Below are 57,671 nucleotides of genomic sequence, written 5' to 3'. Positions count from 1 at the left end.
CGACGGCCGCGATGACCCCGGCGAGCGCGAAGACCAGCAGCTTCACGGCCTGCACCCGCACGCCGGACAGCCGCGCGGCACGCTCGTTGCCGCCCACCGCGTAGAGGTGCCGGCCGAACGAGGAGGCGAACGCGAGCACGGTCAGCAGTGCCGTCAGCACCAGGGCGATGAGCGCGCCGTTCGGGATGCCGGGGATCGACGACTCGTTGACGAGCGTGTGCAGCAGCCCGGAGCTGAAGGCCACCGGGCCGCCGTCGGAGATCGTGTTCGAGACTCCGTTGAGGACCGACATCATTCCCAGCGTCACCAGGAACGACGGAACCCGCAACATGGTGGTGATGAGCCCGTTGACCAGGCCCACCAGACCGCCGACCGCGAGCACGGCGACGATCGCCAGCGGCCCGCCGAGCGAGTCGATCCAGGTGGCGATGAGGATGCCGGCCAGCGTCGCGTTCGCCGCCACCGACAGGTCGATGCCGCCGATGAGGATGACGAACGTTCCCGCGAGCGCGATGACGGTCAGGAACGCCATCTGCCGCAGGATGTTCTGCGCCGAGTCGGTCGACAGGAACGCCGAGTTCTGGCTGCCGAAGTAGATGATGAGCGCCAGCAGCGCGATGATCGGGACGGCGACCGTGCGGCTGCGCGACAGCGTGGCGGTGACCGCGGTGAGCGCGGTGAGCCCGGAGCGGTCGGGCGGCGCCGAGGGGTCGCCCCGAGGGCCGGCGACCTGCGGCGCCGCCAGATCGGTCGAGTTGTGGGTCACGGGGTCCTCACATCATGTGACTGATGACGTCGACGTCGGTGGGTTTGCTGGTCGCGGGCGACGCGATCTCGGCCGTCACCCGGCCGTCCTTGAGCACGACGATCCGGTCAGCCAGGCCGATGATCTCTTCCAGCGACTCGGCGCACAGCAGCACGCCGACGCCGTCCCGGGTCAGGCCGCGGATCATCGTGTAGATCTCTTCGCGGGTGCCCACGTCGATCCCGCGGGTGGGGTCGTCGAGCACGAACACGCGGACCTTGCGGGCCAGCCAGCGGGCGAACACCGCCTTCTGCTGGTTCCCGCCGGAGAGCTCCCGGATGGGAGTGGCCAGCGAGTCCGTCTTGATGCGCAGCCGCGACGCCAGCCCGGCCGCCCGCCCGCGCTCGTCCCGCAGCCGGAGCAGCCCGGACCAGCGGGAGGTGAGCAGGTCGAGGAAGCCGATGGAGATGTTGCCGCGCACCGACATCGTGACGAAAAGGGAGTCGTTGGCCCGTTCCGGCGGGACGTAGCAGACCCCGGCCCGCACCGCCCGGCGGACCGACCAGCGGTCGCGCCGGCGCCCGTCGACGGTGAGCGAGCCGCCGTCGAGCGACCTCGCGCCGGCCACCGCGGCGGCCAGCTCCGACTTGCCGGAGCCGATCACGCCCGCCACGCCGACGATCTCGCCGGGCCGGATCGCCAGGTCCACGTCCGTGAACGCGCCGGCCACCGATCCGCCCCTGATCTCGAGGATCGGCTCGGTGGCGCTCGCGCCGGTCTGGTCGGTCTCGCGGTAGTAGTCAGCGCTGCGCTCCCGGCCGACCATCAGCTCGTGCAGCCGCCGGTCGGTGACGCCCTCGTTGTGGACGTCGTCGACCACCTGCCCGTCCCGCAGCACCAGCAGCCGGGTGGACAGGCGCAGCACGTCGGGCAGGATGTGCGAGACGTAGATGAACGACGCCCGGTCCCGCCACCGCTCGATCAGCGAGAACAGCAGCTCGGCCTCGTGCTCGGACAGGGCGCTGGTCGGTTCGTCGAGCAGGATGAGCGGCGGGGTGTCCGCGGTGCGGGCGTCCGCGAACGCCTTGGCGATCTCGACGAGCTGGCGCTGCGGGTAGGTCAGGTCGGCGACGAGGGCGTCGGCCCTGACGTCGTCGACGTGCATGTCCCGCAGCAGCGCCGTCGCGGCGGCCCGCAGCCGCCGTTTGCGCCCGGGCCCCCGGCCACCGGTCCGGATCTCGCGGCCGAGGTAGATGTTCTCGTAGACGCGCAGCGACTCGACGAGGGCCTGTTCCTGCACCACGACGGCGACACCCAGGCCGCCGAGCGCCCGGGGGTCGCCCAGCGGCGCCTCCCGGCCGCCCACCGTCATGGTTCCGGTGTCCGGCCGGACGGTGCCGCTGAGCACCCCGATCAGGGTCGACTTGCCGGCGCCGTTCTCGCCGATGAGGCCCAGCACCTCGCCCGTGCCCACCGTCAGGGACACGTCGCGCAGCGCCTGGACGGGACCGTAGCGCTTGGAGATCCCCGCAAGGGCGACGGTCGACTGCGTGGGCACGGCTGGCTCCACCCCTCTTTCTGTCTGCTTGGCCTTTCTGCCTGCCTGGCCCGTCAGGCGACGAGGCTGTCCTTGAACTCGAACAGCGGGCCCGACTTGAAGGCGTCCGCGTAGGTGGTCCGCACCGAGGCGATGTCGGCGGACGCCCAGGCGGAGTTCAGCTTGTACTCGTCCTGCGGGACGCCCTTGTAGAACTCGTTGGGGTCGATCGGGTTCAGCAGGGTCTGCGGGTCCCAGTCGTCCGGGTGCAGGGCCTTGCTCATCAGCTGCCAGTCGAACGGCAGCTTGTCGGCGTAGACGGTGCTCAGCACCTTGTCGGCGGACTCGGGGGTGACCAGCAGCGCGCCCTGGGAGATGAACTTCTCCGGGAGGGAGAACTCGACGTCGTTCAGCACGTCGAAGACGGTGATCCCGAGCAGGCCGGCGGTCAGACCGCCGATGGTCGCGCTGGTCAGGTACTGCTTGCCCTGGGCGATGTACTCGATGTTCTGCCGGTTGCCGTCGAACCCGACGACGATCTTGCCGGTGATGCGCTGGGCGTCCAGCGCCGCGATGACGCCGGCGGCCTCGCTGTCGTTCTGGGCGAAGACGCCGACGAAGTCCTTGACCGACGGCAGGATGTTCGTCAGCGAGGTACGGGCGTCCTCGGAGGTCCAGTTGCCCGGCGACGCGGTGACGATCTTGATGTTCGGGAAGTCCTTCAGCGCCGCGTTCAGGCCCGCGGTGCGCTGGTCGTCGGCGGAGGAGCCCTTCTGGCCCGGGACGTGGATGATCGTGCCGGAGCCGCCGACCTTCTCGAACATCGCCCGCGCGGTGGCCTCCGCGATCTTCACGGACGGCGGTGTCATGAACCGGACCCACTTGTCCGCGTCGGCCGGGGTGTACCAGGCCGGGGCGGTGTAGGAACTGGCGTAGAGGATGCCGGCGGACTGGCAGGCCTTGGTGACGGCCGCCGCCTGGGCCTCGGTCGCCGGGGTGCCGAAGATCGACGCCCCGCCGGAGGTCCGCACGTTGCCGACCTGCCCGATGGCGGTGTTGACGTTCCCCTGGTCCTCCAGGGTGGACATCTTCACCCCTAACGCGGCCATCGCCTGCTTGCCGCCCTCGTTGAAGGCGACGAAGAAGTCGTTGGACAGCGTGGTCACCTGGGAGAAGGTGCTCTTGCGGACCAGGTCGTCGCCGCCGCTCCCGCCCGCGCCGGCGGGAGCGGCCGACGAGTCGGAGTCGGAGCCGCAGGCGCCGATACCCAGAGCGATGCCCGCGGCGCCCATGGCGGCGAGGAACGAGCGCCGTGAGGTGGGGTGCGAGAATCTCGCGTTTCTCGCGAAATCGACGATTCGTGACTCGTTCGAAGCCATCGTGCTGTCTCCTTGATGAGCCGGATGTCCCGCCTTGGCGCGGCGGCGACGGCCGGTCGGGGCGCGCGCATCCGCGATGCCGGTCGCGTTGGCGGACCCGGTGAATCGGTCGGTGAATCGTCTGCTCGACGCGTTTCCGGCCGGCCGGGTGATGCCGTCGCGTGATAGCGCGGGAAGGTGAAGGGGCTTATGGGTTCCGAGCCGGGTGTCGGGCTCGGGGAATAGCCGGGAGAACGGTTGGTACGGGTCAGCCGGACGTGGCGGCGGGTGCGCCGAGCAGCTGGGCGGCGAACCAGCGCGACGCGTGCGCGGCGGCCCGGTCGAGCTTCGACCGGTCGCTGTAGAGGGTCATGTGCGTCGTGTGCGGAAGGACCACGAGTTCCTTCTTCGCGGTCGGGAGGCGGTTGTACACGCCGATCTCGAGGTCCCACAGGGTGATGTCGTCGCCCTCGGCCACGATGACCATCGTCGGGGTGTCGTAGATCCGGTCGGCGAACGGCGTGATGTCGTAGTTCAGCAGCAGGTCGACCGACTCCATGGTGCTGCGGTTCTGGTACAGCGGCGCCTCGGTGGCCTGGAGCGCGGCGAAGGTGGTGCGCGTCTCGGGGAACGGCCAGCTCGACAGCTCCGTGTCGGGTGTCTCGCTGGCGTGCGGGATGTACAGGCGTTTCGCCGGGTCCTCGTAGCGCAGCCGCCGGTCGGTGAGGATCGCGTCCCACAGCTTGCGGTAGCCGACGCCGCCGTGGACCCGGCGCATGTTCCGGTAGCCGTCCACCACCGGGATCTGGCTGACGACCGCCTTCACCCGCGGGTCGGTGGCCGCGAGGACCAGCACGTGCCCGCCGGAGTAGGAGATGCCCCAGGCGCCGAGCCGGTCCGGGTCGATGCCGTCGGCGCGCTCCAGGAAGCTCAGCGCGTTCTGGTAGTCGCGGATCTGCGCCCACGGGTCGAGGTGCTGGCGCGGCTCGCCGTCGGAGACCCCGAGATTGCGGTAGTCGAACACCAGCGCCGCGATTCCCAGGGCCGCGAACGCCTCCGCGTAGTAGGGCATGACGAGTTCTCGCACATAGCACCAGCCGCCGGCCAGGACGACGGCGGGAACGTTTTCGGTGCCCGCGTCGACATCCGGTCGGTAGAGCCAGCCGCGCACCGTGGTGCCCTCACTGCTGAACTCGACGTCTTCTCGGCGCATCGGAAGTCCTCCGGCGTGGGCGGAGCGGATGGAATGCTTTGTCTCAGGCTTTCGCCCGCCCCGGCCCATGGTCTTGGGGCTGGTATCGGAAGCGGCCGGGGCGACTTTTGGTGTCGCGGCGGCCGGCAGATTTCGGGTGCGTTACCCGTGGGCGTGTCGACCATCGTGGATGGCGTCCGTCACGTTGTCAAGTGGCACTTGACAGTCGGTCCGGGTGGCCGACTCTGGTCACTCTCGGTGCCGACCCGGCCAGGTGTCAAGTGCCACTGGACACCCGGGTTTGGTCGCGGCTACGTTGACCGCCACGACCGCGTTGACCGCCACGACCCAGTCGACCGCCACGACCGACCCACGATCGGGACCATCACCGCCCGTCACGGCGGTCGGTGGGAAACCGCGGCGGGCCGGGCCGTCCTGCCCCGGCGAGCGGCCGGGCAGTCGCCCTGACCCGGATGGGAGAGCCAGATGGATCGCGCGCGCTTACTCGCCGCCTACGAACGCATGGTGCTGATCCGCCGGGTGGAGGAGCGGGTCGCCGTGCTGTACCGCGACGGGCTCGTACCGGGGTTCGTCCACACGTCGGTCGGCCAGGAGGCCTGCGCCGTCGGCGCGCTCGTCCACGCCCGCGCCAGCGACGTGATCACTTCGACGCACCGGGGACACGGCCACGTCCTGGCCAAGGGCCTGCCCCCGCGACAGATGCTGGCCGAGCTGATGGCCAGGGAGACCGGCGCCTGCCACGGGCGCGGCGGCTCCATGCACGTCGCCGACCCGGGGCTCGGCATCTTCGGCGCGAACGGCATCGTCGGCGCCGGCCTGCCGATCGCGCTCGGCGCCGCGCACGCGCTGCGCCGGCGCGGCGCCGGGGACGCCGTCATCGCCTTCTTCGGGGACGGCGCCGTCGCGACGGGGGCGTTCCACGAGGCCATGAACGTCGCCGCGCTCTGGCGGCTGCCGCTGGTGTTCTTCTGCGAGAACAACCGCTTCTCCGAGTTCTCCCGGGCCGAGGACCAGCATCCGGTGCCGGTGCGCGAGCGGGCCGGCGCCTACGGGATGGCGTTCGTCGAGCTGGCCGGCAACGACGTGGAGGCGGTCGCCGACGGGATGCGCCAGGTGCTCGACCAGGCACGGGCCGGGGACGGCCCGGTGCTGGTCGAGAGCGTCACCACCCGGGTGCGCGGCCACTACGAGGGAGACGAGCAGCGCTACCGGGAGCGCTCGGACCTCGACGACGCGACGGCCCGTGACCCGCTGCTGGTCACCCGGGCGCGGCTGCTCGGCCTGGGCGTGCCGGCGGCGGATGTCGAGCGGGCCGAGCGGCGGGCGGAGGCGGACGTCGAGGACGCCGAGAAGTTCGCCCGCGAGTCCCCGGAACCGGCCCCGGCGGACGCCGCGGAGTACGTCTACGCCCCGCGGCGGCGGGCCCGCCCCGACCAGGCGGCCGTGCCGGCCGGCGGCACCAGGGCCGACGGCACCCGGAGCGCCGCGGCGGCGGGTGGGGCCTCCTCAGCTGGGACGCCCCCCGAGGGGGCCGGCAGCCGGCCGTCCTCGGGCTCGCGCATCCTGCGGCAGGCGATGCGCGACGCGCTGGCCGCGGACCCGTTGGTCTTCCTCGCCGGCATCGACGTGGCCGGCGGCAACGTCTTCGGTCTCACCCGGGGCCTGGCCGGCGAGTTCCCCGACCGAGTCCTGGACACGCCGATCGCGGAGACCGCGATCATGGGGCTGGGGGTCGGCGCGGCCATGGCGGGCCTGCGCCCCGTCGTCGAGCTGATGTACCTGGACTTCCTGGGTGTCTGCCTCGACCAGATCATGAACCAGGCGGCCAAGCTGCGGTTCATGACCGGCGGGGCGGTCACCGTGCCGATGGTCGTCCGCACCCAGTTCGGGTCCGGCCGCTCCTCGGGCAGCCAGCATTCGCAGAGCCTGGAGACCCTCTTCGCGCACATCCCGGGCCTGACCGTGGTGATGCCGAGCTTCGGCGACGACGCCTACGGCCTGCTGCGGACCGCCATCGAGGACGACAACCCGGTGGTGTTCATCGAGAACAGGCTGCTGTACGAGCGGAAGTGGGCGATGCCCGCCGACGACCACCGCGTTCCGCTGGGCAAGGCCCGGGTGGTCCGCCCCGGCACCGACGTCACGATCGTCTCCTGGTCGCGGATGGTGTTCGAGGCGCTCGCCGCCGCCGAGACGCTGTCGACCGAGGGCATCGACGCGGAGGTCCTGGACCTGCGCACGATCGTCCCGCTGGACCGCGAGGCGGTGCTCGCCTCGCTCGCCCGCACGAACCGGCTGGTCGTCGCGCACGAGGCGGTGGTCGACTTCGGGGTCGGCGCGGAGATCGCCGCGCTCGCCGTGAACGAGGGATTCTGGTCGCTCGACGCGCCGGTCCGCCGCGTCGGGGCCGCCTACACGCCGGCACCGTACGCCCCGTCGCTGGAACGCCGCTGGGAGGCGGGCGCCGCCGACATCGTCCAGGCCGTCCGGGAGGTGACGGCATGCTGAGCCCGACCAGGCCGCACGCGGTGGACTACCACCTTCCCCGGGAGACGCTGGCCGACCGGCTGCGCGCCGCGGTGGCCGCGCGCGGCGACGAGCTGGCGGTCCTCGAGGGGGAGCGCCGGCTGAGCTACGCCGAGCTCGCGGCGGCGGCCGGGCGGGTGGCCGCCGGGCTGCGGGCGCACGGCGTCGGCACCGGAGACACCGTGCTGGTCCAGCTCCCCAACTGGTGGGAGACGAGCGTGGTCTCCTGGGGCGTCTTCCTGGCCGGCGCCGTGCTGGTGCCGGTGGTGCCCATCTACCGGGAACGGGAGCTGGCGCACATCGTCCGCCAGACCCGGCCGGCGGCGGCGTTCGTCCCCGAGGAGTACCGCTCCTACCGGCACGCCGAGGCGCTGCGGGAGGTGCTGCGCGCGGCGCGGCCCGCGGCGTGTGGATCGGCGTCCGCCGACGACCGGCCGGACGTGACGGTGGTCGCCGTGCGTGGCTCGGGTGACATGGGAGCCACGGGTGACGTGGGCGTCGAGACGCTGGCCGACTGGCTCGCCGGCCCGTCCTTCGGCGGACCGGAACCCATCGTCCCGGAAGCGCCGGCCGGCGCGGGCGACATCGCGGTCGTCCTCTACACCTCGGGCACGACCTCGGCGCCGAAGGGCGTGCTGCACAGCCACCAGACCCTGCTCGCGGAGACCCGCGCCATGGCGGCCGCGGCCCGGCTCGGCCCGGCCGACCGGGTCTTCATGGCCTCGCCGCTCAGCCACATCACCGGCCTGTCGTACGGCGTGCTCCTGCCGGCGGACCTCGGCAGCCCGGTCGTCCTGCAGAGCCGGTGGGACGCCGCCGCCGCGGTCGACCTGATCGAGGAGCACCGCTGCGCCTTCACCGTCAGCGCCACGCCGTTCCTGCGCGGGCTGACCGACGTCTACGCCGAGCGGCGGGCCCGAAGCGCGCTGCGGGTGTTCGTCTGCGGCGGCGCCGACATCCCGGCCACGCTGGTTCGCGAAGCCCACACGGTGATGGGGACGCGGGTGGTGCGCACCTACGGCTCGACCGAGCTGCCGACGTCGTCGATGGGCGACCCGTACGGCGACCTGGACGCCGCCGCGACCGGCGAGGGACGGCCGATGGGGGACAACGAGCTACGCCGCGACCCCGGCGCCCTGGCCGGCGAGCCCGGCGGGACCGACGGGTCTGACGGGTCCGCGCGGGCCGGGGACGTCGGGCAGGACGGAACCGCCGGCCCGCCGGCCGCCGCCGCCGTCAACGACGCCGCCGCCGGTGGTGAGGGGGAGCTGCTGGTGCGCGGCCCGGAGCTGTTCCTGGGCTACCTCGACCCGGAGCTGAACCGGGACGCGTTCACCCCGGATGGCTTCTTCCGCACCGGGGACCTGGCCCGGATCGGCGCCGACGGCACCCTGGTCATCTCCGGGCGGATCAAGGACATCATCAACCGCGGTGGCGAGAAGTTCAGCGCCGCCGAGGTGGAGTCGGTGCTGCTCAGCCACCCCGCCGTCGCCGACATCGCCGTCGTCGCCAGCCCCGACCCGACACTGGTCGAGCGTGCCTGCGCGTTCGTCGTGCCGGCGGCGGGCTGGACCCCGCCGACCCTGGCCGACCTGCGTGACCACGTGACCGGGGCGGGCCTGGCCATCCAGAAGGCCCCGGAGCTGCTGGTCGTCGTCGACGACCTGCCGCGCACCCCGAGCGGGAAGGTCCAGAAGTTCGTGCTCCGGCGCCGGGCGGTGGCTGGGTCCCCGCCGCCCCCGTCGGTCGGTTCTCCGCCGCCCGCGCCGGGCGGCACCGCGGAGGACCGGCCCGCGACGGAAGGACGCTGACCGCCATGGCGTGGACGGGCACCAGAACGAGGAGCACCCGGCCGATGGGCACGGCGTGCGTCGGCGTGGCCCCGGAAAGTGGGGCATCCCGGCGCGGGCCGCGTACGCTCAGTGGCGGCTTTGTGGTCGTCATATGGAGGAGCCCCACGTGGCCAGCTCACGCAAGGCCGATCGAGTCGGCCCTGGGGGTATGAGCGTGTCCGTCGGTAGCAATGTCCGGCACGCCCGGGAACGCGCGGGCCTGTCCGTGCGGGAGCTGGCGCGCCGCCTCGGGGTCTCGGCGAGCTTCCTGTCCCAGTTCGAGCTGGGCCAGAGCCAGGCGGCGGTGAACACGCTGTTCGCCATCGCGCGGGAACTGGACATCTCCCTCGACGAGTTGCTGGGCCACAGCGTCACGCCGCGGGCAGCGTCGCCGGCGCCCTCGGAGGCGACCATCGCTGGCGACCGGCCAGGCGCGGACGGCGCCGCGTCGAACGGTGTCGCTCCGGGCGGCGTCGTTCCGAACGGCCTCGCGCCGGAGCCGCCGCCGGTGCCGGAGTATCTCGCCTTCCAGACCGGCGTCCGCTGGCGCCGCCTGGTCGAGCCGGTCGACGAGCACGTCGACTTCCTGCTGACCGACTACGAGCCGGGGGCGGACTCGGCGCCGGCCGACCAGCCGCAACGACACCGGGGCACCGACTACGGGTACATCCTCGAAGGAACGCTGACCGTCATCATCGACGGCTGCCCCCGCCAGCTCGGGCCGGGCGAGGCGATCCGGATCAGCGGCGACGTCCCCCACCGCCTGCGCAACGAGACCGACCGCCTCGTCCGCGCCATCTGGTTCGTCACCGACTAGATCCACTGCCGCTGGGACTGGGTCCGCGGCGGAAGCTGCTTCCGCCGGCCGTGCCAACGGCACGGACGCGGCCGGCGCGCTGATGTGCCGGTGCCCGCGCTGATGTGCCGGTGCCGTTGCCGTGCTTGCGGCCGGTCATGTCTGCCCGTTGGCTGGGTCCGCCGGCGATACAGGACGAGGCTGGGCGTGAGAGGACGGCCACCGTCGCATCGGGCTTGTGCCGCCCGACTCGAGCCACTTGCGCGCACTTTGACGCTGGTCGAGTGGCATGGGCAGGGCTTCGGCATTTATTGCCGAGAGTTGCGCCGATTAACTTCATTCCGGCACTGCCGCGGCGCCAATCCTCATGAAGGAATTCCGGGAACCCGTCGATCGGGGGTGACGCCCCCCGATTTTGCCGGGCTGGACAGATGTTCGAAATCGTGATTTCGTTGATGAATGCCCGAGGTGCCCTTTCCCGATGACGCGGCTGAGGTGGTGCCGGGAATCCCGGCCGGGCTGGCGGACGAGGCAACCACGGGTCCGGCCACGGCCGGGATTTCCGCCGGCCGTGGCGACGCGGTGGAAAACGGCGCGGAAAACATGGGCGAGCGGTCTTTCTCTGGTGATGGCGTGGCGGCCGGGGAGAGCGGGCCGACCACGAGCCGGCCGTGGCTGGGGCGGCATCACCTGCTGTGCGTGGTCGACGAGGTGATGGGCGGGCTGGAGAAGCTGGGCGGGGCCAACCTGTGGGCGCTGTCCGACGTCGAGGCGCTGGAACTGCTCGACCAGGCCGAGAGGGCCTCCCGGTTGCTCGCCGCCCTGCAACTGGCGGTGGTCCGTGACCTGGGTGGCCGGGACCTGCGCCCGGTGTTCGGCGAGGAGGACCTGCCCTCCGTCCAGGACCTGCTGCGCTGGCAGCTCAAGATGCGCCCCGCCGACACCCGCCGGCTGGTGGGCCTCGCCCGCGACCTCGACGGCCCCTGCCAGCGCACCGGCCAGGCCCTGGCCGCCGCGGGCATCAGCCGCGACCAGGCGTCGGTCATCGCCGGCGCCCTCAACTCGTTGCCGGCGGACACCCCCGCCGAGCAGCGGGACTGGGCGGAGGCCTTCCTGCTGGCCCAGGCCGCGATCCTCGACGCCGACGACCTGGCCACCCTGGGCAGGACGATCCGCGACCGGGTCCGAGACCAACTACACCCACCCGGCGCGGACCCGCGCGACGACGGTGACCAGGCACGCCGCCGCGAGCTGCACCTCACCGACCAGCCCGACGGCACCACCCGCATCCACGGCACCCTGGACGCCGAGGGCGCCGCCGCGCTACGCGCCGCGCTCGATCCGCTGTCCAAGCCGCGGCCGCTTGGCGAGACCCCGGAAGACCACCGGACCGTTCCCCAGCGGCGCGCGGACGCCCTTGTCGAGATCACTCAGCGCGTCCTGGGTGCCGGCGCCCTTCCGTTGTCGCACGGCACCCGCCCGCACATCGCCGTCACCACGACGATCGACGCGCTCCTCGGCATGCCCGGCGCCGTCCCCGCCACCACCGGCCACGGCCAGCCGCTGTCGCGCGCGACCCTGGAGCGGATCGGCTGCGACGCCCACCTCACGCACATCCTCCTGTCCCAGGAGGGCACCCCGCTCGAGCTTGGCCGCACCCGCCGCCTCATCCCGCCCTCGCTGCGCCGCGCGTTGGAAGCCCGCGACGGAGGCTGCGCCTTCCCGAACTGCCGAAAGCCCGCCGCCTGGACCGACGCCCACCACATCAAGCACTGGGCCCACGGCGGACCGACGAACCTCGACAACACGGTCCTGGTCTGCCGCTATCATCACCGCGTCCTTCATCGCGAAGACTGGAAAGTCCTCGTCGGACCGGACGGTCACCCATACTTCATACCGCCCTATTCCGTCGACCCCAAGCAAAAACCACGCCGAAACCCCCTCCACCGGACGCTCGATCACCTATATTCCGGAATCTGGGGGCCACCCGATCATCCGGCTGGCGATTCTCCCTGACACCGTCAGTGCCCGGACATGCCTCCGTCGACGGCGAGGGTGCTGCCGGTGATGTAGGACGAGGCGGGGCTCGCGAGGAAGACGACGGCGGCGTCGAGCTCGTGCTGCAGGCCGAGCCGGTCCAGCGGGCTGGTCTGCCGGATGAAGGTCATGAGCTGGTTCTCGGGGATCTCGGCCGTCATCTCGCTGGCGAAGTAGCCGGGCGCGATCGCGTTGACCCGGATGCCGCGCCGCCCCGACCACTGCTGGGCCAGGTCCCGGGTGAGGCCGATCAGCCCGGCCTTGCTGGCGGCGTAGGCGGCCTGGGGGGCGTAGGACTTGATCAGCCCGAGCACGCTCGCGATGTTGACGACGCTCGATCCGGGCTTCATGACCCGCGCGCAGGACTGCGCCGCCCAGTAGGCGCCGTTGAGGTTGATGTCGATGACGCGCCGGAACTCGTCCGGTGTCTCGCGGACGGCGGGGACCGCGGTGCCGATGCCGGCGTTGTTGACCAGGACGTCGACGCGGCCGAACTCGGCGATCGCCGCCCGCGCGAGCGCCTCACACTGCTCCGGGTCGCTGACGTCGGTGGCGACCGCGAGGGCCTTGCGGCCCGCCTCCCGCACGGCCTGCGCCACATCGGACAACCGGTCCACGCGCCGGGCCGCGAGGACGACGTCGGCGCCGGCCTGGGCGAGCGCGCGGGCGAAGCCGGCGCCCAGGCCCGAGCTCGCCCCGGTGACCACCGCGACCTTGCCGTCGAGCCGGAAGAGGTCGAGGACGTTGCTCACGCCGAGGCCGTTGGCGAGGCCGTCGTTGTCGAGGACGTTGGTCATGCGGTCTCCTGCGACGCGGTCGACGTCAGGGTGGCGAGCCCGGCGGCGATGAGCGGCTCGACGGCCTGGCCGGCGAGCTCGAAGCCGGTGCCGACGGTCGCGCCCTGCCGGAACCGGGAGTAGATGCCTTCGGCGATGATGGCGATCTTGAAATAGCCGAGGCCGAGATAGAACCGCTGGTCACCGAGGTCGCGTCCGCTCGCGACGGCGTAGCGCTGGGTGAGCTCGTCGATGCCGGGCAGCCGCGGGCTGCTGGACGCCGCCGAGCCGCCGAGCACCAGGGCGATCGCGGGATGGGAGTAGGCCAGGTGCAACCCGAGATCGGCGAGCGGGTCGCCGAGGGTCGCCATCTCCCAGTCCACGACCGCGCGCACCGTGCCCGGGTCGGCCGGGTCGAGGATCGTGTTGTCGATCCGGTAGTCGCCGTGCACGATCGAGGCGCCGCTCTCGGCGGGGCACAGGGCGACGAGCCGTTCGTGCAGCCGGTCGACGTCGTCGAGCTCGCGGGTGCGCACGCGCTGCCACTGCTCGTGCCAGCGTTTCACCTGGCGGGCCAGGTAGCCCTCCGCCCGGCCGAACCCGGCCAGCCCCACCTCGGCCGGGTCGATGGCGTGCAGCCGGGCCAGCACGTCGACCAGGCCGTGCGCGCAGCGGGTGATCTGCTCCTCGGGCAGGGCGTGCAGCTCGTCGAGCGCGCGGATCACCAGGCCGTCGACATACTCGACGACGGTGAACGGCACCCCGAGCACGGCCGGATCCCCGAGCGCGACGGCCCGGGCCACCGGAACATCGGTGCCGGACAGCGCCGCGACGACCCGGAACTCCCGCGGCATGTCGTGCGCCGACGGGGTGAGCCCGCCCAGCGGCGGGCGGCGCAGCACCCATCGCGTCCGCCCGTCGGACAGCAGGTAGGTCAGGTTCGAGCGGCCGCCCGCCACCACCTCGGCGGTGAGCCGGCCGCCGAACCCGGGAACGTGCTCGGCGAAGTACGACTCGAGCGCTGGCAGGTCGAGCCCGTCCACCTTCGCCGGCTCGCCGCCCGCCGCCGGCTCGCCGCTTGTCGGCTCGTCGCTCATCGCTGCGCCGCCCGGTCGTGCTGGCGCAGGACCCGGCGGGCGATCGCCCAGCGGTGCGTCTCGGACGGGCCGTCGTAGATCCGGAAGGGGCGGACCTCGCGCAGGAACCGGCCGAGCGGGATGTCCCCGGACACGCCGAGGGAGCCGCAGAGCTGCAGCGAGCGGTCGACGACCCGCCAGATGGCCTCGGCGCAGAAGGTCTTGGCGATCGCCGTGGACTGGGACGCTGAGCGTCCCTGGTCGAGCTCCCAGCAGGCCTGGAGGATGAGGCCGCGGGCCGCCGCGATGTCGATCTCGTTGTCGGCGATCATCTGCTGGGCCATGCCGAGCTCGCCGAGCCGGGAGCCGAAGATCCGCCGTTCGGCCGCCCGCGCGACGGCGATGTCCTGCGACCGCTGGGCGATGCCCAGCCAGCGCATGCAGTGCGTCATCCGGGCCGGGCCGAGCCTGACCTGCGCGTAGCGGAAGCCCTGGTCGGGCGCGCCGAGCACGGCCGAGTCCGGCACCACGCAGTTGTCGAAGACGAGCTCGAGGTGGCCGCCGTAGAGGCTTTCGTCGAGGGTCTCGATGTGGCGGATGGTCTTCATCCCCGGGTTGTCGGCGTCGACCAGGAACATCGTGGCGCCGCCCTGGTCGCCGGGCGCGCCCGCGGTCCTGGCCATGCAGATCGCGAAGGCCGCGCCCTCGGCGCCGGTGATGAACCACTTGTGGCCGTCGATGCGCCAGCCACCGGGAACCCGCTCGGCGCGGGTGCTCAGCGCGCTGGGGTCGGAGCCGGCGCCCGGCGCGGGCTCCGTCATCGCGAAGCAGGACCGGACCTCGCCCGTGGCGAGCGGCCGCAGGTACTGCTCCTTCTGCTCCTCGGTGGCGATGGCCTCCAGCATGTGCATGTTGCCCTCGTCGGGCGCGGCGATGTTCAGCGCGAGGGGGCCCAGCAGCGAGTAACCCGCCTGCTCGAACACGGCGGCCCGGCCGAGCATGTCGAGCCCGTGCCCGCCGAACTCGGCGCTCACATGCGGGGCGAACACGCCGGCCTGCCGGGCGGCCCGCTGCAGCTCGATCCGGACGTCCTCGGAGCGCGCGACCCCGTGCTCCCGCTCCTCGACGGGGATCACCACCTCGCGGACGAACTGCGCGGTGCGTCGCGCGAGCTCCTCGACGGCTGGGTCCTGGGTGAGGTCGACTGCCATGACACCTCGCTGTGGCTAATGGGCATTAGCCGGGATCCTAAAGGTGTATATTCCGATCAACAACAGTTCTGTGTGATCGCTCATGGAGGCGCGGCCGGGCCGGCTAGCGTGGGTTAGCCTGGGAGGGAAGGAACGTGAGCCGGTCCGACGACATCCGCGCCGCGGCGCTGGAACTGTTCACCCGCCGGGGCTACGAGGCGACCACGATGGCCGACATCGGCGCCGCGGTCGGGATCCGCGGCCCGAGCCTGTACAAGCACGTCGCGTCCAAGCAGGACCTGCTGGCCCAGATCATGACCGCCACGATGGCGGAGCTGCTCGCCCTCCACCAGGCCGCCGTCGCCAGCAGCGACGACCCGACCGAACGCCTGCGCAGGGCCGCCGAGGCGCACGTCCGCTACCACGCGCGGCACCGGCTCGAGGCCTTCGTCGGCAATCGCGAGATCCGCAGCCTGACCGAGCCCCATCGCGGCAAGGTGCTGGCGCTCCGCGCCGAATACGAAGCGTGTTTCCGGGAGCTCATCCACGCGGGAGTCGCCGCGGGGCGCTTCCACGTGACCTCGGCGCGCCTGGCCTCCTACGCCGTGCTCGACCTCGGCATGGGCGTCGCGACCTGGTACCGCGAGGACCGCGAGCTCTCCGAGGACGCGGTCGTCTGGCAGTACAGCGAGTTCACCCTCCGCCTCGTCGGCGCGTGCCAGCCGTCGTGACCGGCGGCGCGTCCAGCCGGCGCGACCGCGTTGTCGAGGCGGGCGCGCTCCGACCCTCGAAGCCGCCGGGCCTCACTCCGGCATCCTGAGCCGCCGGCCCGCGTCGCCGTGATCACTCCGCCGCCTGGAGGAAGACCAAAGACCAGGACAACCGAAGGTCAGCCCGACGACGCTTCCCAAATCCGGGGACGAATCCGCCGCAACGGTCGGGGGCGGGCTGCGCGTCTTCCTTTCGGAGGCCAGCCAGCTGGCCCTCCGCATGTTCCGATCCGGGCCAAGGAGCGGCGCCCATGCCCATCCCTTGTGACGACCCGCCCTGTGACGACCCGCCGGCGTGGCGGCGGCCGTCGGCCGCGGACCCGAAGACGGTCGACTCCGTCGAGGCCGCCTGGCGGGTGCCGGGCGTCGCGGTGGTCCTGCGCGGCTCGCTCAGCCAGCCCACCCTCATCTCCTCCGGAGCCTGGGCCGAGTTCCTCGCGGCCGTGAAACGAGGCGAGTACGACGATTTGCCGCGGGTGGCGTAGCCGCGCCGACCGCGGCCGCCCCGGGGTTTCAGGGCGGCCGCGGGCGGGCCGGGCCGATGCCGCGCCGGCGGCGCTTCGTCATTCAGCGGCGGGCGGGCGCCGATCCGGGGCTGGACGCGGGTCGGGCAGCTCGGGGCGGGAAAACATGCGGAACAGCATCCACAGTGCGGGGACCAGCGCCACCATCCCGAACCCGATCGCCAGCAGCAGCGCCTGGATGTTCGCGGCCGGGGCCGCGGCGTCGCTCACCGTGGAGTGGCCGACCACCAGGTCGGGATACTGGGCCGCGGCCCAGCCCCAGAGCACGGCGGCGACCGCCAGCCCGGCGGCGAGCCGGGCCGCGACGAACCGGTGCCGCCACACCAGCGTCAGCGCGCCGATCCCGCCCGCCGCGGACAGCGCGACGAACAGCGGTGAGCGGTCGGCGAAGCGGTCGGCGACCACCGGCGCCTCCCGCCACAGCAGCGGCAGCAGGACCGCGGCGAGCATGCCGGCCACCACCGCGCCGCCGAGAGCGCGCCGCCGGAAGTAGGGCACCAGATGCGCCGTCGCGGGTGACGAGGCCGCGTCGCGGCACAGGTAGACGGCGGCCAGGAAGGCGGTGACGACGACGGCGAAGACTCCGGACACCAGGCCGAACGGGTTGGTCAGCGGGGCGAGCGGGTCGTCGGTCGCCAGGTCGCCGGTGGCCAGCGCGGCGCCGCAGACGCCGAGCGCGAACGGCGTGACGGTGGAGGCGGCGGCGAACACATGCCCCCACCACTGGTCCGGTCCGGCGGCGCCGGCCCCGTACGCCCGGTACACGTAGGCGGCTCCCCGCAGCACGATGCCGACCAGCGCCAGGACGAGCGGCAGCTCCAGCGTGGACCCGACCACGCCGAACGCCGGCGGGAACCCGCTGAACATCGCGACGATGACGAAGATCAGCCAGACGTGGTTGGCCTCCCAGACCGGCCCCAGGGCCCCCGCGATCAGCGTCCGGGCGTCGCCGGCGTCGCGGCCGCGGGCCAGCAGGTCCCACACCCCGGCGCCGAAGTCGGCGCCGGCCAGCAGGGCATACGCGGTCAGCCCGCCGACCATGACGAGCAGCAGCAGATCGGCGGCGCTCACCGCGCGCCTCCGGCGGGTCCGGCCGACGCCCGGACGGCCGGGAGCGGGCCGGGTGACGCACCGTCGGCCGGTGGCGGGCCGTCGGCCGGTGGTGGGCCGTCCACCGGGGGGCCGGCGGCGGTCTGCTGCTGGGCGGGTCCGCCGGTGGCCATCCGGCGGAGGATGAGCACCAGAGCCGTCGCCAGGCCCAGGTAGAGCGTCAGCGTGCCGGCGAACGCCCAGCCGATGCCGGCGCTGCTGGTGACCGCCTCGTCCACCCGCATCCGCCCGTAGACGATCCAGGGCTGGCGCCCGCCCTCGGTGACCTCCCAGCCGGCCAGCATGGCGAGCATCGACGCGGGACCGGTCGCCGTGGCGGCCAGCAGCCAGTATCTGCCGGTGGGCACCAGCGGGCGCGCGCCGCGGCGCCGGCGGCGCAGCGCCGTGACCGCCACCAGCGCGGACAGCCCGATCATCGCCGTGCCGAGCCCGACCATCAGGGTGAACGCCGAGTGGACGAGCAGGGCGTTCGGCCGGTCGGCCGCCGGCACCGCCTCGAGGCCGGGCACCACGTGGTCCCGGCTGAAGCCCTGCAGCAGCGACAGGCCGCCAGGGATCTCGATGCCGTACCGGACCTCGCCGGTGGCCTCGTCGTAGATCCCGCCGATGGTCAGCGGGGCGTGCGCGCCGGTGCGGTACAGGCCCTCCATCGCCGCGAGCTTCATCGGCTGCGCGTCGCCGACGACCCGGGCGGCCCAGTCGCCGACCACCAGCTGCAGCGGCGCGCAGGCCAGGACGGTGACCAGCCCGACCCGTAGCCCGGCCTGGTGGTAGGCGTCCCGCCGGCCGCGCAGCATCCCGACCGCGTACACCCCGGCGACCGCGCCGCCGGTGCACATCAGGGCGGCCAGCATCATGTGCACGACCTGGTGCGGGGTGGACGGGCTGAGAAACGGCGCGAGCGGCTCGGCCGAGACCACCGTGCCGTCGTGCTCCCGCACCCCGCGCGGCACGTTCATCCAGGCGTTCGCCGTGATGATGAACAGCGTCGAGAGGGTTCCGGCGATCGCGATCGGCCACAGCGTCAGCCAGTGCGCCCGTGGCGGCATCCGCCGCCAGCCGTACAGGTACATCCCGAGGAAGATCGCTTCGACGAAGAACGCGAAGCCCTCCAGGGTGAACGACAGCCCGAGCGCCCCGCCGTAGCGGGACATGAAGGCCGGCCACAGCAGGCCGAACTCGAACGACAGCACCGTCCCGGAGACCGCCCCGACGGCGAACAGCACGGCGAAGGCCCGGGCCCACTTGCGGGTGAGCGCGTACCAGACCTCGTCGCCGGTCCGCAGCCAGCGTCCCTCGGTGTACAGGAGCAGCCACGGCAGCCCGACGCCGAACACGGCGAAGCAGATGTGGAACGCGAGGCTGAAGGCCGTCTGCCCGCGGGCGAGATCGGTCGACGCGAGGATCACCGGTGCCGACGCCAGCTCCATGAGCTCACCCCAAAGATCTTCTACGCTCTGTCGAAGATATCTTCTACGCTACGTCGAAGATCATGGGTCGGCAAGCGCGCTGAGCCGCTGTGACGCGGTCGACGACGCGGCGGGCGGGGCGGTGGGTGTGGCGGTGGGTGTGGGACGAGGGGGCGGCGAGGGGACGGCGAGGTCCCGAGCGCGTGCGCGGAGCCGGCACCTGGGCGGACACGGCGGCGCATTTGCGGAATCGCGAGGTTTGTGCCGGCCCGCACGGGAATAGGCCCCGCGGTTGCCCTTCTCAACCTGAGCGAGGTCCGATGTCGACGCGTTCCGCGCAAGCCGCCCCCGTTGGTCGCCCTCCGTTCACCCGCCCGGAGCCGGACTCCGCGCTCCCTCTGCCGCTCGGCCGCCGGCTGCCCGGCGACGGTGAGGCGGCGACTGTCCTTGACGCGACCCTCGTTCCCGAGCCCATCGAGGGCGGTCTCGACGTCGACGCCGACCTCGACAACCTCGAGAACGTCGACAGCCTCGACGGAGGTGACGCCGAGGGCGACCTCACCGACTGGCGGTTCGGCGCCGCCTGCGGACCGGCCGACGTCGAGATCTTCTACCCGCCGGAGGCCATCGACGCGCAGGAACGGCGCCGGCGCGAGGCGGTCGCCAAGGAGATCTGCGCCGGATGCCCGGTCCGCGTGCAGTGCCTGCTGTGCGCGGTGGTCGCGGGGGAACGGCACGGGATCTGGGGCGGTACCACGCCGGCCGAGAGGTTCACCAACGCCGAGGGGCCGCTGCTGCGGCCGAGCGCGGCGTGAGCGAGTAGATCCGGCCGCCGATTCCCGGTCGGCTGGCGCTTCCCTGGTTCTCGGCCAGGTTTCGCCGGCCGCCGGCCGCCGGCGGCCGGGGCGGACCGGCACGGCGACCGCGTCGGCTACGTCGACCGGCCCGAACTCCTCACGGGCCTTTGGGGCCGAATCCTGCCAGTCGACGCGAATCTGTGAAGGGACTGGCGCCATGGCGACGACGGAGGACGTGTCCTCGCCGGGCACGGGTCAGCTTCCCATGACGGCGACGGGCCGGGTGCCCTCCGAGCGCCGCGGGGAGCCGGACGACGTCGTTTCGTTGGCCGCTCGCCAGGCCGGCGCGCCCGTCGAGACGGCGGCGTCCGGTCCCGCGCTCGAGGCCGCGCGGGCCTGCGCGCTCGAGACGCTGCGTTCCAACGACGGCGGGGGATTCACTCGGCCGTCGGCGCGGTTGTATGGCCACCAGTGGCTGTGGGACAGCTGTTTCGTCGCGATCGGTCTGCGTCATGTGGACGTGGAGCGGGCCGCCGCCGAGGTGGTGTCCCTGTTCACGGGGCAGTGGCCCAACGGGATGCTGCCGCACATCAGGTTCTGCCCGGCCGCCGGTGAGCCCTACCACGCGGACCCCCGGCTGTGGGGCGTCCGGAAGGCGGTCGAGGCTCCGCCGGCGGTGGAGACCAGCGGGGTCACCCAGCCGCCGCTGGTGGCGGAGGCGGTTGCCCGCGTCGGCGAGGTCATGCCGGCGCGGCGGCGGCTGGCGTTCTACCGACAGGTGCTGCCCGGCCTGATCGCCTATCACGAATGGCTCTACCGGGAACGTGACCCGGGGGGCAGTGGCCTGGTCGCGGTGGTGCATCCGTGGGAGTCGGGCATGGATGACACGCCTCCCTGGTCGGCTGCTGTCCGCCACCTCATACCGGCGAGGGTCCGTGCCGTCAGGGACTCGGGAGCGGTGGACGTGCTCGACGGGCTTCGCCGCGACAACAGGACGGTGCCGGCCCGGGAACGGATCGCGGCGGACGAGCTGTTCACCCTCTACGAGCTCACCCGCCGGCTGCGCGCGGCGCATTACCGGTTCGCCGAGATCGAGGCGGCCGGGCTGCCAGCGATCCGGGACGTCGGGTTCAACGCGGTGCTGGTACGCGCCAACCACCAGCTGGAAATGGTCGCGGCCGACGCCGGGCAGACCCTTCCCCCGGGGCTTCGCCGGGCCATGCGCACCACCCAGGACGCGTTCGCGAACCTGCTGGCCGACGGATTCCCGCGGCATCAGGACGCCCGCACCGGCCGGCCGCTGCCGGACGAGACGGTGGCGGGCTTCCTCGCCCTGTACGCCGGAGCCGTGCCTCCCGAGCAGGTCGGTCACCTCGCCGGGCAGCTTTTCGGCCCGCGGTGGACCGGTCGGTACGGGCCGGCCAGCGTGCCCTTCGACGCCCCCGCGTTCGACCCGTGCCGGTACTGGCGGGGACCGGTGTGGCCGATGGTGAACTGGCTGCTCGCCGACGGGCTCGCCAGGTCGGGGCGGGCCGTCGAGGCACGAAGGCTCCGGGAGGACACCGTCGAGCTGGTCACCCGTTCCAGCCGGCCCTACGAGTACTACTCGCCGGTCGACGGCGCCGGACACGGAGCGCCCGACTTCGCGCCCACCGCCGCGGTCGTCCTCGACATGCTCCGCGCCGAATGATCCGTTCGGTGGACCGGCATCAACGCTCACCGGTCTGGCACCGTGGACCGATCTAGAAGTACGGCCGGGCGTGTCCCGATTCGCGCCGTGGTGCTTGGCGTCGGTGACTTTTCCGCGGGCGAGTGACCACTTTGCTGGTCAGCTAACCACCCGTCGGTTCCCCGGCATTGTCTGGAACAGCGCGAATCTCCGCGAATGGCGGCCGTCCTCCGATGTGGTTCGAGAAAGTGGCTACCCGTTGAACGTCCGCTGTTGGCCGCCCGGCGTACGGGAACGACTCGCCGGTCACGCGGCCAGCCCAGGTGTGCCGGGATCGGGAGTTACGATCGCGGACCGCGGCCCGGTCTCCGTGAACCTAGGCCCTTCGAACGGCGTCGTGAGGTGATCCGGCTGACCCGTTCGAAAGGGCCAGCGTGCCGCCGACGCTGACGCACGCGAGCGCGGAGGGGTGGTTGTGCATCAATGGGGCCGTCGCGAGGACCAGCGCCTGACCATGGGGAAGGGCCGATTCGTCGCCGACATCGAGGTCCCGGGCTGTCTCGACGCCGTGTTCGTGAGAAGCAAGACCGGGCACGGAACCCTCAGGTCGGTGGATTGCGCGCCGGCCCGGGCGGTACCGGGCGTCGTGGGCGCCTGGGCGGCCGCGGATCTCATGGACATGCCGGCGTGCGCGCATTCCGCGTCGGTCCTGCAGGATCTGCCGCCCGTTCCGCACTCCGTGCTCGCCCGACTGTCCTCGGATGAGGCGGTGGCCGGCCGGGAGTGGCCGGCGCTGGTGAAGGAGCGCGTGCGCTACGCGGGCGAGGCGGTCGCGGTGGTCGTGGGGGAGGACCGTTACCTGGCCGAGGACGGCGCGGCCGAGGTCACGTTCGAGGTCGAGCCGCTGCCCGCGATGGTGCGGCCATCCGACGCGGCGCGGGATTCGTTCCCTCTTTTTGACGGGCTGAGCAACGTCGCCCTGACGGGGGAGGCCGGCCAGCCGATCGACGATTCGGTGTGGCGGGACGCGGCCGCCGTGGTGGAGGGCCGGTACCGCCAGAGCCTGCTCCTGCCCACGCCGATGGAGTGCCGGGCGATCCTCGTCGCGCCGGACGCGGACCGGCTGACGGTGTGGGCCGGGCACCAGGCGCCGCACCGCCTGCGGCGCGAGCTGGCCGCGTCGCTGGGCTGGCCCGAGGACCGGGTGCGCGTCGTGGTCCCGGACACCGGGGGAGCCTTCGGCTCGAAGAGCGCCACCTTCCCGGAGTACGTCGTCGTCGCCTACCTGGCGGTGAAGCTCCGCCGTCCCGTCCGCTGGATCGAGGACCGCCTCGAATCGATGATGGTCGCGACGCGGGGCCGAGGGCAGGACCAGCGCGTCCGGCTCGCCGCCGACGCCGATGGACGGCTGCTCGCCTATGAGCTGACCATCGAAGCCGATGTCGGCGCGTACCCGCACCTCGGGGTGGGGCTGCCGATGCAGACGGCCTGGATGGCGACCGGTCCCTACGCCACGCCCAAGGTGCACGCGACCGTCCGCTCCGTCCTGACCAACACCATGGTGACCTACCCCTACCGCGGCGCCGGCCGCCCGGAGGCGGCCATCGCCCTGGAACGATCCATGGACACGATGGCCCGGCGCCTCAGCATGGACCCGGCGGAACTGCGGCGGCGCAACCTCATCCCGCCGGAAAGCTTCCCCTACGAGACACCCACCGGGCGGCGGTACGACAGCGGGAACTACGCCGGCGCCCTCGAGCTGGCGCTGCGGACCGTCGACTACGACGGGTGGCGGGCCGAGCAGGCCAGGCGCGGGAAGGACCCGGGCGCGATGCCGCTGGGGATCGGCCTTTCGTGCTACGTGGAACGCAGCGGCGGTGAACCGGGCGGACTGTTCGAGTTCGGCGGCCTCGAAGCTGGCGAGGACGGCTCGATCACCGCGCGGTGCGGCGCGGCTTCCAGCGGCCAGGGCCACGAAACGGTCTTCCCCGCGCTGGTGGCCAGGACCCTGGGCGTGGCGCAGTGGCGCGTCCGGCTGATCGAAGGAGACACCGGCGAGCAGCCCGAGGGCCTGGGGTCCTTCGCCAGCCGCACGGCGCAGGTGGTGGGCGCCCTGCTGTGGCACGCCTGCCAGCTGCTCATCGACGAGGCCCGGCGGCGGGCCGCGCGGATGTGGGGCGTGCCGGTCGAGCGGGTGGAGTGGTCCGACGGCACCGTGCGGGACGCCCATGACCGCTCGGCGGTCCTGGATCTGTCCCACCTGGTCAAGGCCACCGGGCCGCTGAAGGTGGACGACCGGTTCGAGACCGGGATGGCGTTCCCGTTCGGCACCCACGTGGCGGTGGCCGAGGTCGACCCGGAGCTGGGCACCGTGCACCTGCTGCGCCTGGTCGCGGTGGACGACTGCGGGGTCGTGCTCGACCCCGAGATCGTGCACGGGCAGGCCTTCGGTTCCTGCGTGCAGGGCATCGGCCAGGCCCTCTACGAGGGAATCCCCTACGGCGACGACGGCGTGCCCCTGCTGGGCAACGGTCTGCTGGACTATCTGCTGCCGACGTTCAGCGAGGTGCCGCCGATCGAGGTCAGGCACACCCGCACCCCGAGTCCCGGATCCCCCCTGGGCGCCAAGGGCGCTGGGGAGTCGGGCTGCATCGGCACTCCGGCGGCGGTCGTCAACGCCGTGATCGACGCGCTCCAGGTCGCCGACCCGGACCTGCTCCAGATGCCGCTCACCCCAGACGTGGTGTGGCGCGCGGCCCGGGCCCCGAAACGGGGGGAGCCCCGGTGAAGCCCGCGGCCTTCGACTACGTCGCGCCGCGCACGGTGGCCGAGGCGGTCGACGCGCTCGGCACCGGCGGCCGAAGGGCCCAGGTACTGGCCGGCGGGCAGAGCCTGATCCTCGAGATGCGCCTGGAGCGCATCCGTCCCGACCTGGTGGTCGACATCAACCGGATCCCGGCGCTCGACGAGCTGCGGGTGCGCGACGGCACCCTGCGGGTCGGCGCCCTGGTGCGGCATCGCGCGTTCGAGTCCGCGCACGCGGTGCCGGGTCCGCTGGGCGCGCTGTTCGCGCGCGCCGTCGGCAACATCGCCCACCCACCCATCCGCGCGCGCGGAACCATGGTGGGCAGCGTCGCCTGGGCGCATCCCGCCTCGGAGTGGTGCGCGATCGCCGTGGCGCTGGACGCCGACGTCGAGATGGCGGGCCCGCGGGGCGCGCGGAACCTGGCAGCCGGCGACTTCTTCCAGGGGCCGTTGAAGACGGCGGGGCAACCGGGGGAGCTGATCACCTCCGTGCGCTACCCGCTGCTCGGCGACGACACCGGAGTCGGCTTCGTCGAGCACCGGCGCACCCACTTCTGCTTCGCCCAGGTCGCGGCCGCGGCGGCCCTCACCGCGCGAGGCGGCGTGATCAGCGAGGCGAGGATCGGCCTCGTCAACTGTGCCGACCGGCCCCTGCGGGCGCACGCCGCGGAGGCCGCGTTGACCGGGGTCGAGATCGGCCCGCCGCTGGACGGGTACCGGCTGCCCGAGAACCACCCGTTCGCCCGTGCTGGCCGGATCGCGGCGGAGCGGGACGCCGCGCCCGTCGCGGAGCCATACGCCGACCTGGAATACCGCGGGCACGCCATCGCGGTCGTCGTCGCCAGGACACTGTGCCAGGCGGCGAGCGACCAGCGGTCGCGCGCCCGCGCGCTCGAGGGAGAGAGCCGGTGAAGATCACCCTCACCGTCAACGGCGAGGAGTTCCCCCTCGACGTGGAACCCCGCCGCGTTCTCGCCGACGTGCTGCGGGAGGACTGCCGGCTGACCGGCACGCATCTGGGCTGCGAGCACGGTGTCTGCGGGGCCTGCGGCGTGCTGGTGGACGGCGAGGCGGTCCGCTCCTGCCTGATCCTCGCCGTGCAGTGCGACGGCAGTTCTGTCCGCACGGTGGAGGGCCTCGCCGGACCGGACGGCGAGCCCAGCGCGCTGCAGCGGGCGTTCTCCGCCGAGCACGCGCTGCAGTGCGGCTTCTGCACCCCCGGGTTCCTCATGGTGGCCACGGGAGCGCTGGAGGCCGACCCCACCCTCGGCGACGATCCGGATCGAATCGAGGACCTGGTCCGGTCCAACCTGTGCCGGTGCACCGGGTACGAACCCATCCGGCGCGCGATCACGCGCGCCGCCCAGGAGGCACGCCAGCTCGCGCCCTGAGCGCGCTGTCGCGCCCCGGACAAACTTTGACTGCCACTCAAGCGAAATGCTTGACTGGCACTCAAGCGAATCGATCCGGGGAGGGCTCGGCGCATGGGGACCAGGGCGGACGCGGTGGCGGCGACCAGGGAGCGGATCGCGCGGGCCACGCTGCGGTTGCTGCTCGAGCAGCCGTACGAGGACGTCACGCTGGCCGAGATCGCCCTCGGCGCGGAGGTCTCCCACCAGACCGTTCTCAACCACTACGAGTCCAAGGAGGGCGCCGCGCTGGCGGCGATCGAGCTCCTGAGAGCCGAGACCGAGGGGCTGCGGACGTCGGTGCGCCGGAGCGATCCGAAGCACGCCGTCGAGGTTCTGGTCGAGCAGTACGAGCAGTTCGGCGACCTCAACGTCCGCTGGGCGATGTCCGCCGAACGGCTCGGGCGCCTGGCCGTCCTGCTCGACCACGCCCGCGCGGCCCATCGGAACTGGCTGGAGGAGGTCTTCGCGGCCCGCCTGCCCGCCGCGCCGGCGGCCCGGCGGCGCGCCGTCAACGCGCTGCACGCGGCCACCGACGTCTACACGTGGAAGCTGCTGCGCCGCGACCTGAACCTCAGCCGGCCGGAGACCGCCCGCACGATGACCGCGCTGGTGCGCGGCGTGCTGGACACATGACCCGACAGGAACACCGAAGGAAGATCACCGATGAGCAACACGTACCTGTTCGCCCTCACCGACGGCGGCGGCACCGTGGCGCCGGAGGTCGGCGTCGCGCGGCGGCTCGTCGAGCGCGGCCACCGGGTCGCCGTCCTCGCCGAGGACTCGATGGGTCCCGCCGTCACCGCGTCCGGCGCGGCGTTCCGCCCGTGGCGGCACGGGCTGAACCGACCCAGCCACCGGCCGGAGCACGCCCCGTACCGGGAGTGGGAGCTCGGCAGCCCGCCCGCGCTGGTACGAGAGATGATCAACCATCTCGTCGTGCGCCCGGCCTCCGGCTACGCCCGCGATGTCACCGAGGCGATCCACGCCGACCGCCCCGGCCTCGTGCTGGTGTCGTTCTTCGCGTTCGGCGCGATGGTGGCCGCCGAGGCCGAGGGCGTGCCGTTCGACGTCCTCATGCCGAACATCTACCCGCTGCCCGCGCCGGGACTGCCGCCGTTCGGCCCGGGACTGCGGCCGGCGCGGGGGCCCGCCGGCCGGCTGCGCGACCGGCTCGTCGGCGCGGTGTCGCAGCGGATGTGGGACCGCTCCACGCTGCCCGGGCTCAACGCCGTGCGCGCCGCGCACGGCCTGGCACCGGTGACGCACTACCAGGACCAGGTCCACCGGGCCCGCCGCGAGCTGGTGATGACGAGCGCGGAGTTCGACTTCCCGGCGCGGCTGCCGGCGGGCGTCCGCTACGTCGGGCCGGTCCTCGACGAGCCGGTGTGGGCGGCCGGGCCCTGGCAACCACCGGCCGGGGACGCGCCACTCGTCCTGGTGTCCATGTCCAGCACGTTCCAGGACCAAGCGGACTGCCTGCGGCGGGTCGCCGACGCGCTGGGATCCCTGTCGCTGCGCGGTCTGGTGACGACCGGCCCGGTGATCGATCCCGGTCGGCTCACCCCACCGCCAGGAGTGACGGTGGTTCCCGCCGCGCCGCACGGGGAGGTGCTCCGGCACGCCTCGCTCGTCGTCACCCACGGAGGCCACGGCACCCTGGTGAAGGCGTTCGCCGCCGGCGTGCCGGTCGTGGTCCTGCCGCACGGCCGCGACCAGGCCGACAACGCCGCCCGGGTGGTCCAGCACGGCGCCGGGCTGTCGGTCAGCCGCGCCGCGAAACCGGCGAAGATCGCCGCCGCGGTCCGCCAGGTCCTCGACGACCCTGCCTACCGGCGGTCCGCCGCGCGGCTCGGCGCGGCACTGCGGCGTGACGCCGGCGACGGCCGGCTCATGGCCGAGGTGGAGGACATCGACCCGGGCCAGCGGCAGGGGACGGCGGCGGCCCGCGCGACGGATGGGCGCCGCGTCCCCGCGTGATCTGCCCGAGCCCGGGCGCTGGCCACGGCGTCATCGTGGGCGAGCGAGCTCGACAGTTCGCGGGAGGCTCCGCCCGCCCCCGACGGGCCGAGCGCCTGTCGTGAATCCCGCCCAACCGGCCTTCGGTGGCCGCTCAGGCGGGCGTGATCGCGACCTGGGCGGCGGTGCGCCGCCCCCGGCGGGTCTTGCTGCCGATGTCGTTGTTGCGTGGCGGTGCCGCGCCGGACGCGACCGCGTCGAGGTCGGCGTTGATGCTCTTCTGGATCAGCCCCAGCAGGTGATCACGGTCGTCGTCGCCGAAGTCGCGCAACAGGCTGTTCAAGAGGCTCACGCCGGAACTCCCTCGTCCTTGGCCGCAGGACTGTCCGGCAACCTGACGCGTTCCTACCCGTCGACCAGGGCCCCACACATGTCGGGTATTTCCGTGACCAATCCGCGCGTCGAGTTCGGAGAAAAGCCAGTGATCCGAAATCCGCCGATTCGAAAATCCGCCGGTCATTGGCCTGGTCTGGACCGCCGTTGACCATCTCGGCGATATTCGCCGATCACGCCTCCGATACCTGCGACGCGCGTGGTGTCAGCGGGCGCGCAGGAGCGCGGCGCAGAGGGTGAGGCCGGGGCCGAACGCCATCGCGACGACATGGCCGGCGGCGCCCGGCGGCTGGTCTCGGCGGAGCCGGTCGAGGACGAGCAGGGTGGTGGCCGACGAGCAGTTGCCGCGCCGCGCGAGCACGTCCCGGGTGGCCGCGGTCTGCGACGGGCGCAGGCCGAGGCGTTCGGCGACGACGTCGACGATCCGGGGGCCGCCCGGGTGGATCGCCCAGCCCGCGACGTCGCCGGCGGCCAGGCCGAACGGCGCGAGCAGGCCCGCGACCGCGTCGTCGACGTGCGTGGCGAGCACGTCCGGGACCTTCGGCGACAGTCCCATCCGGAAGCCGTGGTCGGTGACCTCCCAGGTCATCAGGCCGGCGCTGCCGGCATCGGTCATCGCCGCGGTGTCGAGCACCTCCAGGCCGGCCGCCCCGTCCGGTTCGACGACGACGGCGGCGGCCGCGTCGCCGAACAGCGCGTGGGTGACCACCTGGCCCAGGTCCGGCTCGGCGGACGGTGGCTGCAGGTGCAGGGACGTCAGCTCCGCGCAGAGCACCACCGCCGGGCTGCCGCGGGCACGGACGAAGTCGGCGGCGGCTCCCAGCGCGGGGATGGCGGCGTAGCAGCCCATGTGGCCGACCAGGAGCCGGCGCACGTGGGCCGGCATCCCGAGCTCGCCGGCGATCACGATGTCGAGCCCCGGCGTGGCGTAGCCGGTGCAGGAGGCGACGACGAACAGGCCGACGTCGGCGGCGGCCAGCCCCGCGTCGGCGAGCGCCCTGGCGACCGCGTCCCGGCCCAGCGGAGCGGACTCGGCCACGTACCGCCGCATCCGCGCGCCGGTCGTCCAGCCGCTGACGTCGTCGGCGCGCGGGTCGACGGCGGCGTGGCGGGCGCGCACCCCGCAGCCGAGGAAGATCCTCTCGATCTTCCGGTCGTGGCCGTAGTGGCTCGCGAAGTAGCCGTCCCAGGCGGCCCGCTGGCCGATCGCCGGCGGGAAGGCAGCGCCCTGGCCGGTCACCACCGCCGTATGGGGCGGCCGGCCGGCCGGGCTGCCCGCTCTCACCACCTCGGCACCTGGGCGTCGAGGTCCGGGTCGGCGCCGAGGGCGGCCAGACCCAGCCAGTCCGCGCACACGTCGCTGGTCGCCGGCTGCAGCGCGCCGCAGCGGGCGTCCCGGTACAGCCGCTCCAGCGGGTGGCCGCGCCGGGTCACCGCGGCGCCGCAGGCCTCCACCACCGAGGCGGCGACCGCCTGCGCGGTCTCCCCGGCGAGCAGCTTCGCCCGCCACACCCACCGGTTCGTCTCCGCGGTGCCCGGCTCGGCGTCGACCCGCCGGGCACACTCGGCGATCACCACCTCGAGCGCGGCCACCGCCGCGTCCGCGCGGCCGAGCCGGGCCCGGACGGCCGGCAGGGCGGCGAGCCCACCGTCGCGGCCGGCGAGGCCGCGGCCCCGGACGTACTCGGTGGCGGCGTCCAGCGCGGCCCGGGCGACCCCGGCGTACACCGCCGCGTAGGAGCCCACCATCCACTGCGGCATCGCCCGCGCCGCCAGCAGGCCGATCCCCTCCACACCGCCGACCAGGGCGTCAGCCGGCACGTGGACGTCCACGGCCAGGTCGTGGCTGCCGGTGCCCCGCATGCCGAGGCTGTCCCAGGCGGGTTCGACCACCGTCCCCGGGCCGGCCGGGACGAGGAAGTGGCTGACCCGCGGCGGGCCACCGGCGCCGGGCTCGCCGCCCGGCCCGGGGCTCGCGGCCCGGGCGGCGAGAAAGTACGCGTCGGCGTGGCGCGCTCCCGAGCAGAAGGCCTTGCGGCCGACGACGCGGAATCCGTCGCCGTCGCGCCGGTAGGTGGTGGCCAGCGCCGACAGGCGGGACCCGGCGCCGCGTTCGCTCAGCGCCACCGCGATGAACGAGCCGGCCGCGACCTCGGCGAGGACGCGGTCGCGGACCGCGAAGTACTCCTGGGGCACGCCGAGGGCCGAGGCCAGCTCGTCCGGCACGGCCGTGAGCGCGCCGACCACCGACATGTGCATGTTCAGCACCAGCGCGGTGGCCGCGCTGCCGCGGGTGAGCGCCTGAGCGAGGCACGCCCAGTCCGCGAAGCCGCCGCCCAGCCCGCCGAGCCGGACCGGCACCAGCAGGGCGAGCAGCCCGGACGCGCGCAGGTCGGCGAGGTCCTCGGCGGGAAGCTCGCCACGCCGGTCGGCCTCGGCGGCGCGCCCGGCGAGGCGATCCACCAGCGGTGCCGCGAGGCCGGTGAACCCGCCGGCGGCGCCGGTCCTGGCCGCCTGGCCGCTGGCGGCGCCGCTCGGCGTGTCCTGCCGGGGCGGGCTGGTGGTCACCGGCTACCGCCCGCCCGCGCGACACCTTCGTCGGCGCCCGCGCGCCGGTCCTCGGGCACCGCGCCCACCCGCTCCTGACCGGTCTCGCCGCCGCCGGTCTCGCCGTCGCCGGTCGTCCGGCCACGGGTCTTCTCGCCGCGGGCCTGGTAGACGCAGGACGTCGACCGGGTCGGCAGCATCCGTACCTGGTCGAGCCGCCCGGCCAGCCACCTCGGGTAGTCGAGCAGGGACGGCCGTAGCCCGCGCAGCAGCGTGAGGTGTACGCCGTGCCGGGCGAGCAGCTCCGCGAGCCTGCCCGGCCCGACGAACAGCTTCGGGTCGTGGATGCGGGGCGGCGGACCGCCGGGCAGCCGTTCGGCGATCCGGACCAGCACGACCCGGCACAGCAGCGTGTCCGCCAACGTGTCGAGCACCAGCGTCCCGCCGGGCGTCAGGACCCGGGCGAGCTCGGCGCAGGCGGTGTCGAGGTCGTCGAGATGTTCGAGGATCTCGCCGGCGACCACGCAGCTCACCGAGGCGTCCCGGAACGGCAGCCGCAGCGCGTCGCCGCGCACGGCGGTCACGCCGTGCGCCCGCGCCTGCGCCACCGCGGACGCGGACAGGTCCACGCCGACGTGCCGCCAGCCGGCCAGCCGGCCCGTCAGGTGCGGACGCAGCAGCCCAGCCCCGCACGCGACGTCCAGCAGCGGCGCGCCCGGCGCGGGAGGGCTGGGGAGCAGCGTCGCCCGGGCCGCCGCCAGCCACCGCAGGGCGGCGAACCGGCCATGCGTCGGCCACCACTCGTCCGCGAGGTCGTCGTACTGAGCCGGGTCGTTGCGGTCCCGGCGGGGTACCGCGGCCCGGCCCCGGTCCGGGCCGCGGGTCTGTCGCTCGGCTGTCTGGCTTGGCACGTGCCCTCCGCTTCGCGGCCTCGGCGTCCTCGCGGGCCGGCCGGGCCGCGGGCGGCCGGGGCGGAGGGGACGCTCGCCGCGAGCATCTCACTACAGAGAGAACCGGCACGGATGCGCCACGTGATGAGTTCGTGGCCTCAGGCCAGGGAGCGGCCGGCGGCGACGAACAGCGCGACGTCGATGAGGGCGACCGCGATGGTGACCCGGAACGCGCCCACCCCCTTGCCGCCCCGGTCCGCCGCGATTCCGGCGACGACCAGCACGGTGGCCAGCGCGAGCCCGGCGACCGGTAGTGGGCCAGGCCGGCCCGGGCCGAGCGCGACCACCGCGGACGCGGCGAGGACCAGGACGGCGGCTGCCCCGCGCGAGCGGCGCTGCCCGAGCCGGTGCGGCAGGCCGTGGACGCCGGTCCGCAGGTCGTCGGTGAGGTCGGGCAGCACGTTCGCGAAGTGCGCGCCCGCGCCGAGCAGCGCCCCGCCGGCCAGCGCCCACCAGGGCGGAGCCGGATGCCCGGGCAGGCCGAGCACGACGAACGCGGGCAGCAGCGCGAACGCCAGCAGGTACGGGACGACGGACAGCGCCGTCGCCTTCAGCCCCAGGTTGTACGACCAGGCCAGCGCCACGGCGGCCAGGTGGGCGCAGCCCGCTCGCCAGCCCGAGGCGAACGACAGCGGCACGCAGGCGGCCAGCGCCACCAGCGCGGCCACCGCCACCACCCGAGGCGGCGGCACGCCCCCGGCCACCGGCTTGTCGGCGCGGTTGGCCAGGCGATCCCGCTCCCGGTCCAGGTAGTCGTTGCTCCACCCGACCGACAGCTGCCCGGTCAGCACGGCCAGCGCCACGCCGAGGACCCCGCCCGCCGGCCGGCCGGCCGAGACGGCGAGCGCCGTCCCGAGCGCCGTCACCGCGGCGGTGGGTTCGGGGTGGCAGGCATGGACGAGCGCGCCGGCGAGCGCGCCGACGCGACGGCGCGCGGATGGGCGTCGCTGTTCCCGGGCATCCGGAGGAGGCGAGCGGATCACCTCGGCCGCGGGTGGGCGTGTCACCTCGCCGAGTATCGGGGCGTCGGCCCGGGCCCGTCGGCGTGCCGTCACACGTGTCGTCTGGTCACGTAGGCGTTCTGGCCCGGCCCGCGCCGGTTCGGGGCGTGCCGTCAGCCTGGCCACGCCCCGCCGGGCCAGCGCGGTACCGCCTCGGCGGCGGGCCGCTCGGCTGCGGGCCTCTCGGCTGTGGGCCTCTCAGCTGTGGGCCTCGATGTAGTCCGCGGCGTCCTTGCTTTTCGTGTTCACGCCGGCGCCGGCCTGGTGATCCGCGTAGAACCGCAACCACTCCATCGCGAGCTGGTGGCGCAGTTCGGGTGTGGTGCTCTTGATGAAATCCGGGATCGCCTCGCGCTCCTCTTCATCCAGATGTTCACCGTTCTCGGTCCGGGCCCTGCCTACCGCCTCGAACCACACCTTGCTCCCGACCCGGTGCGAGCGCGCCTCGGCGACCGCGCCGCGGATCTTGTTGTGGTCGACGATCGCGTCTTCGGTCTCGTCCTCGGGATCACCGGCCTTGCCCTTCTTCAGCAGGGCCGGATAGAACACCGTCTCCTCCGCTTCCGCGTGGGTGTCCAACCGGGTCGCCAGCACCTCCCACACCGCCTTCAACTCGGCGTTGCTGGTGGCGTAGTCCAGAAGAAAGAACTGCCGCCGCAGCCAGTCGTGATCGGCGTAGACCAAATCGACGACGTCAGCCATACGAATCTCCCTCGTTGATTTGCTCCAAGGGCATCGTTACCACCGGCGATCACCGCTCAAACGCCAGGCGCCGGGCGCCGTGGCGCGAGCCAGAACCGACGGGCCAGGCGCCGGCCGTCCCCCGCGGCGGCGGGGCCTCGTGCCCGAGCCAGTAGCGCTCGCGCTGGAAGGCGTATGTCGGCAGGTCGAGATGCCGGGCGGGGCGGCTCGGGCAGACGGCGGGCCAGTCGACGGTGAAGCCCGCGACATCCAGGTGGGCGGCCGCGGCCATTGCCGCCCGCGCCTCGGACCTGCCTCCGCGGGACGTCGCCACCAGGAGCACCTCCCCACCGGCGATCGGCTCCCTGCGCAGGCAGCCGCCGGCGAGCGCGACCAGGACGGCGTCGGGGCCCACCTCGACGAAGGAGGTGACGCCTTCGCGGCGCAGCTCGCCCACCCCGTCGCTGAACCGGACGGGATGGCGCGCGTGTCGCACCCAGTAGCCGGGCGACGTCAGCTCGGCCTCGGTGGCGAGCCGGCCGGTGAGGTTGGACACCATGGGCAGGGCCGGCGACCTGTAGGAAATCCGCTCGGCCACCACGCGGAAGGCGCCGAGCATGTCGTCCATGTGCTGGGAGTGGAATGCGTGACCGATGGTCAGCCGACTCGTGCTGCGGCCTCGTGAGGCCCAGTTCGCGGCCACCGTTTCCACGGTCCTCGCTTCGCCCGCTATCACCGTGGCCGCGGGACCGTTGATCGCGGCGACGTCCACCTGGCCCGCGAACCCCGCGATCGACGCGCGGACCGCGGCCTCGGACGCGCGAATCGAGATCATCGCGCCGCCGGGCCGGCACGCCTGCATCAGCCAGCCACGGGCGGCGACCAGTTCGCAGGCGTCGTCGAGGGTCCACACTCCGGCGAGGTACGCGGCGGTGAGTTCGCCGAGGGAGTGGCCGACCAGAATGTCGGGCACCAGATTCCAGGACGCCAGCAGGCGGAACATCGCCGTCTCGAACGCGAACAGCGCGCACTGGGCGTAGGCCGTCTGGTCGAGCAGGGCCGCCTCGGGTGATCCGTCCGCGGCGAACATGACGTCTCGCAGCGGCCGTTCCAGCTGTCCGTCGAACCGGGCGCAGACCTCGTCCAACGCCCGCCGGAACACGGGGTAGGCGTCGTGCAGGCAACGGCCCATCCCGGGGCGCTGGCCGTCCTGGCCGGTGAACATGAAGGCGGTCCGGCCGCCCGCGACGGCCGGGCGGACGCCCCCGCGGATCACCTCGCCTCCGCGACGGCCATCGGCCAGCTTGGCCAGCGCGCCGGCCAGCCGTCCTCCGCCGGCCTGGCCGCCGGGGACGATCGCGACCGCCCGCCATTCGAACCGGGCGCGGCGCGCGAGCGTGTGTGCCACGTCGAGCGGATCCGCGTCGGGGCGGCGAGCCAGATGGTCACGAAGCCGGGCCGCCTGGGCTCGCAGCGCGGTGTCGGTCCGACCGGAAAGGACCACGGGCACCAGCAGGGCGTCGTGTCGCGGGCCGGTCCCGCCGCCCGCCGCGTCCGGCGCCGCGGTTCGGGGCGACGCGTCGTCCGACGTCTCGTCCAGCACCTCTTCCACGACGGCGTGGGCGTTGGTACCGCTCACGCCGAAGGCGGAGACGGCGGCGCGGCGCGGCGCGCCGCCGCGACGTTCCCAGGGGGTGTTCTCGGTGAGGAGCGCGAGGTGACCGGCCGACCAGTCCACGCGCGGGGACGGCTCCCGAAGGTGCAGAGTCGACGGCAGCACGCCGTGCCGAATCGCCTGCACCATCTTGATCAGGCCGGCCACTCCGCTGGCGGCCTGGGTGTGGCCGATGTTGGACTTCAGCGAGCCAAGGTAGAGCGGACGGCCGGGCGAACGATGTCGGCCGTACGTGGCGATCAGGGCGTGGGCCTCGATGGGATCCCCGAGCGCCGTTCCGGTGCCGTGCGCCTCCACGACGTCCACGTCACCGGGCGCCAGACCGGCATCGGCGAGCGTCTGACGGATCAGGCGCTGTTGGGCGAAGCCGTTCGGGGCCGACACGTCGCCGGCGCCGTCCTGGTCCACCGCCGTGTCCACCGCCGTGCCGCGGATCGTGGCGAGGACCCGATGGCCATGCCGCCGAGCGTCGGACAGACGCTCCAGGACGAGTAGTCCGGCGCCATCCGCCCAACCGGTCCCGTCCGCGTCGGCCGAGAACGCCTTGCACCGCCCGTCGGGGGCCAGGCCTCGTTGCCGACTGAGCTCGAGCAGCATGCTCGGCCTCGCCATCACCGTCACCCCGCCGGCGAGCGCGAGATCGCACTCGCCCATCCGCAGCGACTGCCGGGCCAGGTGGACGGCGACCAGGGAGCTCGATCCCTCGGTCTCGACGGTGAGCGCGGGGCCTTCCAGCCCCAGGGTGTACGCGACCCGGTCGGCGACCACGCCGAGCGCGTCGCCGGTAGGCAACTGACCCGCGGCCGCGGCGGGACCACGGCGCCAGGGCGGGCAGTAGTCCTGGCGCGAGACGCCACTGAACACCCCGGTCCTGCTGCCGCGCAGGAACCTCGGGTCGACACCCGCCCGTTCGAGCGCCTCCCAGGAGATCTCCAGCATCAGTCTCTGCTGGGGGTCCATCGCATGTGCCTCATGCGGCTCGATGGCGAAGAATCCGGCGTCGAACAGGTCGATCCCTGGCAGGAATCCACCGCCGCGGGTGTAGATCGTGCCGGGATGCTCCGGGTCCGGGTGGTACAGCGCGTCAAGATCCCAGCCGCGGTCGGACGGAAGATCCGTGACCGCGTCCCGGCCGTCCCGCACGAGCTCCCACAACGCTTCGGGCGAGTCGGCGCCGCCAGGGAGCCGGCAGGCCATCCCGACGATGACCACCGGATCGTCCCCGGGCAGGTCGCGGTCATCCTCCGGCGGCCTGGAGAGAGGGTCGCGCCGGATCTCCGGGAATTCATACGTTCGCAGCGATGACCGGCCGTCATCGCTGAAGGTGACACCCATGCGGACCTCTCCATGGCATTTGTGGGCGGGCCGGCGTCGTTCCGGTGCGGCCAGGTCGGCGAATCCACCGCCATCGGCCCGTCGGATCGGCCCAACGCGCGAGGGCGACTGCTGGTAAGAGAGCGCAGATCAACCAAGGGAATCCTCAGGAGGCATGGATCTGCCAGCAGGCGCCGTGATCGCGGTTCGGCGGATCACCGCCGCGGACGAGCCGGCCAGGGCGCCCTGCCCGACGCCGCCACGGCCGCGGTTCTCCGCGTCGCGATGGGCCGGGCACAGCTCAGCGGGAACGGCCGAGGCCGGCCTCGGTCTTGAACCGCCGCGCGTCGGTTGGCGCGTACGGCTGTCCCGACAGGGACTGGATCGCCGCCATCACCTCGTCGGCGGCGGCCCGGGCCGCCTGGGCGTCCGGTGTCTTCCCATGCTGGCGGAGGTCGAGCGGGGCGCCGAAGCGGATGTCGACGGGGCGCAGGCGAGGCAGCCGCCGTCCCGTGGGCAGAACCTGAAACGTGCCGATCAGGGCGACCGGGATGACCGGCACGCCGGCTTCGAGCGCCATCCGGGCGACGCCCGTCCGGGCTCGGTAGAGGCGTCCGTCCGGGGAACGGGTCCCCTCCGGATAGATGCCGACGAGCTCTCCTCGGGACAGCAGCTGGACGGCTGAGCCGAGAGCGGCCCCGGCCTTCTGCTGGTTGTTCCGGTCGACGCTGAGCTGGCCGACAGCCGTGAAGAACACCCGCGTCAGCCAACCGCGCCTGCCCGGCGTGGTGAAGTACTCGGACTTGGCGAGAAAGGTGATCCGCCGCCGCGTGACCGCGCCGAGAAAGAACGAGTCGAGGAAGGAAAGGTGGTTGCTGGCCAGGATGACGCCACCGGTGCGGGGGATGTTCTCGGCGCCGAAGACCCGAGGCCGCCACACACAGAGCAGAACCGGACGCAGCACGAGACGGACGAACGAGTAGCAGAGCCGGGAGACGGCGTCGGTCCGGATCGGGATCCGGCCGCGCGCCGCTGCCGGTGCGCGCCCCGGGCCTGAGGCCACCGCGGTGAGGCCTGAGGCCACCGCGGTGAGGTCGTCCCGACTCGGGCCCCGGACCATCGCGGGATCAGACGTTCGCGGTGGCGCCGAGGGGTGGGCGGCGTCCTGCGCGAGGCGAGGGCCGGGCGGTGCCAGGGCGCTGGCGGAGCTGGTGGAGCTGGTCGCGGCGCCCGGCCGGCCGGAACTTCGGCGGTCTATGGGCGTGGCGGTCGTGGGCGGTTGGGGCATGAGAGAACTCCTCGGGGGAGTCGTCGTAGGTCCAGGCGTCCTGGCACGGTGGCCGTACGCAAGACAGCGCGCCTGCGGGGCCGCCGAACGGCGAATGGTTCGCGGCGCGCTACCCGGAGGAGATTAGGGACGAAAATGCCGCTTTAATACCCCCTTGAGCGGGTATCGTCCCCGAGGTCCGCCTCATAGGTTCAGCGGTACCGCCGCGCGAGCCGGAGCTGTGGTGTGCCCCGGCGGCGGAGGCATGATCAGACGCTGGATTGCTGTCGCCCTGGTTCCTTGCTCCCTTGGTTCACAGGGTTCAGCTTCCTGCCCGAGGTGATCTTTATGGCGAGGTGCTCGTGCCCGCGTCCCAACGGCCAGGCGCCGTGCATGTGGTGGAACGCGGTCCCGGCCCGGCCTGGGCAGGTCGCGGCGACGGGCGGCGCGCCACGTCCCGCCGTCCACTCATCCGGGGCCGTGTCCAGGCGTATGCCGCGCCAGCTGCCGCGCCAGCCTGACCGCCAAGTGGCGGGCCCCGTCAGGCCAACATCCGACATCTGGCGGATGAACGGGGACACGGTTGTCCGGCAGGCTCACGGCAACCGACCACCGAGGGGAGCTTTCCGGTGACCCATCGCTGTGATCGCGCGCTGACTCCCGTGATCCCGATCCCGCCGACCAGGGCTACGCTGACCGGGTCACGTTCCGGCGCTCCTTGCCGAGACCGGGTGCGGCAGCGATCTTGCCCTCGGTGTCGAGTTGCTGGGTTCCGGCGCCCACCCAAGGTGATGATGCGGAAGGTCCGCTGAAAGGGTGACGATGACATCAGAGTTATCCTCCGGCTCTCACATCGAAGGATTCCTCGGCAAGGCGACCTCCCGGCTGCGCGCACGCACCGGTGCCGATCTTGTTCTCGGCGGGCGCGTCGACCCGGATACCGGCCGCGTGGCCATCCTCTGTGCCGACGGCGCGCAGACCGACGCGTTCGAAGGACTGTCCGCGCTGCCCAAACAGGGGATCAGCGGTCGGGTCGTGGCGCTCGGCCGGCACGTGGAGGTCAAGGCGGGCCGACCGATCGGTGCCTACGCCGGCCTTGGCGACGGCGCCGGCGTGCCGATCTGGACGGACTGCCGCGAGGATATTCGCTCCGTGCTCGCGATCCCGCTGCGGTTCGAGGGGCGGGTGGCGTTCGTGCTGTATGTGGCGACTCGGTCCGAGAGCCCGATCAGCGTTCGGACGGCAAAGAGCGCCCTGGCGTTCATAGGCCGGCTGGAGGCCTTCATCGCCGAGATCGGGGGAGCGCACCTCCGTGGTGAGGCGCCACGGTCGAGCCTGGACGTGCGGGTCCTTTACCAGATTGACGACGAGTTGGAAAAGATCGTCGGGCAGGTCGACAGCCCAATAGTCCGGCAGAGCGTCGAAATCATTCGGAACCTGCTCGACGAGAGCCTCCTCGCGGTGCCGGCGGCGGAGGAGGAGACGGTCGTCCTCACCAGGCGGGAACGGGACGTGCTGCGCCTGGTGGCTCAGGGGCTCTCGAACGCCGAAACAGCGCGGCGGCTCTTCGTGAGCACGGAGACCGTCAAGGCCTACCTGCGCAGCGTCCGGAGCAAGCTGGGCGTCAACAACCGGACGGCGGCAGTGAGCGTGGCCCGGCAGGCCGGCCTGCTGTAGCGACCCGTCGTCGCCCCTTCCGGGAGATTTCTGGAGGCGGCTCCAGCGCCGGCGTCCGCCTCGGAGGCGCTGACCGGCGGCCGTCTGGAGGCGCTGACCGGTCGACTTTCTTCGTCCTACCTGGTGCTCGTGTGCGAGATTCCTGATGGACGCCGATGACCAACAGCGCCCAGGCGGCCCTGGCCGCCGTGAAGGGACCGCGATGCGACACGCCGCGGGTTACGACGCCGAACTGCGGCGGCACAACGAGCTCCTGCGCCAGGCGGCTGGCGCCCAGCTCCACGACCACGTCCTTGACATCGGATGTGGCACCGGGCAGACGAGCCGGCAGGCCGCGCGTACGGCCCGGGCGGGCAGCGTGCTCGGAGTCGACCTCTCAGCGCCCGCGGTCGAGCGCGCCCGCGAGCTGGCCCGGGCGGAAGGCCTCCGCAACGTCACCTTCGAGCACGCCGACGCGCAGGTTCACCGCTTTCCACCCGAGCGTTTCGACCTGGCGATCAGCAGGTTCGGCTCGATGTTCTTCGCCGACCCCGTCGCCGCGTTCGCCAACATCGGGCGGGCGCTGCGCCCGGCCGGGCGCCTGGTGATGATGGTCTGGCAGGCCCGTGAGCGCAACGAGTGGGACGTCGCCATCCGCCGTTCCCTCGAAGCCGCCGAGGGGCCGGTGACCGGTGCTTCCGGGGGACCGGATCCGTTCTCGTTCGCCGACCCGCCGACCGTGACGGAGATCCTGCGGGCCGCGGGGTTCGCTGGCATCGCGTTCACCGAGGTCCACGAACCGGTCTACTACGGCCCGGACGTGACCGCCGCCCTCGACTGGGTCCGCGGCTTCACCTGCACCAGCGAAGCCCTGAAGCGGTTGGATTCCGCCGCCGCGACGCGCGCGGACGAGCGTCTACGCCAGGCGCTCGCCGCGCGCCTGGGCGACGACGGTGTCTGGTTCGACTCCCGTGCCTGGATCGTCACTGCTCATCGCCACCGAGCGGACACGTAGCCGCGCTCACTCAGTTGACCAACCCGGAATCCGTCAGCACCGGCGCGCGGCCTGGTCACGAAGCCGGGACGCCACCATGGCGGAGCCTGTCGAGCCGGCGCGGCAGGGACTGGGCCGCGCCGGCTGTCGAGGCTCTGGTCGAGCGGTCCGCCTGGCCCGGACCGTCAGTCCGGGATCGGGGAGCTTCCGAGCACCTCGAACGCGGTGGACTGGCCGGCGCCGTCGAGGGTCGTCGTCAGCCCGCCTCGCACGCACACCGCGGACGAATCCGGCGAGGCCTTGCCGTTGCACCGGAACTTCAGGCCGCCGGCGCCGGGCAGCTCCTTCTCCGGCATCGCCTTGATGGCGGCAGTGACCGTCGCCGGGGTGATGTCGCCGGTGATGCCCTCAAGCGCCGTCGCGAGACCGGCGAACGTGACAAACATGCCCCGGGCCGCCGACGAGGTCGCGTCTATTCCCTGCCCGTAGGTCTCGAGCACCGCGTTGTAGAGGATGGTGGACGGGTCGTCGCCGCCGAGCGGCATGGAGGCGGCGACGCTCATTCCCTTCAGGACGTCGCCTGACACGGCCTTGCGGGTCGCGTCGGTGATGCACTGCGAGATGGCGCTGATCTTGCCGGTGTAGCCGACAGCCCGCAGGCCGTTGAACGCGCTGATGCAGAACGAGTCGTTGCCCACGACGAACACGATCCCGGCGTCACCACCCGCGGCCCCCTGCAGCTGGGCCGTCATGTCGGCGGTGCCCGGGGGGACCCGGATGAGCTGGTACTCGAGCCCCGCCTCCCGCATCAGTCGCGGCGCGAGCTCCTCGACGTTGTAGAGCAGGGCAGGCACGTCGATGACCACCGACGTCACCTTCTTGAGGTTCTCCTGCCGCGCGATGGCGATCGGCAACTGCTGGATGGCGAAGTTCGGGTCGCTGACCGTGAAGGTCGTCGGGTCGTTCAGGAGCGCCGGGGTGGTCAGGCCGTAGAACATGACCGGCACATCGGCGTCGGCCAGGGGCTGGGCCACCGCGTCGCCTACGCCCGACTCGCCGACCGCGACCGCGACGACGTCCTGCTCGACCATCTCGTTGCCGCAGTCGGTGCCCTTGCCCGGGTCCCCCTGGGTCTCGCACGTCACCAGCTCGATGGGCCGGCCCCCGATGCCCCCGTGGTGCTCGTTGAGCCACTTGGCGGTGGCCGCGGCGATGTCGAACTGGACCGAGTTGTCGACGGCGGCGCCCCGCCCGTCCGAGATGATTCCAATCTTGACCGGCGCGCCCGCCGCCCGGTCGACTGGCCCGAGCGCGTTGGCGGCCGCGGACGGGTCAACCGTGGGGGAGCCACTGTCGTCGTCCGAGCCGCACGCGGCGGCGAACAGGAGCAAGGCCATCGGGGCCGCTAACAGCATGCCCGCCGATCGCCGCGGAAACCGCCTGGCCGTAGCACGGCGGCGTGAAACTATCGACTCCTGCATCTGCGTCTCCAACCTCACAGTGTTATCGCTCTGGAGCAATGAGCGACGGCGAGCCGCTTGCGGCGGCCGTCGGCACAGTGGCTGGCCGCGACCAGCCACGGGCGCGTGTGGGGACGATCGCCTGGTCGGCTGCCCCGGTCGCGCTGTCGCCGTTGGGGATCGCGGACGACGGCCGCCGAGCCCGGCGCGAGGCGCATCCGCCTCGTCCACTCGGGCGAGGGACCGGATCGGGCCAGCGCCGTCCCAGTCGTCCGCGGCCTCGCGGGCGAGCGTGGCCGGCCAGGCCAGCCGCCGCGTCGGCGAGCCGCGTGATCGCGACGATGGTCGCTGGCCGTTCGACGGCTCGAGCGGACCCGCTGGTCACGAGTGTCCTGGCGACCTCCGGACGGTCCGCGAGCATCCACGCCGTGTCCGCCATCCCGGCGGTGTCGCGCGCGCGGCAGCCGGGCGGGGCCGCCAGCCGACCTTGGGCTAGGACCATCGAGATCCAGCAGCCTGCACGAGCGCCCCCTTCGGATCTTTCTCACCTGGTCGGACAGCGCGCGAGACCGCTCGCGGGAGGATCTTGGTGAACCTCAACATCGATGTCGGCATTGATACTGGAAGGGAGGCAGGCGGGAGTCAAGGCATCGCCGCCAACTTCCGTGGATCCGGCCCGCGCTCAGCGCTGGTGCCACGACCCGTGGCTGCATAATCACTCAGACCGGATTGGCCCCGGATGGCGGGTGCCGAGTTCTCCACTGCCTGGTCCTTCGGCCCCCCGCGAGGTGGCGGACGATGACCAGGCGCTCCATCGGGACTCCGTTGTGTCGACCGTGTGTCCGCGATAGGCGGACCGCCGTGGTGGGCGTGCCGTACCGCCCGCTCGGTCCGGTGGCTAGGCCTCCTGGCGGTCCGAAGCCGCCGGGATGCCTGAACGTCCTGAGCGCCGCCGTCTCGCCCCGCCGCGGGCACCGGGACCCTGGCCGGCCAGGTCAGCCCAGGAGAAGCCCGGCTTCCACGGCCTCAGCGCGAGGGCGTTTTCCTGGGCTGGGCGTCGCCCGAGAACGGGGATTGTTCGGAGCCTGATCGGCGCTTCCGCGCCGCGTCTGTCGCGATCGCCCCTCGCATGGGCCCGCCCAGGTCATTGCCGAATCGGCGTTCTGGAGACTTGCCGGATCCGCGCGGGAGCGCGGTGGGGCGGCCGAGGAGGTATCCCTGCCCGTAGTTGATTCCGGCGGCGCGTGCCGCGGCCAGGTCGGAGGACGTCTCGATCCCTTCCGCGACGACCCGGCTCGCCAGGTCCTTGGCGATGCTGGTGACTCCCGCGGCCACCGCTCGGTGAGCGGGATCGGTTCCCATGCCGCGCACGATGTAGCCGTCGAGTTTGATTACCTCGGGTCGAATATGGAGAAGGAGGTCGAGGCCGGCGTAGCCCGTTCCGATGTCGTCGATCACGATGAGGACTCCACGCGCGCGAAGCGCGGTGACCGCGTCGAGAAGAGAGTCGTTGGCGTCTATCTCCTCGTGTTCGGTGATCTCGACGGCCAGTCGTTCCGGGCAACCGGTCTCGAGGAGGACGTCGATCAGGCCGCTGGAGACGGTCGACGGGGAGGCGTTGATGGCCAGACGGATGTCGGTGGGCAGGCGGGGGAGCGCGGCGAGCGCGCGGTGAACCGCGGTCGTCTCGAGTTCGGGCCCAAGGCCCACCGTCGCGGCGTCCTTGAACAGGGTTCCCGGCTCTTCCTGGGTGCCGGGCAGACGGGACAGCGCCTCGACGGCGACCGTCCTCGTCGAGCTCAGATCGACTATGGGCTGGAAGAAGATCTCCGGGCCGCCGGAGTCGATGAGGTCGTGGATGCGGCGCCAGAGCCGGCTGCGGACCTCCCACATCCTGTGCAGGTCGGAGACATAGTCGGTGAGGAAGTCCGCGAGCAGGCGGAGCAGCCGGAGCTCGCGCGGGCCCAGCGCGGGCCGCGCCTGCCCGTGCACGCAGCCGAGCAGGCCGAACAGGACCCCGTCGGCGTCCCGGACCGGCGTCGCGGCGTAGGCGCCGACACCGAGCTCGCGGACCGACAAGGTTTCGGCGGTGCGTGGGTCGGCGCGGGTGTCCGGGATCAGCTCGGGTAGCTCGCCGGCCAGCACCCGGCCGAACAGCCCGTCCTCGCGGCGGATGCTCGATCCCGGCTGCAGGCCGTACCTGCGAAGGCCGCCGCAGACCACCTGCAGGACCAGAAGGTCCTGATCGAGGCGGCCGAGCCAGGCCATCTCCATTCCCAGGCGACGGCGGAGCAGCTCGAGCAGGTCGAGCAGCGCGTCACTCGGCGTGTCTACCTCACTGGTCGGTCCCACGCAGCGTGGCCATTCCGGCATGTCGCCCCCCTCTGATAGCCCGACTACCCGCCGCTCGCCGGCCGACACTCGCGGCCTGGCGGGATCCACGCGCCGGACGCGGCCTGCGTGTCGGCCGGCCTGGCCGGCGATCACCGAGCGGCTGGCCTCGAGCCCGTCGTTGTGGGCGCCGTGATCGGGGAAGACTGTGACCGAGGAAGGACTGTGAGCGAGGAAGACCGGGCAGGTCAGCGGCGGGGCGGCTCGGGTGGGGGTCGACGGGATCTTGACGGGATACGGGATGTTGACGGGATGAGGTCAAAGCGCTCGGCGTCAGGCCGGGACCCGCCGGGAGCGGCGCGGGAGGAGCTGCTCCACGAGTCGGAGCGGACCCGGGTCACCCGGCTGGTCTCGCCGGCCGGAAGCGTGATCCGCAAGGAGCCGCTGGGGCCGGACGCGGGGCGACGGCTGCGGCACGAGACCGAGATCCTCGGCCGGCTGTCCGGTGCGCGGGGGGTCGTGCAACTCGCGGCCGAAGAGCCGCCGAGCGAGAGATCGATCCTGCTGGCCGACACGGGTGGCACGGTGCTGTCCGAACTGGCTGTTCCGGTGGATCCGGACGAACTGGTCAGGATCGCCGAGTCGCTCGCGCGTGCCGTGGCGGAGATGCATCGCCGGGGTGTGGTGCATCGGGACATCAACCCGGCGAACATTCTGGTGAGCCGCGGCCGGGACGCGTTGGTGCTCTTCGACTTCGCGCTGGCCACGACCTCGGCGGCCCAGCCGGAGTTCGCCCACCAGGACGAGGTCGTCGGGACGATGGCGTACCTGGCGCCGGAGCAGACCGGTCGGACCGGTCGCCGGGTCGATCAGCGAGCCGATCTGTACGCCGTCGGGGCGACCCTTTACGAGCTGGCCACCGGGACGCCGCCGTTCGGCGCGGGCGACCCGCTGCGGATCATCCATGACCATCTTGCGCGCAGGCCGGTCCCGCCGTCGGACATCAACCCGTCGATACCGGCTGGGCTGTCGTCGATCATCATGCATCTGCTCGAGAAGGAGCCGGACGATCGCTATCAGAGCGCCGACGGCCTGGTGCGTGACCTGGCCTCGACGCGTCGCGGCGCCGCCGTGCCGCACCCCGGCAAACATGATCTTCCGGCGCGGCCACTGACGCCGTCTCGGCTGTCCGGCCGGGAGGAGGAGATCGGCGAGCTGGGCGCGGCGTTCGCCGAGGCGATGGCGGGCCGGTGCCCGGGGGTCCTGCTCAGCGGTGCGCCAGGGGTGGGCAAGACCGCCCTGGCCAACGAGCTGCGGCCGATCGTGGCTGGCAACGATGGCTGGTACGTGGCGGGCAAGTTCGACCCCTACCGCCGTGACCAGGAGTATGACGGAGTTCGCCAGGCGTTCCGCGCGTTGGGCCGGCTGCTGCTGGCCGAGCCGGACGACTGCCTGGTCGAGCTGCGGGAGCGGCTGGTGCGGGCGTTGAGGCCCAACGCCGGGATCATCAGTGCCATCGTGCCGGAGCTGGCGGTGCTGCTCGAGGTGCCCTTGGAGACAGGGGATCCAATGACCGCGCAGGCGCGAACCCAGCGTGGCGCGGTCGAGATCCTGCGGGCGGTCGCCTCGCGGAAGCGGCCGGTGGTGATGTTCATCGACGATCTGCAGTGGGCTGCCCGGACGCCACTGGGCTTCGTCGATCTGGTCTTCGGCGGTGGGGAACCCATCGAAGGACTGCTGCTGGTCGGTGCCTACCGGGAAGGCGAGGTGGACGCCGCCCACGTGCTGGCGCCGATGCTCGCCCGGTGGCGCCGGGCGCCGTCCGGGCCGCGCCACCTGCGGCTGGGCAATCTGGCACCGGCCGGTCAGGCCGCCATGGTGGCCGACCTGCTGCATCTGGCCGAAGAGCCCGCCACCGAGCTGGCGCGGTTGATCGCGCCCCATGCCGGGGGCAATCCGTACGACACGGTGGAACTGCTGGGCGCGTTGCGCCACGACGGCGTGCTCACCCCGGGCGAGGAGGGGTGGCGATGGGACCCGACCGCGCTACGCCGCCAGCTGGGCCGGGTGGACGTGACCGCGCTGTTGGCCGACCACGTCGCCGCGCTGCCCTCGGGCACCCGAGAGGTGCTGGCGGTGATGGCCTGTCTGGCCGGCCGGGTCGAGCTGGACGTCGTGGCGGCCGCGACCGGGCTGGCGGCCGACGAGGTCGAGCGGCGGCTCATACCCGCGTTCATCGACGGGGTCGCGGTGCTGGAATGCGAGGGCCACCGGCGCGATGGCCACCAGAACGTGCGGTTTCACCACGATCGGGCCCAGGAGGCCGTCCTGGGTGGTCTCACCCCGCGGGCACTGCGCGCCCTGCGCCTGCGCCTGGCCCGCCGGCTGGCCGCCCGGCCCGAGTTCTTCACGGTGGCGGCGCAGCAGTACCTGCTGGTGGCCGACGCCGTGCACGCCGCCGCGGAACAGCGGCTGATGGTCCGGCTGTTTCGGCGCGCGGCCGACGAGGCGCGCGTGCTGAGCAACTACCCGCTGGTGGAGCGGCTCCTGACCGCCGCGATCAGGCTCGTCGACCCGGCCGACACCGATCTGCTGCGCGCGCTCCACACCGATCGTCACGCCGCCCTGTACATGCTCGGGCGCCTCGACGACGCGGAGGAGGAATACCGGACCATCAGCGGGCTGTGCGGCGATCCGGCCCAGCGCACCTCCGCCACCGTGGTGCAGGTCAGCAGCCTTACCAACCAGGGACGCGCCGGTGAGGCCATGCGACTCGGCCTCGACCAGCTGCGCCGGCTCGGTCTCGCCGTCCCGGACTCCCGCCACCTGGACACGGAGATCGACCGCGCACTCGACGCGCTCTACCCCTGGATGGGCTGGACCACCGAATCCGACGACCTGAGGCGACCGGAGGTCACCGACCGTTCGCGGACCGACGCGATCACCCTGGTCAACCGGCTCATGCCCCCCGCGTTCTTCTGCGACCAGGCGGTGATGGCCTGGCTGACGCTGCAGGCGCTGCGGATGTGGGCGCAGGACGGCCCGGAACGCATCCTGGTGGGCCCGGCCAGCCACCTCGCGTTGGTGACCATCGCTCGCGGGGGCGACTACCACACCGGGTATCGGTTGGCGCGGCGGATCCTCACGGTCGCGCACGCCCGCGGCTACGAACCGGACGTGTGGCAGGCGCAGTTCCTGTACGTCCTCAGTGTCAGCCACTGGTTCGAACCGCTCGAGGCCACCCTGTCCGAGGCGCGTCGCGCGCTGGAGGGCCTGCTTCAGGGCGGTGACCTGCAGAACGCCTGCTGGACCCACTACCCGCTGGTATACGACCAGCTGGACTGCGCGCCCACGATCGAGGACTTCGTCGCCGAGGTCGATGAGGCGCTGGCGGTCGCCGCCCGCACCGGCAACGACCACGCCGAGGAGACCTTCCGGACCTACCAGCGGCTGGCCAGGGTGCTGCGGGGGGAGGCCGTCGACTCGACGGCCGACGAGCGGGCCCAGCTCGGCACGCTGGCCGCCAATCCGGTCGCCGCCGCCAACCTGCACATCACCCGGGCGCTCGCCGCGGCCATTCTCGACCACCCGGCCGAGCTGATCAGGCACACGGCCGCCGTGATGCCGTTGCTGCCCTCGATCCAGGCGCACTACGCGACCGCGGTGGCCCGCCTGCTACGGGCCCTGGCGCTGGCCGGGCAGGCCCGCGCGGCGGAGGTGGGCCAGCACGACACCCTGCTCGCCGAGCTGGACGAGACGATCGCGTGGCTGGCCGCCCGCGCGGCCGACGCGCCGGCCAACTTCCTGCACCTGCTGCGCCTGGTGGAGGCGGAGCGGGCCTGGGCCGCCGGCGCCTTCCGCGAGGCGATCCGCAAGTTCGACGCGGCGCAGCGGGAATGCTCCGGACGGGCGCGCCCGTGGCATCGGGCCCTGATCCTGGAACGCGCGGCCCGGTGCTACCTGGCCCACGGCGTGGAGGAGACCGGCCACATGCTGCTGTCGGCCGCCCGCCGACAGTATCTGGCCTGGGGCGCGACCGCGAAGGTCAGCCAGCTCGACTGGGCCTACCCGACGCCGCTGGCCGCGTCCACCGGCCTGGGGACGGCCGCGCGGGCGCCGGCCGCCGACCGGCGCGCCACCGTGACGACCGGCACGATCGACCTGCTCGGCATCGTCGCCACCTCCCAGGCGCTCAGCTCGCAGACCAGCGTCGAGGGCCTGCGGGCCAAGGTCGCGGGCATCCTGTCGACCATGACCGGCGCCACCGGCGTCCACCTGTTGCTGCGCGACCAGGGAGAGACCGACTGGCGGGTGATCATGAAGGATGGCGGCACCATCCCGCTCCGGGAGGCCAGGCAGCGCCGCCTGATACCACACACGGTCGTCCGATACGCCGAACGCACCAGCGAACCCGTCGTCCTCGCCGACGCCGTCCGCGACGACCGCTTCCGCCGGGACCCCTATTTCGTCGGTCTGGACCGCTGCGCGCTGCTCGCCGTGCCCATCACGATCCGGGGCGCCCTGCGGGCGATGCTGCTGCTGGAAAACCGGATGATCCGCGGCGCGTTCTCCGCCGAACGCCTCGAGGGGATCATGCTGATCGCCGGACAGCTGGCGGTCTCGCTCGACAACGCACTGGTGTACGAGTCCCTGGAACGCAAGGTCGCCGAGCGGACGCGACAGCTGTGCGCCGCCAACGAGCGGCTGGAACAGCTCACGGTCACCGACCAGCTGACCGGCCTGGCCAACCGGCGACGTCTCGACGAGGTCCTCGACGCCGAATGGCGCCGGGCAGGACGCCAGGCGGCGCCGATAGCGCTGGCGATGGTCGACGTCGACTACTTCAAGCTCTACAACGACCATTTCGGGCATACCACCGGCGACCGCTGCCTGCGGCGGGTCGCCGCCTGCCTGGCCAGGAACACCCGCGACACCGACCTGGCCGCCCGCTACGGCGGCGAGGAGTTCGCCGTCGTGATGCCAGGCGCCGACCTCGCCGTCGCCACCCGACTGGCCCGCCACCTGTGTACCGCCGTCACGGATCTCGCGGAACCACACCCGTTGGCCGCCGACGGCATCGTGACGGTGAGCGTCGGCGTCACGGCGATCACTCCAGCGCCCGGCGACGACAAGACGGCGTTGGTGGAGGTCGCCGACGCGGCGCTGTACCGGGCCAAACACAGCGGGCGCAATCGGGTCGAGGCGGCGCTTGCCCGCTCGAGAGTGTCGAGTTAGCTCGACGCTCCCGCTCGCCGGCGGGCAGGCGCACTGCCGGCGGGCAGGCGCCAAGCCGGACCGCCCTTGCCTGAGAAACCGGCGTTCGCCTTACCCAAACGCGTCGGACAGGCTCGGGAGACAGCCGTCCGCCAGGTAGTTGTCCGCCGGTGGGAACCGAACGTACGCCGACGGATTAAGCCCGTCGCGACATCCGGGTGCGTGGCGTCTCATGGGCCGGACAGGGAGGAACGACGCAGGTCGGCGGCCCCTCAGGTGTTCGTCAGTCCTGCTGGGACCAGGCCGGTGAGAAGTTAATCACTGCCGGGATCGATGTGCCCCGGAACCGGATTTGGCACGCTGAAGACCGCGGATGCCTCACGGAATTCGGTTGGAGACGATCGTGCGAGACCCACGGGCGTATCAGACCCACGAGCACACCGTCGCGATCGGGTGGGTGAGCGTGTCCCGCGCGATGCCGGCGGACGCCTGATGGCCCCGTCCCCGGTGGCGTCGGCGTCCGCGTCTGCTTCGGCGTCGGCGTCGGCGTCGGCGTCCGTCGGCGCGCCGGCCGGAGGCACCGACGAGGTGATCCGCCGCGTCGAGGGCTCCGTCGGCCGGCTCACCCTCAACCGGCCGAAGGCGATCAACGCGCTGACCCACGCCATGGTGCTCGCGATGACCGAGGCCCTCGCCGACTGGGCGACCGACGACTCGATCACTTGCGTGCTCGTCGACGGCGCCGGCGAGCGCGGGCTGTGCGCCGGCGGCGACGTCCGGGCGTTCTACCGCGATGCTCGGTCCGGCGGGACCGGATCCATCGACTTCTGGGCCGACGAGTACCGGCTGAACGCGTTCATCGCCCGCTACCCGAAGCCGTACGTCGCGCTGATGGACGGCCTGGTGATGGGCGGGGGCGTCGGGATCTCCGCGCACGGCTCGGTCCGGGTCGTCACCGAGCGCTCCAGGATCGCCATGCCGGAGACCGGCATCGGCCTCGTGCCCGACGTGGGCGGCACCTGGCTGCTGTCCCGGATGCCCGGTCAGACGGGAACCCACGCCGCGCTCACCGCCGGCACCCTGTCCGCGGCCGACGCGCTCACCGGCGGGCTCGCCGACCACCTGGTCCCCGCGGGCAGGCTGCCGGAGCTGGTCGACCTGCTGGTCACCGGGACGTCCCCCACGGACGCCGTCGCCAAGCTGGCCGTCCCCGCCGGCGAAGGAGGCCTCGCCGCCGCGCGCGGCTGGATCGACGCCTGCTACGCGGCGGACACCGTCGAGGAGATCCTCGGCCGGCTGCGCGCGCACGGCGACCCGGCGGCCGCCGCCGCGGCCGACGAGATCGCGGCGAAGTCGCCGACGGCGCTCACCGTCACCCTCACCGCGCTGCGCCGGGCCGCGGGCCTCGCGGACCTGGCCGCGGCGCTCGTGAGCGAGTTCCGGGTCTCCGTCGCCTGCCTGCGCCACCACGACCTGGCCGAGGGGATCCGCGCGCAGATCATCGACAAGGACCGCTCCCCACGGTGGGCACCCAGCTCGCTCGCCGACGTCGACGACGCCCTCGTCGCGACGTTCTTCGCTACTCCCGCGGGCGGCGACCTCGATCTCGACCTCGACACGCGAGGCCGACAGCCCGCACCCGGCGGCGGGCCTCGCTGAGCTCGTCCGGATCTACGGGATCCGTAGGTGGAAGGCGGCGGTGGTCCTGCCCGGTGGCCTTGTTCCGGACGTGTTCGGTCGTGCGCTCGGCGCGCTGGCTCCCTCGGGGCGGCCCGTGAGGAAGGCGGTCCTGGCCGGTCAGGCCGAGGGGACCCTGGTGATGCGGCGGACGAGCGCGTCGAAGCCGCGGTCGGGTAGCACGCCGTGCAGGAAGATCAGGGGCTTGGCGCCGTAGCCGACGGCGTAGCGGGTCCTGGGCCGCTTCGCCGTGACCGCCCTGGTGATCGTCTTCCCGATCAGCTCGGGCGGCGACGCGCGGCGCTGAAGGGTCTCCGCGGTCAGTGAACCGGCGACGGCGTTGGCCTGCGGGGCGTAGGGGCCGCCGCTGGACACGGCGCGGACCTTGTCGGCGGCGATGCCTCCCCATTCGGTGCGGATGCCGCCGGGTTCGATGACCACGACATTGATGCCGAACGGGGCGACCTCCATGCGCAGGCAGTCGCTCAGCGCTTCGAGGGCGAACTTGGTGGCGTGGTACCAGGCCCCGAGCGGGGTAGTGATCTTGCCGCCCATCGACGTGACGTTGACGATCGCGCCGGACCGCTGGGCGCGCATCCCCGGCAGGACGAGCTGGATGAGGCGGGCGGCGCCGAAGACATTGACCTCCAGCTGCTCGCGGGCCTCGGACATGGGCACGTCCTCCACGGCGCCGTAGGAGCCGTAGCCGGCGTTGTTGACAAGTACATCGATCCGGCCCTGCTCGCCGAGGATGGCGTCGACACCGGCCCGCATGGAGGCGTCGTCGGTGACATCCATGACCAGAGGGCGGATATCCGCCGTTGCGAGCTGCTGGAGGCGTTCGGCGCGGCGGGCGGCGGCGTACACGATGAACCCCGCCGCGGCGAGCTGGCGAGCGGTGGCCTCGCCGATGCCGGAGGAGGCTCCGGTCACGAGGGCAACCTTGGTGACGGTCATGGCTTTCTCCTGTTCGCGGGACCGCTGGCATGTGTGCGGCCTCGGTGGTGAGGCGGACACATGGGCTGGTTCGGTGTCTTCAACGCTAGGGGCGGGGCATGGCTCGAGGACTAGCTCAGCGCGCCGACTCGCTTGCATGACGCGCCACGCCGTGCCCTGCTGGCCGGAGTCGCGCACGTGGTGTCGCGTGGCGCGATTCGCCGAAGGTTGGCGTGAACGGCAAGTCCTGGAGCTTGTCGAAGATCTAGGCTCCCAGAGTGACGCTCGGTCGCTTCTCCCTGGATCCCGGGATCAAGGTGTTCGTCACCGACTTGCGGCTCTCGTGGCCTCGGGTGCTGCGCCGAGCAGCACTACCCGGAGATCTGCTCATCCGGCGTCCGGCGATGCTCACGGTCGCGGAGTACTACCGGTTCTGGTCCGCGCTCGCCGAGGAGGGCGGCGACCGGGATCTCGCCCTCGATGTTGGCCAGGCAATCTCGGTGGAAACGTTCAGCCCACCGATCATGGCGGCGCTGTGCAGCCCCACCCTGACCGTGGCCGCGCAGCGCATCGCCACCTACAAGCCGCTGGTCGGGCCGTTGCGTCTCGAGGTCACCGAGACCGCCACCGGCCTCCAGATCTCCTACCGGTGGCCACCCGGCCAGCGTCCGCCAACTCTGCTGGCGACCTCCGAGGTGGTGTTCTGGGTGGCCCTGGCCCGCATCGCGACCCGCCACCACATCCGTCCCACCGGAGTCACCCTGTCCGTCGCTCCCAGCGGCCCGACCAGCCTGGAGTCGTATCTCGGAACCCGGGTCTCCGTGGGCGACACCGACGCGGTCACGTTCACCGCCGCCGACGCCGCGCGGCCGTTCCTGACCGAGAACGAACCGATGTGGCGCTTCTTCGCCCCGGAACTGCGCCGCCGACTGGCCGACCTGCACACCGAGGCGAGCGTCGCCGACCGGGTACGCGCCGCCCTGCACGAGACGCTGCCCGCCGGTGACCCCTCCATCACCGCGGTGACCAGGCGGCTGGCGATCAGCTCACGCACCCTGCAACGGCAACTGCGCGACGAAGGCACCACCTACCAGGACGTCCTCGCCGGCACCCGCGAGAGTCTCGCTCGCCACTACCTCCACCAGGGCAACCTGCGAACCGGTGAAATCGCCTACCTGCTTGGCTACCAGGACACCAACTCGTTCTACCGGGCCTTTCGCACCTGGACCGGCATCACCCCGGAAACCGCGCGGGGAATCTCGGGAGAGGCCCGGGTGGGAGGCCTGACGCCGGGCTGACAAAGGCAGCCGCCCGAGTTGGCGGAGCCAATCTGACGGCCCGGGTCAGGGCACGTTCCGATCGATCGGGTGGGGATCTCGAATCGTTCCCGGAAACGAGCTCCTCAGGCCCGGTGAAAGCGCACCGGCAGCGCGCTCATCGATCGGATGGCGACATTGGGGTGATAGACAGGCTCGCCGACCGTCTCCAGCGCCTTGCACCCGCGTGTCAGGGCGACCAGCACCGCTTCCAGCTGCATCTTTCCCAGGATCGCGCCGATGCAGTAGTGGGTGCCCAGGCTGAAGGCCAGGTGCCGCCGGGCCGGGCTGGCCCCGTGATAGCGGCCGAGGTCGAGCTGGTCTGGATCGGTGTAGACGTCCGGGTCGCGGTTCGCCGAGGCGATCATGATCACCACGCCGGTCCCGCGGGGCAGCTGGTGGCCGTCGAGTGTCCGTTCCGAGAGGGCGACCCGGTGGGTGAACTGAACCGGGGGCTCGAAGCGGATCAGCTCCTCGACCGCGGACGGAACGAGTTCCGGCGCCGCGCGGATCCGGTCGAACTGCTCGGGGTCGCGGGCGAGGCTGAGCACGGAGTTGCCGAGCACACTCTCCGTCGTGCCGTGGCCGCCGACGAACATGACGGAGGCCAGCTCGACCAGTTCGTGGGTCAGCTCGCCGCCCGCCGCGGTCTCGGCGACCGTCCCGAGGACGTCGTCGGCCTGGGGCGCCCGGCCGTCGAGGCGAGCGGCGAGCAGCGCGCCGAAGTACTCCTCAACCGTCTTCCTTCCCTCGACGCGCTGCGCGACTTCCGTCGCGCTGAGGAACAGGTCCGGGTCGACTCCGCGGGCCATCATGCGCAGCGGGCCACGCAGCCCCATCGCCTCGCTGACCGGAATTCCCATCAGCGCCGACGAGGTGTGCAGGGCCAGGTTCTCGGCGAGCTCGGACATCACCTCCGCCTCACCTGCCTCGATCATGGCGTTCACCATGCGCTCGGCGTCCGCGGTCACCCGGGCCCGCAGCCGCGTCATGGCGCGGGCCGTGAAGGCGCGGCTGACCACGGAACGCAGCCGGGTGTGGTCGGGCGGGTCCAGGATGAGGATCGACCCGGGTACCTCGGCCACCGGAACGCCGGGACGGAACGGGTTCAGGCTCTCGGCGTATCCGTGGCCCCATGCGGCGTCCTGCAGCACCGCCTCGCACTCGCGGAACCGCGGGGCCAGCAGGATGGACGGAGCCAGTGTCTGTAGTCGCGGCCCCGCGGCCACCCGCCGGTAGCCGGAGTACGGATCGGCGCGGTTGTCCGGCGCGAACGCCGCGAGCGGGTCCTGGACGGCGGGCAGTCCTGTCATCGTCGGCTCCTTGGACGAGCTCGATCCGGGAGTGGTCTCAGCCGGGGTGATCTCAGTTGATCCGGCCGGGCAGCGTGGCCAGGCCGCGCAGCACCAGGTTGGGCTTGTAGGTCGGCCCGGCCGCGTCCAGTTCCAGCTGGGCGCCCCGCCGCGCGAGGGCGGTGAGCAGCACCTCCATCTCCAGCCGCGCCAGCGGCGCACCCAGGCAGTAGTGCATGCCGAGGCTGAAGCTGAGGTGGCGCGCCGCGACGGTCTCGCGGTTGGCGTAGCGGGTGAGGTCGAGCTCGTCGGGCCGGGCGAAGGCCCGGTCATCCCGGTTCGCCGACCCGATCAGGACGATCACACCCTCGCCGGGCGCGAACTCGTGCCCGGCCACGGTGAGGTTCGTCAGCGCGGCACGGGTGGTCATGTGCACCGGCGAGTCGTGCCGGAGCATCTCGTCCACGGCGGCGCCGTGCAGCTCGGGACGCCGCCGCAGCAGATCCAGCTGGTCGGGGTCGCGGATGAGGCCGAGCAGCCCGTTGCCGACCAGGTTGACGGTCGTCTCGTGACCGGCGATGAGCAGCGTCACGCAGGTGGCCAGCATCTCGTGCTCGGTCAGGGCGTCGCCGTGGTCGTGCACGCGGGCGAGCTCGCTGACCAGGTCCGTGGCGGGCTCGCCGCGCGCCGCCCGGTCGCGGGCCCGGGAGACGAGGCCGCCGAAGTACTCCAGCAGCTCGACGGCGGCGTCGGTGCGCGCGACGCGCTCCCGCGGGCTCAGCAGCGGGTCGGGGTCGAACCCGCGGGCCAGCGCGGGAGCCCAGCCGTGCACGAGCGGGTGATCGCTGGCCGGCACCCCGAGCAGCTCGCAGATCACCGTGAGCGGCAGCGGGTAGGCCAGGGCCTCGACGAGATCGGTCGTCCCGGCGCCGATCACCGGGTCGAGCAGGCCGTCGACGATCCGCGTGATCCGCTGGCGCAGGTCCGAGACCGTCCTGGCGGTGAACGCCTTGCTTACCAGCCCGCGCAGGCGTGTGTGGTCCGGCGGGTCCATCCACAGAAAGGAGGCCGGCAGCTCGGTGTGCTCCACGCCGGGGTGGAACAGCTCCGCCTCGTTCGCGTGGCTCCAGCGCGGGTCCGACAGGACCTCGGCGCACTCCTGGTAGCGGGTGACGACCGCGATCCCCATCGGGCTGGGGTGGACGGCGCCCTGGGCGCGCAGGTCCGCGTACGCCCGGTAGGGGTCGGGCCGGGTCTCGGAAGAAAGCAGGTCCTCGACACGCGCCGGGGTCGCGACAGCGGTCACGACGGTACCGACATCGTCCACAGCCGGTTCTCCACTTCCGGAAGAAGAACACCGAAGAGCGGGGACGACCGCCGTGTCTCCATCGGGTGGCGTATCTGAAGAAGCCGCCGTCTCCGTGACCGGCCTCATTCTCGCGTTGCCCGGTAAACTGTCGGAAGGAGCGGGATGAACCAGAGGTAAAAGCTGCGGCCCGGGCGCCGGACGCGGCAAGTCCGCTTGAATTGCTCGATCCTATGGATCGATAGGTTTCCCTGCACATTTAAGTGTGGCGCCGTTCTCATCTGCTTGCTTTGCGTGACCTGCGTGGGGGCGCTGCTGCACGGGCCGATGCCATGGTCCGCTGGGTGTAGGGATCGCGCGAACTTGGCCACTGCGCGGGCTATTTGGCCAGTAGGTGGCCATTCGGCAGGTATCTGGCCAGCCCGCTTGGTCGCCGAGCCGCGGGTTGAAGTCTCTCGGGCTGTGCGTCGCCGGACCGGTCTGCCTAGTCGGTGGCGGTGCTGGATGGGTTGGTTGGCTGGCAGGTGAACTGGCTCGGGTCGGCGCCCGCTTTGGCGAGCAGCGCGTAGAGGTGCTGCTGGTCGTCCGGGGAGAGCTGGGCGAGCGGGGAGCTTGCTGTCAGGGTCTGAACGAGCCGCGTGCGGACTTCGACACCACGGCGGGTCAGACGGATGACCTTCTGGCGCCGGTCTGTCGGCGCCGGTTGCCGTTGGATGAGGCCGCGCTGTTCCAACCGGTCGGTGAGGAACGTGACGGTGGACGGGTCGCAGTTCAGCGTGGCCGCCAACGTGCGCATCGAGGGCGCAGCCCCGTCGGGGTCAAGCCGCCACAGGGCGTTCGCGAGCGGCTCGGTGAGATCGAGTTCCTTCAGCAGGTCCGCGGCAAGCGCGCTGGTCGCAGCCGCGAGGGTGACTACCTGCTTGACGACGGCATGGATCAGCGACTCGTCGGTGCTCCCGTCGGTGTCGCCCACCCGCCGATGTTACATGGAGACTCCAACACTTGACGACTCAAACCATCTGGGTCAATGCTTGGAGTCTCAAAGTGTTGTCTCGTTGGAAGGAAACGCGGCATGCACCTGGCAGTCTTCGGCGGCACCGGTCACACCGGCCGCCACCTGCTCGAACAGGCGCTACAGCAGGGCCATACCGTCACCGCGCTCGCCCGCGACCCCAGCCGTCTCACCGTCCACGAGCGCCTCCAGCCGGTGGCCGGCGACGTCCGCGACACCGAGGCCGTGAAGCAGGTCGTCGCCGGCAGCGACGCCGTGCTCAGCGCGCTGGGCCAGCGCAGATGGGGCAGCACGGTCTGCACGGACGGGATGCGCACCGTCCTGCCGGCGATGGACGCCCACGGCGTTCACCGCCTGGTCGCCGTCAGTGGATACGGCGTGGCCGACAGCCGCCACCGCAACCTCTACGTCGCCGTCACCCGGGTCACGATCAGATCGTTGATGCGCGACAAAGAAGGCATGGAGGACCTCATCAGGGCCAGCGGCACCGCGTGGACCATCGTGCGACCGGCGGTCCTCACCGACGGCCCGTTCACCGGCCGCTACCGCACGGGCAGTGATCTGCGGCTGACGTTCGCTTCCAAGGTCTCGTTCGCCGACGTCGCCGACTTCATGCTCGCCCAGCTCACCCAGGACGATTTCGTCCACCGAGCCGTCTCCATCACCTCGTAGCCGGCCGGCAGGAGGTCGTTCGCGACATCCGACTGGTCGTCGCACGGGCCGCGAGAAACGGCCAAGTAGTCACCAGCCCTGAGCCGTTCGACTGGCCAACAACCCCTCACCGAGCCCCTGGAGTGGCCAACTTCGTGCGATCCCTACAGTGGGTGTAGGTATCGGGACGGATGGCCACTCGCTGTGATGGTTGGCCAGTCCTCGGGTGGCGTGGCTCGTATCAGGCGGGCTTTGGCGGTCTGGCGGCGGCAGATCCGCGCCGAGCGCGACAGCCTGGCGAGCCGGTGATGGCTCGCCAAACGTCTCGTGCCTGGGCGCGGGGGAGATGGTGAGGCCGCCCGGTGGTCTGGCGCGCGGACGCTGCGAGCTCCACCGATGAGTTCCGCCGGGCCGCCCGGTCTACCAGGACGTACCCGTCGCGCTACCGACCTGGAGACCC

Annotated in this window: 42 protein-coding genes (1 of these 42 running past the window's edge); 19 read left to right on the top strand and 23 right to left on the bottom strand. The window is 72.5% G+C overall.

All coding sequences use genetic code 11. The features are described 5' to 3' along the window. The 4 genes from I6A81_RS21815 to I6A81_RS21800 all read right to left on the bottom strand — a co-directional run. A protein-coding gene (locus tag I6A81_RS21815) for an ABC transporter permease (RefSeq protein ID WP_202999115.1) crosses the window boundary here: on the bottom strand, positions 1-766 show its 5' portion. 284 nt of this gene lie to the left of the window's left edge; 766 of the gene's 1,050 nt are visible here — the first part of the coding sequence; its start codon is at positions 764-766; its stop codon lies off the left edge, out of view. Between the two features lie 7 nt (positions 767-773). Beyond that, complete coding sequence (locus I6A81_RS21810) at positions 774-2,303, bottom strand: sugar ABC transporter ATP-binding protein (protein ID WP_202999113.1); 1,530 nt, start codon at positions 2,301-2,303, stop codon at positions 774-776. 53 nt (positions 2,304-2,356) lie between these two features. Further along, positions 2,357-3,661 (bottom strand): sugar ABC transporter substrate-binding protein, encoded by a 1,305-nt coding sequence (locus I6A81_RS21805; protein ID WP_202999111.1) that lies wholly within the window; start codon positions 3,659-3,661, stop codon positions 2,357-2,359. A 247-nt stretch (positions 3,662-3,908) separates the two neighbouring features. Then, entirely contained in the window at positions 3,909-4,853 is a 945-nt protein-coding gene (locus tag I6A81_RS21800) for an alpha/beta hydrolase (protein ID WP_202999109.1), read from the bottom strand. A gap of 465 nt (positions 4,854-5,318) precedes the next feature. Between I6A81_RS21800 and I6A81_RS21795 the strand changes: the two genes are divergently transcribed. The 4 genes from I6A81_RS21795 (at position 5,319) to I6A81_RS21780 (ending at position 12,023) form a co-directional block, all read left to right on the top strand. Beyond that, complete coding sequence (locus I6A81_RS21795) at positions 5,319-7,361, top strand: alpha-ketoacid dehydrogenase subunit alpha/beta (protein WP_202999107.1); 2,043 nt, start codon at positions 5,319-5,321, stop codon at positions 7,359-7,361. After that, the gene (locus I6A81_RS21790) at positions 7,355-9,190 is read left to right on the top strand and encodes an AMP-binding protein (protein ID WP_202999106.1); all 1,836 of its coding nucleotides are present in this window, start codon (positions 7,355-7,357) and stop codon (positions 9,188-9,190) included. Before I6A81_RS21795 ends, I6A81_RS21790 begins: the two co-directional genes overlap by 7 nt. Positions 9,191-9,380: 190 nt before the next feature. After that, positions 9,381-10,028, top strand: coding sequence for a helix-turn-helix domain-containing protein (locus I6A81_RS21785; protein WP_202999105.1), 648 nt, complete (start codon positions 9,381-9,383; stop codon positions 10,026-10,028). A gap of 438 nt (positions 10,029-10,466) precedes the next feature. Next, the gene (locus I6A81_RS21780) at positions 10,467-12,023 is read left to right on the top strand and encodes an HNH endonuclease signature motif containing protein (protein ID WP_238428081.1); all 1,557 of its coding nucleotides are present in this window, start codon (positions 10,467-10,469) and stop codon (positions 12,021-12,023) included. Positions 12,024-12,028: 5 nt separating this feature from the next. Here the strand turns inward: I6A81_RS21780 and I6A81_RS21775 are convergent, their stop codons facing one another. Genes I6A81_RS21775 through I6A81_RS21765 form a run of 3 tightly spaced genes read right to left on the bottom strand, consistent with a single transcriptional unit; the run spans position 12,029 to position 15,107 of the window. Continuing rightward, on the bottom strand, positions 12,029-12,796 hold the full coding sequence (locus I6A81_RS21775) for an SDR family NAD(P)-dependent oxidoreductase (protein WP_202999158.1): 768 nt from the start codon (positions 12,794-12,796) through the stop codon (positions 12,029-12,031). Positions 12,797-12,837: 41 nt separating this feature from the next. Beyond that, positions 12,838-13,917 (bottom strand): phosphotransferase family protein, encoded by a 1,080-nt coding sequence (locus I6A81_RS21770; protein ID WP_202999103.1) that lies wholly within the window; start codon positions 13,915-13,917, stop codon positions 12,838-12,840. Then, positions 13,914-15,107, bottom strand: a complete 1,194-nt coding sequence (locus I6A81_RS21765; protein ID WP_202999101.1) for an acyl-CoA dehydrogenase family protein — start codon at positions 15,105-15,107, stop codon at positions 13,914-13,916. Before I6A81_RS21765 ends, I6A81_RS21770 begins: the two co-directional genes overlap by 4 nt. Before the next feature lie 134 nt (positions 15,108-15,241). On the opposite strand from I6A81_RS21765, the gene I6A81_RS21760 reads away from it, so the two are divergent. Then, the gene (locus I6A81_RS21760) at positions 15,242-15,817 is read left to right on the top strand and encodes a TetR/AcrR family transcriptional regulator (protein WP_307874812.1); all 576 of its coding nucleotides are present in this window, start codon (positions 15,242-15,244) and stop codon (positions 15,815-15,817) included. Positions 15,818-16,107: 290 nt separating this feature from the next. Further along, positions 16,108-16,341, top strand: a complete 234-nt coding sequence (locus I6A81_RS21755) for a DUF397 domain-containing protein (protein ID WP_202999100.1) — start codon at positions 16,108-16,110, stop codon at positions 16,339-16,341. 78 nt (positions 16,342-16,419) lie between these two features. On the opposite strand, the gene I6A81_RS21750 is transcribed toward I6A81_RS21755, so the two are convergent. Together I6A81_RS21750 and I6A81_RS21745 are read right to left on the bottom strand one after the other, a co-directional pair. Next, positions 16,420-17,451, bottom strand: a complete 1,032-nt coding sequence (locus tag I6A81_RS21750) for a cytochrome d ubiquinol oxidase subunit II (protein ID WP_202999099.1) — start codon at positions 17,449-17,451, stop codon at positions 16,420-16,422. Further along, positions 17,448-18,920, bottom strand: a complete 1,473-nt coding sequence (locus tag I6A81_RS21745; RefSeq protein ID WP_202999098.1) for a cytochrome ubiquinol oxidase subunit I — start codon at positions 18,918-18,920, stop codon at positions 17,448-17,450. The genes I6A81_RS21750 and I6A81_RS21745 overlap by 4 nt, the downstream gene beginning before the upstream one ends. A gap of 299 nt (positions 18,921-19,219) precedes the next feature. Here I6A81_RS21745 and I6A81_RS21740 point away from each other — a divergent pair, with 299 nt between their 5' ends. The 7 genes from I6A81_RS21740 to I6A81_RS21710 all read left to right on the top strand — a co-directional run bounded on the left by I6A81_RS21740 (position 19,220) and on the right by I6A81_RS21710 (position 27,559). Then, a complete protein-coding gene (locus tag I6A81_RS21740; protein ID WP_202999097.1) occupies positions 19,220-19,714 on the top strand; it encodes a WhiB family transcriptional regulator in 495 nt (164 codons plus the stop codon). A gap of 199 nt (positions 19,715-19,913) precedes the next feature. Beyond that, entirely contained in the window at positions 19,914-21,386 is a 1,473-nt protein-coding gene (locus I6A81_RS21735; RefSeq protein ID WP_202999096.1) for an MGH1-like glycoside hydrolase domain-containing protein, read from the top strand. A 493-nt stretch (positions 21,387-21,879) separates the two neighbouring features. Then, entirely contained in the window at positions 21,880-24,153 is a 2,274-nt protein-coding gene (locus I6A81_RS21730; protein ID WP_202999095.1) for a xanthine dehydrogenase family protein molybdopterin-binding subunit, read from the top strand. Beyond that, positions 24,150-25,082 carry an FAD binding domain-containing protein gene (locus I6A81_RS45700; protein WP_202999094.1) on the top strand — a complete coding sequence of 311 codons (933 nt, stop codon included), beginning with the start codon at positions 24,150-24,152 and terminating at the stop codon, positions 25,080-25,082. Before I6A81_RS21730 ends, I6A81_RS45700 begins: the two co-directional genes overlap by 4 nt. Next, the gene (locus I6A81_RS21720) at positions 25,079-25,561 is read left to right on the top strand and encodes a (2Fe-2S)-binding protein (RefSeq protein WP_202999092.1); all 483 of its coding nucleotides are present in this window, start codon (positions 25,079-25,081) and stop codon (positions 25,559-25,561) included. The genes I6A81_RS45700 and I6A81_RS21720 overlap by 4 nt, the downstream gene beginning before the upstream one ends. A 93-nt stretch (positions 25,562-25,654) precedes the next feature. Further along, entirely contained in the window at positions 25,655-26,215 is a 561-nt protein-coding gene (locus I6A81_RS21715) for a TetR/AcrR family transcriptional regulator (RefSeq protein ID WP_202999089.1), read from the top strand. A gap of 30 nt (positions 26,216-26,245) precedes the next feature. Next, on the top strand, positions 26,246-27,559 hold the full coding sequence (locus I6A81_RS21710; RefSeq protein WP_202999087.1) for a glycosyltransferase: 1,314 nt from the start codon (positions 26,246-26,248) through the stop codon (positions 27,557-27,559). A gap of 133 nt (positions 27,560-27,692) precedes the next feature. Here I6A81_RS21710 and I6A81_RS21705 read toward each other — a convergent pair whose 3' ends face one another. The 8 genes from I6A81_RS21705 to I6A81_RS21670 form a co-directional block, all read right to left on the bottom strand. Further along, a complete protein-coding gene (locus tag I6A81_RS21705; protein ID WP_202999085.1) occupies positions 27,693-27,890 on the bottom strand; it encodes a hypothetical protein in 198 nt (65 codons plus the stop codon). Positions 27,891-28,136: 246 nt separating this feature from the next. Continuing rightward, on the bottom strand, positions 28,137-29,216 hold the full coding sequence (locus tag I6A81_RS21700; RefSeq protein WP_307874811.1) for a type III polyketide synthase: 1,080 nt from the start codon (positions 29,214-29,216) through the stop codon (positions 28,137-28,139). After that, positions 29,213-30,397, bottom strand: a complete 1,185-nt coding sequence (locus I6A81_RS21695) for an acyl-CoA dehydrogenase family protein (RefSeq protein WP_238428088.1) — start codon at positions 30,395-30,397, stop codon at positions 29,213-29,215. Before I6A81_RS21695 ends, I6A81_RS21700 begins: the two co-directional genes overlap by 4 nt. A 98-nt stretch (positions 30,398-30,495) precedes the next feature. Beyond that, entirely contained in the window at positions 30,496-31,389 is an 894-nt protein-coding gene (locus I6A81_RS21690) for a methyltransferase domain-containing protein (protein ID WP_202999081.1), read from the bottom strand. A 137-nt stretch (positions 31,390-31,526) separates the two neighbouring features. Further along, the gene (locus I6A81_RS21685) at positions 31,527-32,435 is read right to left on the bottom strand and encodes a UbiA family prenyltransferase (RefSeq protein ID WP_307874810.1); all 909 of its coding nucleotides are present in this window, start codon (positions 32,433-32,435) and stop codon (positions 31,527-31,529) included. Positions 32,436-32,627: 192 nt separating this feature from the next. Beyond that, positions 32,628-33,131, bottom strand: a complete 504-nt coding sequence (locus tag I6A81_RS21680) for a hemerythrin domain-containing protein (protein WP_202999079.1) — start codon at positions 33,129-33,131, stop codon at positions 32,628-32,630. A gap of 49 nt (positions 33,132-33,180) precedes the next feature. After that, on the bottom strand, positions 33,181-36,120 hold the full coding sequence (locus I6A81_RS21675) for a type I polyketide synthase (RefSeq protein WP_202999077.1): 2,940 nt from the start codon (positions 36,118-36,120) through the stop codon (positions 33,181-33,183). 280 nt (positions 36,121-36,400) lie between these two features. Next, the gene (locus I6A81_RS21670; protein WP_202999075.1) at positions 36,401-37,219 is read right to left on the bottom strand and encodes a lysophospholipid acyltransferase family protein; all 819 of its coding nucleotides are present in this window, start codon (positions 37,217-37,219) and stop codon (positions 36,401-36,403) included. A gap of 969 nt (positions 37,220-38,188) precedes the next feature. Between I6A81_RS21670 and I6A81_RS21665 the strand changes: the two genes are divergently transcribed. Beyond that, entirely contained in the window at positions 38,189-39,043 is an 855-nt protein-coding gene (locus tag I6A81_RS21665; protein ID WP_202999073.1) for a helix-turn-helix transcriptional regulator, read from the top strand. A 202-nt stretch (positions 39,044-39,245) separates the two neighbouring features. After that, complete coding sequence (locus tag I6A81_RS21660) at positions 39,246-40,037, top strand: class I SAM-dependent methyltransferase (RefSeq protein ID WP_202999071.1); 792 nt, start codon at positions 39,246-39,248, stop codon at positions 40,035-40,037. Positions 40,038-40,201: 164 nt separating this feature from the next. Here I6A81_RS21660 and I6A81_RS21655 read toward each other — a convergent pair whose 3' ends face one another. Together I6A81_RS21655 and I6A81_RS21650 are read right to left on the bottom strand one after the other, a co-directional pair. After that, positions 40,202-41,431 (bottom strand): ABC transporter substrate-binding protein, encoded by a 1,230-nt coding sequence (locus I6A81_RS21655; protein ID WP_238428079.1) that lies wholly within the window; start codon positions 41,429-41,431, stop codon positions 40,202-40,204. Positions 41,432-42,502: 1,071 nt separating this feature from the next. Beyond that, on the bottom strand, positions 42,503-43,828 hold the full coding sequence (locus tag I6A81_RS21650; RefSeq protein ID WP_307874809.1) for a sensor domain-containing phosphodiesterase: 1,326 nt from the start codon (positions 43,826-43,828) through the stop codon (positions 42,503-42,505). Between the two features lie 291 nt (positions 43,829-44,119). Between I6A81_RS21650 and I6A81_RS21645 the strand changes: the two genes are divergently transcribed. Beyond that, positions 44,120-49,042 (top strand): diguanylate cyclase, encoded by a 4,923-nt coding sequence (locus tag I6A81_RS21645; protein WP_202999066.1) that lies wholly within the window; start codon positions 44,120-44,122, stop codon positions 49,040-49,042. A gap of 471 nt (positions 49,043-49,513) precedes the next feature. After that, on the top strand, positions 49,514-50,680 hold the full coding sequence (locus I6A81_RS21640; RefSeq protein ID WP_202999064.1) for an enoyl-CoA hydratase/isomerase family protein: 1,167 nt from the start codon (positions 49,514-49,516) through the stop codon (positions 50,678-50,680). Between the two features lie 138 nt (positions 50,681-50,818). On the opposite strand, the gene I6A81_RS21635 is transcribed toward I6A81_RS21640, so the two are convergent. Further along, positions 50,819-51,655, bottom strand: coding sequence for an oxidoreductase (locus tag I6A81_RS21635; RefSeq protein ID WP_202999062.1), 837 nt, complete (start codon positions 51,653-51,655; stop codon positions 50,819-50,821). A gap of 257 nt (positions 51,656-51,912) precedes the next feature. Here I6A81_RS21635 and I6A81_RS21630 point away from each other — a divergent pair, with 257 nt between their 5' ends. Next, on the top strand, positions 51,913-52,932 hold the full coding sequence (locus I6A81_RS21630) for an AraC family transcriptional regulator (protein WP_202999060.1): 1,020 nt from the start codon (positions 51,913-51,915) through the stop codon (positions 52,930-52,932). Positions 52,933-53,036: 104 nt separating this feature from the next. On the opposite strand, the gene I6A81_RS21625 is transcribed toward I6A81_RS21630, so the two are convergent. The 3 genes from I6A81_RS21625 to I6A81_RS21615 form a co-directional block, all read right to left on the bottom strand. Beyond that, on the bottom strand, positions 53,037-54,263 hold the full coding sequence (locus I6A81_RS21625; protein ID WP_202999059.1) for a cytochrome P450: 1,227 nt from the start codon (positions 54,261-54,263) through the stop codon (positions 53,037-53,039). Positions 54,264-54,315: 52 nt separating this feature from the next. Next, positions 54,316-55,569, bottom strand: coding sequence for a cytochrome P450 (locus I6A81_RS21620; protein WP_307874808.1), 1,254 nt, complete (start codon positions 55,567-55,569; stop codon positions 54,316-54,318). Positions 55,570-56,032: 463 nt separating this feature from the next. Continuing rightward, positions 56,033-56,521, bottom strand: coding sequence for a MarR family winged helix-turn-helix transcriptional regulator (locus I6A81_RS21615; protein WP_202999057.1), 489 nt, complete (start codon positions 56,519-56,521; stop codon positions 56,033-56,035). Between the two features lie 99 nt (positions 56,522-56,620). Between I6A81_RS21615 and I6A81_RS21610 the strand changes: the two genes are divergently transcribed. Further along, positions 56,621-57,232, top strand: coding sequence for an NAD(P)-dependent oxidoreductase (locus I6A81_RS21610; RefSeq protein WP_202999056.1), 612 nt, complete (start codon positions 56,621-56,623; stop codon positions 57,230-57,232). Positions 57,233-57,671: the final 439 nt, after the last annotated feature.

Source organism: Frankia nepalensis (assembly GCF_016786325.1).
GTDB lineage: Bacteria > Actinomycetota > Actinomycetes > Frankiales > Frankiaceae > Pseudofrankia > Pseudofrankia nepalensis.
Note: the sequence above shows the minus strand (reverse complement) of the source record. Positions and strands in the feature narration are given on the sequence as shown.

Bases quoted from the DNA above. Each gene is read 5' to 3' on its own strand.
- I6A81_RS21715 (WP_202999089.1), top strand. From the start codon at position 25,655: ATGGGGACCAGGGCGGACGCGGTGGCGGCGACCAGGGAGCGGATCGCG.
- I6A81_RS21710 (WP_202999087.1), top strand. From the start codon at position 26,246: ATGAGCAACACGTACCTGTTCGCCCTCACCGACGGCGGCGGCACCGTG.
- I6A81_RS21745 (WP_202999098.1), bottom strand. From the start codon at position 18,920: ATGGAGCTGGCGTCGGCACCGGTGATCCTCGCGTCGACCGATCTCGCC.
- I6A81_RS21730 (WP_202999095.1), top strand. From the start codon at position 21,880: ATGGGGAAGGGCCGATTCGTCGCCGACATCGAGGTCCCGGGCTGTCTC.
- I6A81_RS21755 (WP_202999100.1), top strand. From the start codon at position 16,108: ATGCCCATCCCTTGTGACGACCCGCCCTGTGACGACCCGCCGGCGTGG.
- I6A81_RS21675 (WP_202999077.1), bottom strand. From the start codon at position 36,120: ATGGGTGTCACCTTCAGCGATGACGGCCGGTCATCGCTGCGAACGTAT.
- I6A81_RS21805 (WP_202999111.1), bottom strand. From the start codon at position 3,661: ATGGCTTCGAACGAGTCACGAATCGTCGATTTCGCGAGAAACGCGAGA.
- I6A81_RS21670 (WP_202999075.1), bottom strand. From the start codon at position 37,219: ATGGTCCGGGGCCCGAGTCGGGACGACCTCACCGCGGTGGCCTCAGGC.
- I6A81_RS21680 (WP_202999079.1), bottom strand. From the start codon at position 33,131: ATGGCTGACGTCGTCGATTTGGTCTACGCCGATCACGACTGGCTGCGG.
- I6A81_RS21790 (WP_202999106.1), top strand. From the start codon at position 7,355: ATGCTGAGCCCGACCAGGCCGCACGCGGTGGACTACCACCTTCCCCGG.
- I6A81_RS21795 (WP_202999107.1), top strand. From the start codon at position 5,319: ATGGATCGCGCGCGCTTACTCGCCGCCTACGAACGCATGGTGCTGATC.
- I6A81_RS21665 (WP_202999073.1), top strand. From the start codon at position 38,189: ATGACATCAGAGTTATCCTCCGGCTCTCACATCGAAGGATTCCTCGGC.
- I6A81_RS21765 (WP_202999101.1), bottom strand. From the start codon at position 15,107: ATGGCAGTCGACCTCACCCAGGACCCAGCCGTCGAGGAGCTCGCGCGA.
- I6A81_RS21785 (WP_202999105.1), top strand. From the start codon at position 9,381: ATGAGCGTGTCCGTCGGTAGCAATGTCCGGCACGCCCGGGAACGCGCG.
- I6A81_RS21770 (WP_202999103.1), bottom strand. From the start codon at position 13,917: ATGAGCGACGAGCCGACAAGCGGCGAGCCGGCGGCGGGCGGCGAGCCG.
- I6A81_RS21780 (WP_238428081.1), top strand. From the start codon at position 10,467: ATGCCCGAGGTGCCCTTTCCCGATGACGCGGCTGAGGTGGTGCCGGGA.
- I6A81_RS21800 (WP_202999109.1), bottom strand. From the start codon at position 4,853: ATGCGCCGAGAAGACGTCGAGTTCAGCAGTGAGGGCACCACGGTGCGC.
- I6A81_RS21640 (WP_202999064.1), top strand. From the start codon at position 49,514: ATGGCCCCGTCCCCGGTGGCGTCGGCGTCCGCGTCTGCTTCGGCGTCG.
- I6A81_RS21740 (WP_202999097.1), top strand. From the start codon at position 19,220: ATGTCGACGCGTTCCGCGCAAGCCGCCCCCGTTGGTCGCCCTCCGTTC.
- I6A81_RS21655 (WP_238428079.1), bottom strand. From the start codon at position 41,431: ATGCTGTTAGCGGCCCCGATGGCCTTGCTCCTGTTCGCCGCCGCGTGC.
- I6A81_RS21610 (WP_202999056.1), top strand. From the start codon at position 56,621: ATGCACCTGGCAGTCTTCGGCGGCACCGGTCACACCGGCCGCCACCTG.
- I6A81_RS21660 (WP_202999071.1), top strand. From the start codon at position 39,246: ATGCGACACGCCGCGGGTTACGACGCCGAACTGCGGCGGCACAACGAG.
- I6A81_RS21645 (WP_202999066.1), top strand. From the start codon at position 44,120: ATGAGGTCAAAGCGCTCGGCGTCAGGCCGGGACCCGCCGGGAGCGGCG.
- I6A81_RS21625 (WP_202999059.1), bottom strand. From the start codon at position 54,263: ATGACAGGACTGCCCGCCGTCCAGGACCCGCTCGCGGCGTTCGCGCCG.
- I6A81_RS21635 (WP_202999062.1), bottom strand. From the start codon at position 51,655: ATGACCGTCACCAAGGTTGCCCTCGTGACCGGAGCCTCCTCCGGCATC.
- I6A81_RS21735 (WP_202999096.1), top strand. From the start codon at position 19,914: ATGGCGACGACGGAGGACGTGTCCTCGCCGGGCACGGGTCAGCTTCCC.